Annotated in this window: 52 protein-coding genes (1 of these 52 running past the window's edge); 35 read left to right on the top strand and 17 right to left on the bottom strand. The window is 31.3% G+C overall.

Going from position 1 to position 57,671, the window contains the following annotated elements:
- Nucleotides 1-1,162, bottom strand: the 5' portion of a protein-coding gene (locus QBK95_RS20805) for an argininosuccinate synthase (RefSeq protein ID WP_280936488.1). It extends 29 nt beyond the left edge of the window; the window shows 1,162 of its 1,191 coding nt (coding positions 1-1,162); its start codon is at nt 1,160-1,162; its stop codon lies beyond the left edge, outside the window.
- Nucleotides 1,150-1,791 (bottom strand): GNAT family N-acetyltransferase, encoded by a 642-nt coding sequence (locus QBK95_RS20800; protein WP_280936487.1) that lies wholly within the window; start codon nt 1,789-1,791, stop codon nt 1,150-1,152. The genes QBK95_RS20805 and QBK95_RS20800 overlap by 13 nt, the downstream gene beginning before the upstream one ends.
- Before the next feature lie 889 nt (nt 1,792-2,680).
- Between QBK95_RS20800 and QBK95_RS20795 the strand changes: the two genes are divergently transcribed.
- The 14 genes from QBK95_RS20795 (at nt 2,681) to QBK95_RS20730 (ending at nt 22,244) form a co-directional block, all read left to right on the top strand.
- Complete coding sequence (locus tag QBK95_RS20795) at nt 2,681-3,394, top strand: FadR/GntR family transcriptional regulator (RefSeq protein WP_280936486.1); 714 nt, start codon at nt 2,681-2,683, stop codon at nt 3,392-3,394.
- Between the two features lie 328 nt (nt 3,395-3,722).
- Nucleotides 3,723-6,869, top strand: a complete 3,147-nt coding sequence (locus QBK95_RS20790; RefSeq protein ID WP_280936485.1) for a SusC/RagA family TonB-linked outer membrane protein — start codon at nt 3,723-3,725, stop codon at nt 6,867-6,869.
- Between the two features lie 84 nt (nt 6,870-6,953).
- Nucleotides 6,954-8,447: a RagB/SusD family nutrient uptake outer membrane protein gene (locus QBK95_RS20785; RefSeq protein ID WP_280936484.1), complete on the top strand. Its 1,494-nt coding sequence runs from the start codon at nt 6,954-6,956 to the stop codon at nt 8,445-8,447.
- Complete coding sequence (locus QBK95_RS20780) at nt 8,447-10,870, top strand: polysaccharide lyase 6 family protein (RefSeq protein ID WP_280936483.1); 2,424 nt, start codon at nt 8,447-8,449, stop codon at nt 10,868-10,870. Before QBK95_RS20785 ends, QBK95_RS20780 begins: the two co-directional genes overlap by 1 nt.
- A 12-nt stretch (nt 10,871-10,882) precedes the next feature.
- The gene (locus tag QBK95_RS20775) at nt 10,883-12,433 is read left to right on the top strand and encodes an IPT/TIG domain-containing protein (protein WP_280936482.1); all 1,551 of its coding nucleotides are present in this window, start codon (nt 10,883-10,885) and stop codon (nt 12,431-12,433) included.
- A gap of 34 nt (nt 12,434-12,467) precedes the next feature.
- Nucleotides 12,468-14,729 (top strand): heparinase II/III domain-containing protein, encoded by a 2,262-nt coding sequence (locus tag QBK95_RS20770; RefSeq protein ID WP_280936481.1) that lies wholly within the window; start codon nt 12,468-12,470, stop codon nt 14,727-14,729.
- Nucleotides 14,730-14,732: 3 nt separating this feature from the next.
- Nucleotides 14,733-15,101, top strand: coding sequence for a cupin domain-containing protein (locus QBK95_RS20765; RefSeq protein ID WP_280936480.1), 369 nt, complete (start codon nt 14,733-14,735; stop codon nt 15,099-15,101).
- Nucleotides 15,102-15,104: 3 nt separating this feature from the next.
- Entirely contained in the window at nt 15,105-16,415 is a 1,311-nt protein-coding gene (locus QBK95_RS20760; protein WP_280936479.1) for an MFS transporter, read from the top strand.
- A gap of 60 nt (nt 16,416-16,475) precedes the next feature.
- A complete protein-coding gene (locus tag QBK95_RS20755) occupies nt 16,476-17,237 on the top strand; it encodes an SDR family NAD(P)-dependent oxidoreductase (protein WP_280936478.1) in 762 nt (253 codons plus the stop codon).
- A gap of 20 nt (nt 17,238-17,257) precedes the next feature.
- The gene (locus QBK95_RS20750) at nt 17,258-18,262 is read left to right on the top strand and encodes a sugar kinase (protein ID WP_280936477.1); all 1,005 of its coding nucleotides are present in this window, start codon (nt 17,258-17,260) and stop codon (nt 18,260-18,262) included.
- A 1-nt stretch (nt 18,263) separates the two neighbouring features.
- Complete coding sequence (locus QBK95_RS20745) at nt 18,264-18,944, top strand: bifunctional 4-hydroxy-2-oxoglutarate aldolase/2-dehydro-3-deoxy-phosphogluconate aldolase (protein ID WP_280936476.1); 681 nt, start codon at nt 18,264-18,266, stop codon at nt 18,942-18,944.
- Nucleotides 18,945-19,126: 182 nt separating this feature from the next.
- Entirely contained in the window at nt 19,127-20,194 is a 1,068-nt protein-coding gene (locus QBK95_RS20740) for a T9SS type A sorting domain-containing protein (RefSeq protein WP_280936475.1), read from the top strand.
- 105 nt (nt 20,195-20,299) lie between these two features.
- Entirely contained in the window at nt 20,300-21,418 is a 1,119-nt protein-coding gene (locus QBK95_RS20735) for a T9SS type A sorting domain-containing protein (protein WP_280936474.1), read from the top strand.
- Between the two features lie 7 nt (nt 21,419-21,425).
- The gene (locus QBK95_RS20730; protein WP_280936473.1) at nt 21,426-22,244 is read left to right on the top strand and encodes a heparin lyase I family protein; all 819 of its coding nucleotides are present in this window, start codon (nt 21,426-21,428) and stop codon (nt 22,242-22,244) included.
- Between the two features lie 74 nt (nt 22,245-22,318).
- Here QBK95_RS20730 and QBK95_RS20725 read toward each other — a convergent pair whose 3' ends face one another.
- Both QBK95_RS20725 and QBK95_RS20720 read right to left on the bottom strand, forming a co-directional pair.
- A complete protein-coding gene (locus QBK95_RS20725; RefSeq protein ID WP_280936472.1) occupies nt 22,319-23,173 on the bottom strand; it encodes a DUF5777 family beta-barrel protein in 855 nt (284 codons plus the stop codon).
- Nucleotides 23,174-23,206: 33 nt separating this feature from the next.
- Nucleotides 23,207-23,590 (bottom strand): OB-fold protein, encoded by a 384-nt coding sequence (locus QBK95_RS20720; RefSeq protein WP_280936471.1) that lies wholly within the window; start codon nt 23,588-23,590, stop codon nt 23,207-23,209.
- A 127-nt stretch (nt 23,591-23,717) separates the two neighbouring features.
- Between QBK95_RS20720 and QBK95_RS20715 the strand changes: the two genes are divergently transcribed.
- The 10 genes from QBK95_RS20715 (at nt 23,718) to cysC (ending at nt 32,643) form a co-directional block, all read left to right on the top strand.
- Nucleotides 23,718-24,083 (top strand): hypothetical protein, encoded by a 366-nt coding sequence (locus tag QBK95_RS20715; RefSeq protein ID WP_280936470.1) that lies wholly within the window; start codon nt 23,718-23,720, stop codon nt 24,081-24,083.
- Between the two features lie 12 nt (nt 24,084-24,095).
- Nucleotides 24,096-24,632 carry a YceI family protein gene (locus QBK95_RS20710; RefSeq protein WP_280936469.1) on the top strand — a complete coding sequence of 179 codons (537 nt, stop codon included), beginning with the start codon at nt 24,096-24,098 and terminating at the stop codon, nt 24,630-24,632.
- A 125-nt stretch (nt 24,633-24,757) separates the two neighbouring features.
- Nucleotides 24,758-25,657 carry a nucleotidyltransferase domain-containing protein gene (locus QBK95_RS20705; RefSeq protein ID WP_280936468.1) on the top strand — a complete coding sequence of 300 codons (900 nt, stop codon included), beginning with the start codon at nt 24,758-24,760 and terminating at the stop codon, nt 25,655-25,657.
- A gap of 31 nt (nt 25,658-25,688) precedes the next feature.
- Nucleotides 25,689-27,113, top strand: coding sequence for a B12-binding domain-containing radical SAM protein (locus tag QBK95_RS20700; RefSeq protein ID WP_280936467.1), 1,425 nt, complete (start codon nt 25,689-25,691; stop codon nt 27,111-27,113).
- The gene (locus QBK95_RS20695; protein ID WP_280936466.1) at nt 27,106-27,897 is read left to right on the top strand and encodes a class I SAM-dependent methyltransferase; all 792 of its coding nucleotides are present in this window, start codon (nt 27,106-27,108) and stop codon (nt 27,895-27,897) included. The genes QBK95_RS20700 and QBK95_RS20695 overlap by 8 nt, the downstream gene beginning before the upstream one ends.
- Nucleotides 27,894-29,282 (top strand): B12-binding domain-containing radical SAM protein, encoded by a 1,389-nt coding sequence (locus QBK95_RS20690; protein ID WP_280936465.1) that lies wholly within the window; start codon nt 27,894-27,896, stop codon nt 29,280-29,282. The genes QBK95_RS20695 and QBK95_RS20690 overlap by 4 nt, the downstream gene beginning before the upstream one ends.
- Before the next feature lie 2 nt (nt 29,283-29,284).
- Entirely contained in the window at nt 29,285-30,055 is a 771-nt protein-coding gene (locus QBK95_RS20685; protein ID WP_280936464.1) for a methyltransferase domain-containing protein, read from the top strand.
- Between the two features lie 36 nt (nt 30,056-30,091).
- Nucleotides 30,092-31,189: an SGNH/GDSL hydrolase family protein gene (locus QBK95_RS20680; RefSeq protein WP_280936463.1), complete on the top strand. Its 1,098-nt coding sequence runs from the start codon at nt 30,092-30,094 to the stop codon at nt 31,187-31,189.
- Nucleotides 31,190-31,241: 52 nt separating this feature from the next.
- Nucleotides 31,242-32,003: a hypothetical protein gene (locus tag QBK95_RS20675; RefSeq protein WP_280936462.1), complete on the top strand. Its 762-nt coding sequence runs from the start codon at nt 31,242-31,244 to the stop codon at nt 32,001-32,003.
- A gap of 106 nt (nt 32,004-32,109) precedes the next feature.
- Nucleotides 32,110-32,643 carry an adenylyl-sulfate kinase gene (gene cysC / locus QBK95_RS20670; RefSeq protein WP_280936461.1) on the top strand — a complete coding sequence of 178 codons (534 nt, stop codon included), beginning with the start codon at nt 32,110-32,112 and terminating at the stop codon, nt 32,641-32,643.
- A gap of 2 nt (nt 32,644-32,645) precedes the next feature.
- Here the strand turns inward: cysC and QBK95_RS20665 are convergent, their stop codons facing one another.
- Nucleotides 32,646-33,701, bottom strand: coding sequence for a glycosyltransferase family 39 protein (locus QBK95_RS20665; protein ID WP_280936460.1), 1,056 nt, complete (start codon nt 33,699-33,701; stop codon nt 32,646-32,648).
- Nucleotides 33,702-33,876: 175 nt separating this feature from the next.
- Between QBK95_RS20665 and QBK95_RS20660 the strand changes: the two genes are divergently transcribed.
- The 11 genes from QBK95_RS20660 (at nt 33,877) to QBK95_RS20610 (ending at nt 45,772) form a co-directional block, all read left to right on the top strand.
- A complete protein-coding gene (locus QBK95_RS20660; RefSeq protein WP_280936459.1) occupies nt 33,877-34,824 on the top strand; it encodes a hypothetical protein in 948 nt (315 codons plus the stop codon).
- A gap of 19 nt (nt 34,825-34,843) precedes the next feature.
- Nucleotides 34,844-36,280: an ArnT family glycosyltransferase gene (locus QBK95_RS20655; protein ID WP_280936458.1), complete on the top strand. Its 1,437-nt coding sequence runs from the start codon at nt 34,844-34,846 to the stop codon at nt 36,278-36,280.
- Nucleotides 36,281-36,285: 5 nt separating this feature from the next.
- A complete protein-coding gene (locus QBK95_RS20650) occupies nt 36,286-37,272 on the top strand; it encodes a polysaccharide deacetylase family protein (protein WP_280936457.1) in 987 nt (328 codons plus the stop codon).
- A 2-nt stretch (nt 37,273-37,274) separates the two neighbouring features.
- Nucleotides 37,275-38,207, top strand: a complete 933-nt coding sequence (locus QBK95_RS20645) for a GNAT family N-acetyltransferase (RefSeq protein ID WP_280936456.1) — start codon at nt 37,275-37,277, stop codon at nt 38,205-38,207.
- 2 nt (nt 38,208-38,209) lie between these two features.
- Nucleotides 38,210-39,043 (top strand): FkbM family methyltransferase, encoded by an 834-nt coding sequence (locus QBK95_RS20640; RefSeq protein WP_280936455.1) that lies wholly within the window; start codon nt 38,210-38,212, stop codon nt 39,041-39,043.
- A gap of 9 nt (nt 39,044-39,052) precedes the next feature.
- Nucleotides 39,053-40,102, top strand: a complete 1,050-nt coding sequence (locus tag QBK95_RS20635) for a glycosyltransferase (protein ID WP_280936454.1) — start codon at nt 39,053-39,055, stop codon at nt 40,100-40,102.
- Between the two features lie 514 nt (nt 40,103-40,616).
- Nucleotides 40,617-41,252, top strand: a complete 636-nt coding sequence (locus QBK95_RS20630) for a polysaccharide biosynthesis protein (RefSeq protein WP_280936453.1) — start codon at nt 40,617-40,619, stop codon at nt 41,250-41,252.
- A 143-nt stretch (nt 41,253-41,395) separates the two neighbouring features.
- On the top strand, nt 41,396-42,463 hold the full coding sequence (locus tag QBK95_RS20625) for a radical SAM protein (RefSeq protein WP_280936452.1): 1,068 nt from the start codon (nt 41,396-41,398) through the stop codon (nt 42,461-42,463).
- 2 nt (nt 42,464-42,465) lie between these two features.
- Nucleotides 42,466-43,989, top strand: coding sequence for a B12-binding domain-containing radical SAM protein (locus QBK95_RS20620; RefSeq protein ID WP_280936451.1), 1,524 nt, complete (start codon nt 42,466-42,468; stop codon nt 43,987-43,989).
- Nucleotides 43,990-44,664: a methyltransferase gene (locus tag QBK95_RS20615; RefSeq protein ID WP_280936450.1), complete on the top strand. Its 675-nt coding sequence runs from the start codon at nt 43,990-43,992 to the stop codon at nt 44,662-44,664.
- The gene (locus QBK95_RS20610; RefSeq protein WP_280936449.1) at nt 44,648-45,772 is read left to right on the top strand and encodes an SGNH/GDSL hydrolase family protein; all 1,125 of its coding nucleotides are present in this window, start codon (nt 44,648-44,650) and stop codon (nt 45,770-45,772) included. The genes QBK95_RS20615 and QBK95_RS20610 overlap by 17 nt, the downstream gene beginning before the upstream one ends.
- A 22-nt stretch (nt 45,773-45,794) precedes the next feature.
- Here the strand turns inward: QBK95_RS20610 and QBK95_RS20605 are convergent, their stop codons facing one another.
- The 12 genes from QBK95_RS20605 to QBK95_RS20550 form a co-directional block, all read right to left on the bottom strand.
- On the bottom strand, nt 45,795-45,953 hold the full coding sequence (locus QBK95_RS20605; protein WP_255411785.1) for a DUF5989 family protein: 159 nt from the start codon (nt 45,951-45,953) through the stop codon (nt 45,795-45,797).
- Between the two features lie 2 nt (nt 45,954-45,955).
- Nucleotides 45,956-46,363 (bottom strand): hypothetical protein, encoded by a 408-nt coding sequence (locus QBK95_RS20600; protein WP_280936448.1) that lies wholly within the window; start codon nt 46,361-46,363, stop codon nt 45,956-45,958.
- Complete coding sequence (locus tag QBK95_RS20595; protein WP_280936447.1) at nt 46,350-48,101, bottom strand: carbamoyltransferase family protein; 1,752 nt, start codon at nt 48,099-48,101, stop codon at nt 46,350-46,352. The genes QBK95_RS20600 and QBK95_RS20595 overlap by 14 nt, the downstream gene beginning before the upstream one ends.
- Before the next feature lie 3 nt (nt 48,102-48,104).
- Complete coding sequence (locus QBK95_RS20590) at nt 48,105-49,091, bottom strand: hypothetical protein (protein WP_280936446.1); 987 nt, start codon at nt 49,089-49,091, stop codon at nt 48,105-48,107.
- Between the two features lie 120 nt (nt 49,092-49,211).
- Nucleotides 49,212-49,721 carry a hypothetical protein gene (locus QBK95_RS20585; protein WP_280936445.1) on the bottom strand — a complete coding sequence of 170 codons (510 nt, stop codon included), beginning with the start codon at nt 49,719-49,721 and terminating at the stop codon, nt 49,212-49,214.
- A 147-nt stretch (nt 49,722-49,868) separates the two neighbouring features.
- Nucleotides 49,869-50,351, bottom strand: coding sequence for a hypothetical protein (locus QBK95_RS20580; protein WP_280936444.1), 483 nt, complete (start codon nt 50,349-50,351; stop codon nt 49,869-49,871).
- A gap of 10 nt (nt 50,352-50,361) precedes the next feature.
- Nucleotides 50,362-51,471 carry an RHS repeat domain-containing protein gene (locus tag QBK95_RS20575; protein WP_280936443.1) on the bottom strand — a complete coding sequence of 370 codons (1,110 nt, stop codon included), beginning with the start codon at nt 51,469-51,471 and terminating at the stop codon, nt 50,362-50,364.
- Between the two features lie 3 nt (nt 51,472-51,474).
- Entirely contained in the window at nt 51,475-53,073 is a 1,599-nt protein-coding gene (locus QBK95_RS20570; RefSeq protein ID WP_280936442.1) for an Eco57I restriction-modification methylase domain-containing protein, read from the bottom strand.
- A complete protein-coding gene (locus QBK95_RS20565) occupies nt 53,063-53,671 on the bottom strand; it encodes an HNH endonuclease (protein ID WP_280936441.1) in 609 nt (202 codons plus the stop codon). Before QBK95_RS20565 ends, QBK95_RS20570 begins: the two co-directional genes overlap by 11 nt.
- Nucleotides 53,664-54,323 (bottom strand): hypothetical protein, encoded by a 660-nt coding sequence (locus QBK95_RS20560; protein WP_280936440.1) that lies wholly within the window; start codon nt 54,321-54,323, stop codon nt 53,664-53,666. The genes QBK95_RS20565 and QBK95_RS20560 overlap by 8 nt, the downstream gene beginning before the upstream one ends.
- A 3-nt stretch (nt 54,324-54,326) precedes the next feature.
- Nucleotides 54,327-56,879, bottom strand: a complete 2,553-nt coding sequence (locus QBK95_RS20555) for an ATP-binding protein (protein WP_280936439.1) — start codon at nt 56,877-56,879, stop codon at nt 54,327-54,329.
- A gap of 3 nt (nt 56,880-56,882) precedes the next feature.
- The gene (locus QBK95_RS20550; RefSeq protein WP_280936438.1) at nt 56,883-57,080 is read right to left on the bottom strand and encodes a helix-turn-helix transcriptional regulator; all 198 of its coding nucleotides are present in this window, start codon (nt 57,078-57,080) and stop codon (nt 56,883-56,885) included.
- Nucleotides 57,081-57,671 lie beyond the last annotated feature (591 nt).

Here is a 57,671-nt window from a genome sequence, read left to right as displayed (position 1 = left end):
ATATTTTATTAGCATTGCCATAGATCTTAATAAAACCTTTAGCATCTTCAGAGGTCCAAGAATTATTCATTTCGCCATATTGCCCAAAGTCAGATTTCATCATATCGAATTCAGATTCAATCCCTTCTAAGGTAAAATGATAGGGTTTCAATTTCACTATTACATTACCAGTAACAGATTGTTGAGAATCATCAAGAAAAACTTCGATATTTCTCATTACAGGATCCATATAATTTCCTTCATGTAACAGCATTCCATACCAATTTGCTAATTGTTCTTTCCAATACTGTTGCCATTTGGTCAACACATGTTTTTCTAATAAATGATGTGCCTTTATAATTACAAGAGGTGCTGCAGCTTCAAACCCTACTCTACCTTTAATACCAATAATAGTATCTCCCACATGAATATCCCTACCAATGGCATATGCACTAGCCAGCTCCTCTAGTTTCTGAATATTTCTAATGGGTGTATCTTGGACACCGTCTAAACCTACTAACTCTCCTTTTTCAAAATTCAGAATTATTGTTTCTTCTTGTTGCTTTTGTAATTGACTTGGATATGCATTCTCTGGTAAAGAACTATGTGAGGTTAAGGTTTCTTTTCCTCCTACACTTGTTCCCCAAATCCCTTTATTAATAGAATACTGAGCTTTTTCCCAACTATAATGCACTCCATGTTTTTCTAAAAATTCAACCTCTTCTTGACGTGAAAGTTTTAAATCTCTAATGGGTGTTATTATTTCTATTTCTGGTGCTAAGGTTTGAAATATAACATCAAATCTAATTTGGTCATTTCCAGCACCAGTGCTACCATGCGCAATATACTTGGCTCCTACTTTTTTAGCATAATTTATGACTTCTATTGCCTGAAATATTCTTTCTGCACTTACAGAAAGAGGATAGGTGTTATTTTTAAGAACATTTCCAAAAATCAAATACTTAATTGCTTTTTGATAAAATTCATTCAGTATAGTTTTATTTGTATGAGAGGTGCTTCCTAACTCATATGCTCTTTTTTCTGTCTGTAGGAGCTCTTCTTTAGAAAACCCTCCCGTATTTACCAATATGGTATGTACGTCTAATTTTTTTTCGTGTATAAGGTATTTTACACAGTATGAAGTATCTAAACCTCCGCTATATGCTACTACTACTTTTTCCATAGTATCAATTGTTTATTATTTTCAAGCATTGTTTGCTTTATGTTTTTTAATCTTTTTAGTACTTTCTTGTTGTACCATTTTTCCTTTTTCTTTTTTCCATTAATTGGATCATATAACATTCCTGTACATAAACACATTTTATGGTCTTTTGCAGTAAGGATGTCATAATTAGTGCAGGTTTTACAACCAGCCCAAAACTTAGGATCATCAGTGAGTTCGGAAAAAGTTACAGGCTTATATCCCAAATCAGAGTTAATTTTCATAACCGCTAATCCAGTGGTAATCCCAAAAACTTTAGAGGTTGGATATTTTTTCAAAGAATAATTAAATGTAAATTCTTTGATTTTTTTAGCCAATCCTTTATTTCTATGATTAGGATGTACTATTAATCCAGAATGAGCAACATACTTCTCGTGTCCCCAAACTTCGATATAACAAAATCCAGCAAATTGATCATTTGATAATGCGATAATTGCATTTCCGTTTCTGATTTTGGTTTTTATATACTCAGGAGTACGCTTAGCTATACCAGTTCCTCTAACTTTTGCAGAGTCTGATATAACATTACATATCTCGTAAGCATATGCAAGATGATCCTTTGTTGCTATTATAATTTCTATCTCTTTCATCTGTATATTACTATCACCATATTAAGGTCAGATGTAATTCATTATATAACTCTTCGATTTATTTAAGCATTTTTACTTAACACATTTCATCAATGAGTTATGTATATCAAAAAGCTATAATCTGTACTGATTTTTTAGTTTTAATTCCAGGTAAGAATATGAAGTATTAGCTAATAACTATAATACATTGAATCTTGATTATAATCTTAACAATACAAATATTCGGAATATGTTTCTAGGGGAAGTAGGACGCACCTACTTCATAAAATTGTTAGACCCCCAAGGGGCGACGAAAGCGACGTATCGGTATGATAGTATTACCTAATAGGTTCAAGGATTGAACTGTAACTTCTGTAAGAATATAATTTGTCGTTTTCATAATAGTAACTCTAAATCGTCGGCCGTAGCCCCTTTCGTTAACTAGATGATGCAATATTACATAAAAACCATATTCAAGCAAAAGGAAATAAACTAAAATCTTCTAAAATTATCATTTTCTTAAAACAACTTCCATAATTAAGAATAAACCGTAAAAAAAAGACTCCATAATTGCATTAAACTAATTATTAACAACTTAGACAATTACATCTATTCGCTTTTTGATTATTTTTAACTCTAGAAGTGATCTATATATACTTACTATTAGTATGACCTTACTAGTATCGCTAAGTAATAGCAAGACAGTAGTATATTAATAAAAATATTAAAAAAACACATTTCTTATAGTTTCTATACTGTTAGAAAGGGTTCAGAGCTTGTATTTGATTAAAAAAAAGGCTCTTTTTTTAAGGTTTCCTAATATTTTTAACATATAAATTTTGTGAAAATAAAAAAAAACAATACTTTTGGTTAACCAGATTGGTCAACCAGTTAAAATCAAAACCAGTATATGAGTATTAAAATCGAAAAGGAAACGGACGTTTTGTCCAGTCCCAAAAAGGGTTCCGAAGAAATAATTATTTCTAAAATTAGGGAATTAATTGTTTCTAAGCAACTTGAACCTGGAGACAAGCTTCCTGCAGAAAGAATTCTAGCAGAGAAATTAGGCGTGAGTCGTAATCAATTACGACAAGCTATTCAACGATTAGAATTTTATGGATTAGTAAAAAAATATCCTCAAAGTGGTACTCGAGTATCTAATATTGGAGTAACTGCTCTAAATGGTATGATGTCCGATATTCTACAATTACAAGAACCTGATTTTAAATCTCTGGTAGAAACAAGGTTAATTTTAGAGACAAATGCTGTTCGCTTGGCAGCTACCAGAAGAACCGATGCACACTTGGATCAAATACAAGCTGCACATGAAGCATACAGCGAGAAGGCAATAAACGGTCTTAATGCAGTAGAAGAGGATTTAATGTTTCATCTAAAATTATCTGAAGCAAGTGGTAATAGTGTAATCAACTCTTTAATGTTAGTTATTACTCCAGAAATTATTACTCGTTTTGTAGCAAATAAAGTCTGTAATAAAGATGAAAACCATTTATTAATTAAGGAACATCAAGCAATTATAGATGCAATTGTAGAGAAAGATCCAGATAAAGCCGTTCAAAAACTTGAAGAGCACTTTAAAGATTTATATAAATTTTGTTACGAATAAAATTAAGAAACAATTATAAAAAGTAAGGAAACAACTAAAAACAGTATATCATGTAACAAGGAAAACAGCAACAAAAAAAGGGACAGCTACCACACTAATCCCTTAATTTTCGAAACTTTACTTAGTTAAAAAAGTAAAATTATGACTATAATTACTTATAGATAGATTAAAACAAAGATAATAAAAATAGATAAAGATATTTCGATTTATCATTTTTTAATGATTTGTTTACTACAAGTAATTATAATATTCAGGATTTGCTTTTAAAATCGAAAATAAACCAATTAGTGATTTAAACTAAAGCATTAAAAAACAAAAATAATTACTTATGTATTTTAAAAAGATTATAACAATCGTCCTGATTGTTCTATATCATTGTACAGTGCTTGCTCAAGATAGCATTACATTAGAAGGAACGGTCACTTCTCAAGAAGATGGGATTCCGATACCTGGAGTTAATGTACTGATTTTGAAGTCAAATACTGGAACTACAACAGATTTTGATGGGTACTTTCAACTTAATGTAAAGAAAGGTGATGTTATTTCATTTTCTTTTACAGGAAAGAAAACAATAACCATAGTAGTTGATAATCAAACAAAAGTTGATGTTGCTCTTGAAGAAGAAGCCTCCGAACTGGAACAAGTTGTGGTTATTGGATATGGAGTTCAGAAAAAATCCAGTTTAACAGCTTCTGTTGCAAAATTAGAAAACAAAAACCTTGATGAATTACCCTACTCCAATGTTTCTAATAGTATTAAAGGAAAAATTGCAGGTGTTCAAATTAGAAATACCAGTGGTAATGTTGGTGATGAACCTGAAATAATTGTAAGAGGTATTGGTTCTATTAGTCTTAGTTCTGCTCCATTAGTAGTAGTAGATGGGTTTCCGTTTGATGATGGTCTTCAGTTTATCAATCCTAGTACCATAGAATCCATAGAAGTACTTAAAGATGCAAGTTCTACAGCAATATATGGATCCAGAGGTGCTAACGGTGTTATACTTATTACTACTAAACAAGGTAAAGCAGAAAAAACATCTTTTGAGTTTAAATCTTTATCTGGTTTCAAACAAGCAGCAAGAAGTATTGATCTGTTAGATGCAATTGAATTTTCTGACTTAGATAGAGATAGAGATCAGTTAGTAGAAAACTTTAATGCTCAGCAAGAAAACAGAGAACCTAACTTCGTAAATTATGATAATGTTCAAATAGGAAAAAGGACCGTTGCGCAAAACATTGGCGGCCCAACTAATTGGCAGGAAGAAGCTTTAAGGAATCCAGCTAGAATAGAAAATTATCAATTAAATATTTATGGTGGAGGAAGTAAGACTAACTATTTAGTATCTGCCAACTATATCTATAATGAAGGATTAAGAAAAGATAACGATTTAGAAAGGTTAAATCTATCGGCTAGACTTAAATCTAAATTATCTGATAACTTAAGTTTTGATTTAAAAATAAACCCTTCCTATACCTTAACCAGAAGATCTTCTATTAATTTTACCGATGTTGGTAGATATGAGACCTGGATCCCCGTTAGACATAATCAATACACTTCAGATCTAACAGGACAACCTGTAGGGAGTTATGCGCATGCTTTACATTTTAGAAATCTAAACTTCGATTATGTAGATCCTGTTACAGGTCAGGTAGAGAATACTGGAAATCTAGAAAACCTTTGGTCTTCATCAAATTTCAACCCAATCTCTAGACAAGAAGCTAGTAGAAGAAACCGTTTTGAATACAGATTGTTAGCCAACGGATCGGTAAAATGGAAAATTGCAAAAGGACTTACTTTTAAATCCTCTCTTGGTGGGTATGTAAGATATAGAACTGGTGAAGAATTCTTTGGGTCTGATGGTGATCGAGATGGAGAAACCGAAGGTATATTAGCAGATCAGCTTACTGTTAAATATATTAATGAAAATACATTAACCTATAACAGAGATTTTAATGGTCACGATCTTGGATTATTAGCAGGAATCACTTATGAGAATACCTCAGAACGTCTTAGTAATCTTAGAATAACCAATTTTGATGACGAAACAATAACCACACTTAATGGTGGAACAATTATAGATCTTAATGACACTTTTACTATAAAAGATGAAACTATATTATCTTCATATTTAGGAAGAATTAATTATGCCTATAAAGATCGTTATTTAATTTCTCTGGCAGGAAGAGTTGACGGTTTTAATAAATTTGGTAAAAACAATAAATATGGAGTTTTCCCATCTGTTTCTATCGGTTGGAACGTTGCAAATGAAAACTTCTGGAGAAACAGTATTGGTAATACCGTAAATAATCTAAAGCTAAGGTCTAGTTGGGGTATTAGTGGAGCTGCTCCTCCTCTATTTGATTTCTTATCACAAACTATCGTAGATTTCAGCAATTACAGCTTAGGAAACACAGGTGGAGTAACAACAGGACAAGGTGAAGTAGATTTTTTACAAGGAAATCCTGATATAACCTGGGAAACAAATACTGAATTTAATAATGGTATTGATCTAGGTTTTTTCAACGGTTCTGTAAACCTTACTGTAGATTATTACTATAAATTATCTGAAAAACTTTTATTAAGACAGCAAATATCCAATACTACTGGTTTTGATGAACAATGGAATAACATTGGAAAAGTTCAAAATTCTGGTTGGGAGTTTGATTTATCAACAAACCTTGGAAGCGGTAAATTGAAATGGCAAGGTAGTGCCAATATATCTTTCAATGAGAATAAACTTGTTTCTTTTGGTGGTTCTGAAAGAGCTATTAATAACGGAGAAAGAACTGATCAATATATTACACGTGTAGGAGAACCTTATATTCAGTTCTACGGATACAGAACAGATGGTATTTTTCAGGATGCAGATGATTTAGCTAATAGTCCAAGCGGTATAACAGATGCTGTAGGTGGACTTAAAAGAGTAGATGTTAATGGTGATGGAATTATTAATGAAGATGATAGAACTGTAATTGGTGATCCATTTCCAGATTTTATTTGGGGATTCACAAATACCTTTACCTATGGAAATTTAGATCTAAATTTTTCTTTTCAAGGGTCTCAAGGAGGTGAAGTTGTATGGGGTGAAGCTTTCTATAATGAAGTCGAACGTTATAGTGCTGTATATGCAGAAAATCAATGGTTTAATGAAAATGTACCAGCAAGTAGACCTGGAATTAGAATCGGTGTACCTTGGTTAGAAACAGATTATGCTGTACAAGATGCCTCTTACATATCACTAAGAGAAGTAGTATTAGGATATTCTATTCCTGCTAATTCTGCTAAGAAAATAGGTTTACAAAAAATGAGAATTTACCTATCTGGACAAAATCTATGGTATCAGGCAGCAGACGATTACTTAGGTAATAATCCTGAAGGAAATACGGATAGAGGTAATGTCCTGATTAGAGGATATCAAAGAGGAGTTACACCTGTGCAGCGACAACTAGCACTTGGATTGGATATCAATTTCTAAAAAGCAATTAATCATAGTCAATTTCAAATATAATTGGTCAAGACGAATAATATTAAATGAAACACTGACTAAAAAATATATAAAATGAAACATATTTTTAAACTTCAAAACAGATTCATAAATTTTAATATTTATGCATTGTGCTTGGCATTACTTACAATGTCTTGTGATCTTGAAGAAGATGTAATTTCTTTTAGATCTGACAACAACTTCTACAATAATCAAGAAGAATTGAATAGAGGAGTAATTGCTGCATATTCAAGTTTATATGATGTTATGGCTGTAGAATGGAATGTTACAGAACTTCGTTCTGATAACACTTTTACAAACCCTGATAGATCTCCAGAATCAGATGCTCCACGTTTTACACTGGATCGCCTTACTGTAGATACAAATAATTCTTTAAATCAACAGTATTATGCTAATTGCTATAAAACTATTGCTTTAGCTAATAGAATTATTGCCAATCTTACCGTCGTAGAAGATCAAAATTTGAGAAACCAATATGAAGGAGAAGCCAAATTTCTTAGAGCTTTAATGCATTTTAATTTGACAAGATTATATGGAAGTACCGTAATTTCTGATCGAGTGTTAATTGGGGAAGAAGGCTTTGAACTATCACGTAGACCAGCTACAGAAGTCTATAACTTTATAATTCAAGATCTAGAAGATGCTATAGCATTGCTACCAGAGCAATATGACGATTCTGAATTTGGAAGAGCAACTGGTATTGCTGCAAGAACAATATTAGGTAAAGTTCATTTATCTAGTCCTGGTAGAGATTTAGAAGCGGCTATCACTCAACTTGAATATGTTAGAGATAGAGGTATCAATGATCTTTTAGCAAACTATGATGACCTTTTTGAGCCAGGGAATGAGTTAAATAATGAAGTTATTTTTTCTGTTCGTTATGAACAGGGACTTATAGGTTTAGGTTCACCTTTTCCTAACTTCTTTGCTCCTTTGCAGAGTGATGGTAATGTTGTTTTTGGAAACGGTGATGGACTTAATGTCCCAACTGAAGATGTATCTGATACATATTTAATTGAGGATCAAAGAAAACCTACATCTATGGCAGATAGTTATATTGCCACTAACGGAACTGAGATTTTTAATAAGCATGTTACAAAATACAATTCTGATTTTAATGCATTAGATGATGGAGATGTAGATTGGCCAGTTACAAGATTTGCCGATGTGTTATTGATGCTTTCTGAAGCATATGTAGATGCCAGAAGTATCTCTGAAGCACTGATCGAACTCAACAAAGTAAGAGTGCGTGCAGGCTTAACTCCTTTAACAGAATCTGATGTGAATTCCAGCTTTGCTTTTAGACTTGCGTTAGAGAATGAACGACGTCTGGAGTTTGCTTTCGAAAATCATAGATTTTTTGATCTTTTGAGAACCAATAGAGCCTTAACCGTTATCAACGAACACTTTGTTACAGAATTTGCATACAACAATCCAGATAACCCTGATTTAGATGCAAATCCTATCTCTGAATTTCAGTTGCTCTTACCAATACCACAAAGAGAAATTGACCTAAACCCTAACCTAGCTCAAAACATTGGTTATTAATGCATTTAACTAAACAACATATCATTACTGCTACAGTATCCTTCTTACTCTTTTTTATGGGATGCGTCTGCTTTGCCAATGAGGTTAAAGTAGCTACTATTGATGAATTCAATAGTGCTATTAAATCTGCAAAAGCAGGAGATCGTATCATACTTAAAAATGGAGAATGGAAAGATGTAAAACTAATAGCAAAAGGTCAAGGAACTTCAGATCATCCAATTATAATTGAAGCAGAAGAATCTGGCAAAGTATTTATTACAGGGGATTCTAGCTTAAAGATTGCAGGAACTCATTTGATAATAAAAGGTTTGTGGTTTAAGAATGGTTTTACTTCTGATAAATCTGTAATCTCCTTTAGAGTAAACTCTAAGGAATTTGCAACACATTCTAGACTAACAGATTGTGCGATAACTTATTATAACCCAAATTCCAAAGCGATAGGTTACAAATGGATAAGTATCTGGGGAAAAAATAATAGAGTTGATCATAACTACTTTGCAGGTAAAACTAATTCAGGAACTACGCTGGTAGTTTGGTTAAAAGGCGAAGAACATATTCAAAATAATCACAGAATTGATCATAATTATTTTGGAGAGCGACCTGCTTTAGGTTTTAATGGGGGTGAAACAATTCGAATAGGAACTAGTAAAAACTCTTTGTTATCATCTAGGACTATTGTAGAAGATAATGTTTTCGAAAAATGCAACGGAGAAGTGGAAATCATTTCTAATAAATCTTGTGATAACGTATATCGCAACAATCTTTTCTTAGAAAGCCAAGGAGTTTTAACACTAAGACACGGAAACAGATGCTTAATTGAAAACAATGTATTCATTGGAAATCAAAAACCACACACAGGCGGTATCAGAATTATTAATGCAGGTCATGTGGTAAGAAATAATTTGATGATGAATCTAACTGGTGATGGTTTTAGAGGGCCAATTGTAGTTATGAATGGTGTACCTAATAGCCCTGCAAACAGATACCATCAAGTAAAAGATGTTCATATCTTAAACAACACCATAATTAATAGTTCTCCAATTCAGTTTTGTGCTGGAAAAGATGAAGAAAGATCCTTAGCTCCCGCGAATACGATCTTCGCTAATAATTTAATCTTTAATGATAAAGGTGATGATATTGCAGCTGTATACGATACATTAGATGGAATTAAGTTTTATGGAAATATTCTTGATACAGGAAAAGAATTCAATAAAGCTGGTTTTACTAAAGTTAAAGTGAACTGGGATACTTTAGAAAACATTCTTTACATACCAAATGCTATTAATGAAGAGTTAATAAAAAACTCAAAATCTGAAGGTAAATTACCTAAACTTGATATTACAGGAACAAAGAGAACAACTTTTGTTGCGGGTGCATATAATCTTGGAAATACAAAATTACCAAAAGCACTTATCCTTAAAAGTGGGACCTCTTGGGATTCTAAAGTAGTACCTCCTAAGCCAATAGTTACATCAGAAATTATTGAGGTAGAACCTGGTGTAGGAACGTTACGTAAAGCATTAAAAAAAGCTTCTAATGGCAGTATTATCCAACTAAAATCTGGAGAATACATTTTAGAAAAAGGAATAAAGATCAGAAGTAGTATTACTATTCAAGGAAATTCTAAAAGCAAAAAAGCACTGTTAAAAGTAAAAGATGGGTTAGAAAAAAATCCAACATACTTCTTTAGAGTTGAAGGAGGTAATACATTACGATTAAACAATTTAGAAATATCTGGAAACCTGAGCACTCCCATAAAATATGCGGTTGTTTCTCCCGACAAAGGCATCTCTGAACCATATTCTGTATTCATTGACAATTGTTATATACATAGTTTCAAAAACAAAAATGGAGGCAGTATTTATAAAGCATATAAAGGAACCTTCGCAGATACAGTAAGCATAGTCAATTCAAGAATTGAAAATGCGTATAGAGGAATCAATCTTTCAGAAGAAAAAGACAATTTCGGAAAATACAGTGCTCAAGTAGTAAATATAGATAACACCATTTTTAAAGACATAGAACAATGGGCAGTAAATTATTACCGCGGTGGAACCGATGAATCTACTTTAGGGGGAAAAATTATAGTAGATAATTCTGTGTTCAGTAATGTAGGTAATACAGAAAAAGGAACTGTATTAAGAACTAAAGGTATTGTATGGGTTGACATTAAAAACTCTGTGTTCGAAAAAAGTTATAGAGTAATTAACCCTGTTAATCTAAAAGGAAATAAAAATACTTTGAGCAACTGCATCATTTTTGATTGCGGTACAGTAAAAGCAACAAAAGGAGCATCTGCAAAAGATGTGTTATATAAAAACCCAAAATGGGAAGATAAAGAAAACTTCATTCCAAGTGAAAAATCACCGCTGCGTAAACAGCAACATATTGGACTGAAATGGGATACTAAAAAACAAAATTAACACCATAGAATTATGAAAAATTACGAAGCATCTTTTAAGAGAATCTTAGCAGGTCTATTGGTTTTCTGTTTAATGTTGATATTTATAATATCCTCATCTTGTGATGCGGATATAGAAGTGGATCAAACTGTTGAAGAAATTGAATCAGCAAATCCTGTAATTACCAGTTTTTCTCCGTTAAATGTTGAAATTCTAGAGGAAGTACTTGTCGAAGGTGAATTTCTTCAATTCGTCGATAGAGCGACTATTGGTGGCATACCAACAGAAATTAAAAGTAAAATTAGTGACACGCAAATTTTACTAAGAGTTGATCCAGCAGTAATCTCTGGGCCGATTGTTCTTATTAACGATTTGAGTAGACAAGGTGCAGAAAATCTTGAATTTACAGCAACATCAACAGAAAGTTTAACTGTATCGTATCCTGTACCATCAGTAACAAGTGCAATCCCTAGTGAGGCTACAGCAAATGATTTACTAATTATAGAAGGTGCTAATCTTGGAGTTGTATCAAGTGTTACTTTTGGAGGAGTTACTGGTGTAATTTCTTTTCAAGAAAATGATGTAATTGTAGTAACTGTTCCAAACCCAGGAACTCTAGATCCTGTTGCTATTAATTTAACATATAATAGTAATAGCGGAGAAATCGCACAAGAATTAAGCCCTTCGTTCTTAGTTAATATACCGACACCAGAACCAGATAATGTACCTAGGATAATGACTAGAGATAATATGGTAACAATCACAGGAGCGAATATCAATTTCACAACATCTGTTACAGTAGATGGTATCGAGGCAACAATTACTACGTCTCCAACTGATTTAACTTTTATGGTTCCATCTGGAGTAACAACAGGAATCTCAGAAGTTATCATTACAGATACAGAAATGCGTCAAACAGTGTTTAACATACCATACATCAACGGACCGTATTACGAATATTATGATTTTGATACTAAAGCTTTAGAAACTGTAAGAGATAATAAGAATGGTAACCCTAATGAAGTCGTATTGTCATTAGGAGAAGAAGAATCAGAACAACCAAGGTTTACTGGAATGACAGAACCTTTTGGAAGTAGATATTTACACTTAGATTATCCAAAAGCTACTACTAGTACTTTAGCATCCATTTATTGTTACGACTTTAGTGATGATTTCGGAACTGAAGAAATGGGAGAAGAGTCAGCTGCTTTATTAGATCCAGCTGGTAGATTTGCTGGAAATCCAGTATTACATTTCTGGATGAGAATTAATGGGGCTAACTGTAGAACAAAAATATATCTAGGAACTTCAAGTGCTCAGCGTAGAGAATCTAATGGTCCTCTTTTAGATACAGGAGGAGAATGGGTATTAGTTGCTGTAAGACTTAACGGATTTATGGATAGTGCAGCCGATTTTTCTAGATTCCATTTTCGTCTTACTGCTGGTAGTTCTTCAGATAATATACCTAGATCAGCTGATTACGATTGGATAATTGTAACCGATAGAGTATTAACAGAGTTTGGAGCTGTAGATTACTCCGCAGCTTCCATTACAGATCAAACTAACTGGAAAGATCAAGGTTAAAAAACGATAAATAACAAATTTTCATAATATTATAATGATCCAATCACCTTCACATACTAAATGGTTAAGGTTAGGCATTCTTTGCCTAACCCTAACCCTAAGTACTCTCTGTTTTAGCTGCAATCAAGAAGGTAAAACCGAAAACAAAACAGCGCCTAAAATCCAAAAACCTGTACTTTCCTTATCTACTTCTGAAGCTAATGAAATAAAAAAATTACTAAACACTAATGATGTTTTAAAAGTCTCCTTTGAACAGCATAAAGAAAAAGCAGACAAAGCAATTCAAAATGGAATTGAAGTGCCTATCCCAAAAGATCCTGGTGGTGGATATACTCATGAAAAACATAAGCGTAATTATGGAGAAATGTACTCTGCGGGAATTGCTTATATGATTACTGCAGATACTATATACTCCAAGTTTGTAACAGATATGTTATTAGAGTATGCAAAAATGTATTCTAAATTACCATTACATCCTAAAAGAAAAGAAAATCATCCAGCTGGAAAACTTTTTTGGCAAGGATTAAATGAAAGTGTTTGGTTAGTTAATTCGATACAAGCATATAATTTGGTAAGTGATGCCATTTCAATTGAAGATAAAAAAACAATAGAGGATCACGTTTTTAAGAAAGTTGCAGAATTTATTAGTGTTGATTCTAAAAAAACTTTTAACAAAATACATAATCATGGAACCTGGGCAGTAGCGGGTGTAGGTATGACAGGATATGTTCTCAAAGATCAAGATATGATCGACCGAGCTTTATACGGAAGTAATAAGGATAAAGAAACTGGTTTTCTTAAACAGATAGATATGCTTTTCTCCCCAGAAGGATACTATTCTGAAGGTCCCTATTATCAGCGATATGCTATGATGCCTTTCATGCTGTTCGCTCAAGCTATCCAGATCAATCAACCTGATCTAAAAATCTTTGAATACCGAGATCAATTATTAGGTAAAGCGGTAACCACAGTATTGCAACTAACTGATGAAAATGGTGCATTTTTTCCTTTTAATGATGCTTTAAAAGAAAAGAACTATTTAACCAGTGAATTGATATTTGCCAGCAATATTGCATATGCCTATTATGAAGATAGTTCGCTACTGCCTATTACTTTAGCTCATAATAAAGTAAGTATTTCAGGAGCAGGTCTTGAAGTAGCAAAGGCTTTAAAAAACTTTAAACCAAAAGTTTATGAAAAAAAACCTTTACTAATTACAGATGGAAAGGATGGAACAGATGGTGGATTAGCTTTATTACGTATGCCAAATGGCAAAAAAGATGAAAAACTTACGGCTGTCTTTAAATTTGCTTCTCAAGGAATGGGACATGGTCACTTTGATAGGCTTTCTATATTCTTTTACGATGGAAAACAAGAAATTCTACAAGATTATGGAGCCGCAAGATTTTTAAACGTAGAGTCTAAACAAGGAGGTAGATACTTACCAGAGAATACAACATGGGCAAAACAAACCATAGCTCATAATACCGTAACAATTGACCAAAATTCTCAATTCGATGGTAAGGTAAAAGCGGCAAGTAAAGTGAGCCCACAATTGCTTTTTTCTAACCTAAAAGATACAAAACTCCAAATTGTTAGTGCAAAAGAAGAAAATGCATATAAAGGTATTAATATGCAAAGAACATTGGCTTTGATTAAAGATTCGGCAGCAGAAAGGCCACCTTTCATCATTGATATCTATGCAATTACATCTAAAGAAAAACATCAATATGATCTAAACTTTATGTACCAAGGACAGCTAATGGATACTAATTTTGAGTATACCAAAGAAAGTACATTGTCCGAATTAGGTGCTCAAAATGGATATCAACATTTATGGAAGCTGGGAGAAGGTAAAAGTGATCAAAACTTCGCTACCTTAACTTGGTTAAATCAAAACCGCTTCTACTCTATCTCAAGTATTATAAATCCAAATAGTGCGATGGTTTTTTCGAGATTAGGAGCTAATGATCCCAATTTCAATCTTAGAAATGATGCTTCTTATATGATACGAGAAAACAACAAAGAAGATCATGTTTTTGTAAACATTATAGAGCCTCACGGAAATTTTGATCCAAAACTAGAATCCGTACAGAATCCTCATTCTGATATTAAAAACATTCAATTGATTCATTCTGATGATACATACACAATTGTAAAAGTGATATTCAAAAATGAGGAACATTATACGTTAATGATTGTAAATAAAGAACACGATCCACATAAACAACATAAAATTACTGTCGATACTATAGAATATCAATGGACAGGTAATTACAATTTAAAAACCAACTAAACAATGAGCTACTCAAAAGTAAAGAGCGATGTATTCTTTGTAACCAAAGACAAACCATGGGAAGAAGCCGCAGAAGGCATTACACGTCAAATGATAGGATATGATGTTAACATTATGATGGTAAAAGTAAACTTCGAAAAAGGAGCCATTGGATATATCCATGATCACTTTCATTCACAAACTACTTATGTAGAATCTGGTAGTTTTGAAGTTACCATCGGAGATGAAAAAAAAGTACTAAATGCTGGTGATGGATTCTTTATTCCTCCTAATGTTCCACATGGAGCAGTTTGTTTGGAAGCTGGAGTTCTAATCGATGTATTTAGTCCAATCAGAGAAGATTTTCTTGAAATTTCACATACAAAGAAATAGATAATGACAAAAATAAAAGGATTACGTTGGTGGGTTATAGGGCTAATTGCCTTAGCTACTGTAATTAATTATATAGACAGGCAATCACTTAGCGTATTATGGCCAGATATCGCTGAAGAATTATATCCAGATAAATCCACAGACGAACGAAAAGACATCTATGGTTGGATCTCATCAATTTTTCTATTTTCCTATGCTTTTGGTCAAGCTATTTTCGGGAAGATTTTTGACAAAATAGGAACACGATTAGGTTTTGCTATTTCTATAGGTTTTTGGTCTTTAGCAACCGCATTACACGCATTAGCAAAAGGTTTTCTTAGTTTTTCAATTTTCAGATCTATTTTAGGAGTTGCTGAAGCGGGAAATTGGCCAGGTGCTGCAAAAGGAAATGCAGAGTGGTTCCCAGCAAAGGAGCGTGCCTTTGCCCAAGGAATTTTCAACTCAGGCGCTGCTATTGGAGGTATCATATCAATTCCTGCAATTGCATTTATGACCATTCATTTTAGCTGGCAAATGATATTTATAATCATTGGAGCTATGGGATTACTATGGTTAATTCCATGGATGCTAATTATGAAAGCACCACCAGGAAAACACCCATGGCTTACTGAAAAAGAAAGGAATTATATTCTTGACAAATCAAAATCGGAAAATGTAGATCAAATTGACGATGAAAATCAACTTGATGAATACAATCCAGAAACGGGCAAAATGTTATCTCATAAAGAGAGTTGGGGAGTAATTCTTTCCTCAGCTGCAATCGATCCTATATGGTGGCTGTTTGTATTTTGGATTCCCATTTATCTATCAGAAGTATATGGCATGGATGTTAAAGCGGTCGGAATCTACGGTTGGGTACCTTATGTAGGAGCTATGATTGGAGCCTGGTTCGGAGGACTTCTGGCACAGAATCGTATTAAATCAGGTTGGAATATTAATAAAACTAGAAAGTTTGTTATTACGCTAGGTTGTCTGATTATGCTTCCTTGTTTCTACTTACTATCTGATCCAGGAAGCCCTGTCAATGCAGTATTAATCATGGCCGTTATTCTTTTTGGATTTCAGACAGCTATCGGTAATATACAGACATTACCCAGTGATTTATTTGGTAAAAAGACAGTAGGGACACTCTCTGGTCTGTCTGGAATGTCAGCAAAATTTGCTGGAGTAGGTTTAACTGCATTAGTATCTACTTTGACAGCTGGAGGGAATTACACTCCTGCATTTATAGTTGGAGGTGCTTTGACATTAATAGTATTGGCGAGCGTATGGATTTTATGTGGCAATATTCAGCCATTAAAGGCTAAAAAATAACCCTTAGAAAAATAACAATAAGTCAATTAAAACAATTTTAAAAATTAATATAAGAAAAAGATGAATTTAAACAAAAAAGTTGCAGTTGTAACTGGAGCAACTGGAGGTATTGGTTTCGAAGTTGCAAAAAGATTAGGCAACGATGGATATATTGTACTACTAAACGGTATAGAAGATGATAAAGGAGCTGAGAGAGTTGCAGAACTTACAGCTCAAGGAATAACTGCAGAGTATTATGGATTTGACGTTACAAGCGAAGAAGCGGTAACCTCTAACATAAACACCATCGGTGAAAAATATGGTAAAATTGATGTATTAGTAAACAATGCTGGTGGATTGGGTGGAAGATCCCGATTTGAAGGTATGACAACAGAATTTTATCGATCCGTAATGGCTTTAAATCTTGATTCTACATTTTTTGCTTCAAGAGCTGCTATTCCTTTTCTTAAAAAAGGAGAGAATGCTTCAATAATTAACTATACGTCAAATGCAGGATGGACTGCAGGAGGTCCTGGAGCAGGAATTTACGGAACATCAAAAGCTGCCGTTAATGCCATAACCAGAGCATTAGCAAAGGATTTGGCAGAGTATAACATTAGAGTAAATGCAGTATCACCTGGCACCATCGATACTCCGTTTCATGCGCAAATTAAATCAACTAAACCTGAAGTATTTGCCTCTTGGAAAAACAACATTATGTTAGGACGATTAGGTCAACCTGAAGATGTTGCTTCTGTTGTATCTTTTTTGGCAAGTAACGACGCTGCCTTTATTACTGCTGAAACTATTCAGATAGGTGGTGGACAAGCTTTAGGAATTTAAAAAATAAAGAAAAATAAAAAATGAAAAAAGTAGTAACCTTTGGAGAAGTTTTAATGCGTATAGCTCCTTTGGGAAATAAAAAATTAAAACAATCTAACCAATTAGAATACTACTTTGGTGGAACTGAAGCGAATGTAGCAATATCACTTGCTCAATTCGGTAACAAAACGCAACATATTACCGCAGTATCCAACGATTTTGTTGGTGATGCAGCAAAGAGCTACTTGCAGAAACTGGGAGTAGATACTGGTTTGATTATTGACTCGCGTCATCCTCTGGGATTATATTTCCTGGAGGTTGGTGCAGTCATGCGATCAAGTACAATCGCATATAACAGATCGAATTCAGCTTTCTGTAATATAGAACCTAACCAGATCAATTGGGATGCCGCATTAGAAGGTTGTAATTGGTTCCATTGGACAGGGATCACTCCTGCCCTATCTCAAAACGCGTATTTAACATTGAAACAAGGCATAGAAGTTGCTCATTCAAAAGGAATAACTATATCCGCAGATCCCGCATATAGAAGTGGGTTATGGAACTATGGATTAGAAGCCAAAAATGTACTTAATGAATTGATAGCATTGTCAAATATATTTATTGGCGGTCCTAATGAAATTAATGAATTGTTGGCTACGGATTTTTCATATGAGAATGATGACTTTATTGAAGCCAGTAAATGTTTAATGAATCAATATACTCACATTAAAGGGGTTTTTGACAAAACCAGAGTCTCTATCAATGCAAGTTGGCATAAAATAAGAGCCAGAATGTGGAATGGACAAGAATTTTCTGAAACCGATGAACTAGAAATTACTCACGTAATTGACAGAATTGGAACTGGAGATGCCTATGCCGCAGGATTAATTCATGGGCTCTTACATTACAATGATAGTAAAGCGATAGAATTTGCGAATGCATCCTGTGCTCTAAAACATACTATAGAGGGCGATGCCAATTTGGTAACAGAGTCCGATGTATTAAGCATTATTCAAGGTAATCTAACGGGAAGAATAAAACGATAATATGGCACAGTATACAAGAATAGAAGTTGCACAAATTATGGAACGCACAGGTATTGTTCCTTTGTTCTATCATCAAGATATTGATATTGCTAAAAAAGTAATTAAAGCTTGTTATGATGGCGGTGCCAGAGTATTTGAATTTACGAATAGAGGAGATCACGCACAGGATATTTTTACAGAAATATCAAAATGGGTTAACAACAAGCTTCCTGGTATGGTATTAGGGATTGGATCTATCGTTGATGCGAGTACGGCAGCATTATTTATACAAAAAGGAGCCAATTTTATTGTTTCCCCTATTTTAAATAAAGAAATAGCAAAAGTTTGTAATCGAAGAAAAATAGCTTGGTTACCAGGTTGTGCAACATTAACCGAAATAAATTATGCTGAAGAATTAGGTGCTGAAATTGTAAAAATTTTTCCAGCTGCCCAAATAGGAGGACCCGATTTTGTAAAAGGGATCAAAGCTCCGTGTCCTTGGACTAGTATTATGCCTAGTGGTGGAGTAACTCCTGAAAAAAAGAATCTCACAGATTGGTTTAATGCGGGCGTACACTGCGTAGGTATGGGATCTAAACTAATCATTAAAGATAAAAATGGAAACTTCGACTATAACGGTATTAAAGAATTAACCAAAAACTCCATTGAGATAGTAGATCATCTAAGAACCGATAATCTTTAAAACTTGGTTTGCTCCTATTGGAGCAAAGTACACCAACTAACATATCGGCAAACATTTAGGTCAATTACATCATTTTCAATAAAAGTTGTGTTAATAAAAATAAATTTATATATTTGGTTGACCAATTTGGTTAACCAAATATAATAAGCCAAAATTCACCCTATAATTAAATAAAAGGAATTATGAGAAAAGTAGTACTTCTAATAACTTGCGTAATTGCCTCTCAAGTTATCAATGCACAGTTTTATATAAATGAGATTATGGTTGATCCTCCTGGGACAGATAATCCAAATGAATATATTGAAATACGAGGCGCAGCCAATACACCATTAACCAATACGTATCTTTTAACAATTGAAGGTGATGGTAATGATCCAGGAGATGTAAATGAAGTTATAGATTTAACTGGTCAAACCACTGGATCAAATGGGTATTTAGTATTGCTTACCACTGGTCATCCATATTCAGTTGATTCTTCTGCCAATATAGCTTTGGATCTTACTGATGGAGAATTAGAAGGACAATCTCATACGTTTCTTTTAGTACAAGCTACCACACCTCCTACTACTGGTGATGATATAGATAGTGACAATGATGGTACTCCAGATGGAACGCCTTATACAGATTGGACAATTTTAGATAGTTTTGCTCTTTTAAGAGATAATGACTCATCGGGACAAGCATACGCATATTCTTTAGTTGGATTTCTAGAAGACGATACTGCACAAGCAGATCCGGCTGTGTTTGCTCCTGCTGGTGCGAACATAGTAGTTACCACTAGTTCACAATTTGATTATGTTGCCAGAATTGGAAACTCTACAGGTTCTGCGTTAACAAATGATGAAAACACTTCTGATTGGTATGGTGGAGATTTACCATCAGGAAATTTACCTAATTGGACAATTAGCACATCCAGTACAGGGATCAAAGCTTATCCTGGTGTTTTTGCTGGTGTAGCATTAGATCATATTGGTGCAGATAACCCAACAGCAGCACTTTTATCTATAACAGAACAAGAATTAACTTCTGATATTTCTTTTTTTCCAAATCCAACTACCAACGTAATCAATATAAGCTCTAAAAACGATATAGTTTCATCAATTGAAGTTGTTGATGTTACTGGGAAAATATTAGTACAGAAAAAAAATGATCTAGATGTTATTGATCTAACTCCTTTTTCTACAGGGTTATATTATATGAATATTTATGGAGACGGAGCAAAGATTACGAAAGCTATTGTAAAAAACTAAAAATATTTTTACCACAGTTTGATTTTAATTTGAGTTTATTAGCTGATATCCTTGTTTTTTACAAGGATATCGCTTTTAAAAACAATAACGTGTGAACAATCAACAATGAGATTTTTTAGTATCATTTTTGTATTATTAATACACCTTGTGCCTCAAGCACAGGTAACTTTAAATGCCGATGGTGCGGGCAACACTTATGAACTCATCAATAGTGTTCTTGCGCCTGGTGCTAATGTCATAGAAGCTCCAGGAGTTACTGGTAGCACTTGTGATAACCATTCTACATACGCTGGTACAGATGGAAATCGCCACATAGATGAAGTGTTTGATACAGATCTAGGTATCCAAGTTTTTAGGTTTATTATTCACGTACAAGAAGATATTGATCGAGACAAATGTACCACCACAGATCGACAACGTAACGAAATAAAAACCTATGCCCCTTCTCCTGATAATCTAAAAGGAACACTGGGAGAAACCGTGCAATACCAATGGAAATTTAAATTAGATACTAATTTTCAACCTTCTGGAAGTTTTACCCATTTACATCAACTAAAATCTGTTGGAGCTGATACTGCAGAAGAAAGTCAACCATTAATTACTTTAACGGCAAGAAAAGGAAATGAAGACCAGTTAGAATTAAGATACGCCCCAACCACCTCGCAATCTACACTTACCTCAGTAAATCTTTCTCTATTAAAAGGAAATTGGGTAGAAGTTACTGAAACAGTTACGTATGGCGAAACCAACAATGCTATTTATAATATCCTTATTACTAACGTAAATACTGGAGCAGAAATATTGAATTATTCTTCTTCTGAATTAAGAATGTGGAAAACTAATGCCGATTTTATTAGACCTAAATGGGGAATCTATAGAAGCTTAAACTCTCCATCGGACTTAAGAGATGAAGAGGTATTATATGCCAATTTTTCTATAATTGAAAACCCTCAATTATCCATACCATCAATTTCTGATAGCGATTTATTTGATATATTTCCTAATCCTACAACAGGAATAATAAATTTTAATTTTTCAGAAATTGCAAATAATTATAATATTTTGATCATAAACGGATCAGGAAAGATTATTAAAAACCTAGATCAAACAAACAGCAATAAGAAAATAGATCTCACTTATCTTTCTAATGGGTTATATTTTGTTAAATGCATTGATAAAATGAAGAATACATTCACCATAAAGAAGATTGTAAAAGCAAATTAAACGAATTATGAAACCCTATATTACATTCGTCATTTTACTAGTAAATTATACTTTTTATGCACAGGTAACTTTAAATGCTGATGGCCCTGGTGATACTTATGAGCTTATAACTTCGGTATTAGCTCCTGGAAATAAACCTATAGAAGCTCCTGGTTTTAGCATTAATGATTGCGACAATCATTCTAGCTTCGACGGTACCCATATCACTGAAGCATTTGACAAAGAATTAAATGATCATGTCTTTAAGTTTTTTATTCATCTAAAAGAAGATAATGATCGTTGTAAAAAATTTGATAGACAACGGAATGAAATAAAATCATATGACAAATCACCCGATAATCTAAAGGGAGTTAAAGGAGAAACTGTAATATATCAATGGAAATTTAAAATAGATAAAAAATTTCAAGTTTCTAAAAAGTTTACCCATTTGCACCAATTAAAAGCTGTTGGTGGTTCTGAAAAAAACATGCCGCTCATAACGCTAACTGCTAGAAAAGGAAATCCCGATAAACTGGAATTAAGATATGCTTCTAATTTAGATCAAACCACCTTAGCAACAGTAAACCTGAATGCCTTAAGAGGAAATTGGATAGAGGCAATAGAAACTGTTAAATATGGCGAAAACGGAGTGTATAAAATCATCCTAACAAACCTACAGACAGGAGATGAATTACTTAATTACAGCGATAATACTATAAGAATGTGGAAAACCGATGCAGATTTTGTAAGACCCAAATGGGGCATCTACCGCAGTCTAAAACACCCATTGGACTTAAGAGATGAAGAAGTACTTTTTGCTAATTTTAAGGTTACCGAAATTCAATAGTATCTTTAAATATAGTCTACACTATATTGTAAAAAAACCATTTACCTTAACAATACTATGTTATTTGAATATTTTTAAAGATCAAAAACTCTGCTTAAATTAAATCCAAAGAAAAAATCACCATCTCCCCAATCACCAGATGCCTGACCTAAGAAACCGTTCTCAAACATCGGTTGAGCATTTGTAAAATGTACTTGAAATACATGTCCTCCTGTTTCAATATCAAAACCAATTGACAATGGGTTTTTAAATGTAGATCCACTACTTCTGTTTAAATGAACTCCATAATCTAAGTTGAGACTAAACCGTTTTGTTAATTTATATCTTCCTCCCATTCCTACAATAAACTGAGAATTATCCTGGTCATCGAATCTTACAAAATTCTCATGAAGATAAGAAGGAGCTAATTCTAAAGATAATTTTTTACCAAACTTTCTTGCAATCAAAACCTGAGAGACATAAGATAATCTATTACTAAATTCTAATTTAGGTAATTGATCTTTTTCTAAACCTGTATTAATAGTCAATAAATTATAACCTACAATCGTAAAAGGAAATCCATTCTTTTTTTGTCTAAAAAGCCTATACTTAACATGTCCTCCATACGTTTTCTGAAAAGAACTACGTGCTATCCCAACATTAAGTCCATCACTAATACCGTAAATAAACTTAAGTTGAGTTACAGCTTGATCCAAACCAAAAAAATCATCAATACCATTCTTTACACTACCAAAACGGTGAGCTACCACAAAGAAAAGATTTCCTTTATTGACAAGTTTTGTGGATTCAAAATTCACAATTTTTAATCCTTTAAAGGTAGCAGTTACAGTTTCGTCTTGCTCTACACCAGATTCTAATTCATCCAATAAATCATCTTGAGCTAATACAAAAAATGGGAAAACAAAAAGGAATAATAAGATTTTTTTCATGAAGTGATATTTATAAATATAAAAAGAGAATAATTATTTTATTACAGAGGCTTGATCTAATTTTATGACTTCCAAAAGCTCATCGTATCCTATGCACCTAGCCTTAATTGTATATGATGAATTAAGGGTTGTATCAGAAATACTATGATTGGTATCAAAAGAACAATATGCCGCCTCGCTAAGCATTACAGCATTAGGTTCAATTTCTGTAAGCTGTCCTGTTACAATAATTGTTTTATTTAGATATTTTTTTGACGATTCATCAGGACTATCGGCAAACTCTTTTGCCAATTCTATAGCATTCACTGTAAATGCAGCTTCTTCACCTTGTATATCTCTATGAGATTGATACACATATTTGTACCCAATAAATCCAGCAATAAGCAAAATTATAATTCCTATTAACAGCTTTTTCATAATACTATCTTACAGTTAAACTTGTTTTAAAAGTATGAAAATTATCTTCCTAATGAAATTTATTTTTGCATATCAATGAAATTTGGCATAATTTTTACCATTTAAATAATATCCTTAAATACAATTTATGAGAATACATCTTTTTAAAATTCTGGTTATTTGTTTAGTATTAACCAACATAAGTTGTGAAAATGACAGTGAAAGCGATCTTGTGGATGTAACCATCGTACCATTGGTTACTTACGAAAATAGCGTAAAAACTATTATAGATGACAATTGTACTACTTGTCATAATGATCCTCTAGTTAATTTTGCTCCTATGCCTTTATTGACTTTTGATCAAGTTAAGGAAGCTGTAGATAACAGAGGATTAATTAATAGAGTGTCCTCTGAAGATATTAGTTTTTTAATGCCTTTTGGAGGTCCTAGACTTCCTCAATCAACAATCGATGTTATCATCCAATGGAACACGGATGGATTACTTGAACAATAAACCTTTATACTCATGAAAAATATCATATTTTTATTATTCCTATATATTTCTGTAGGTGTTTTTGCACAAGAAAAGTACTTAACTAAGAAAGGAACCATCAATTTTGAAGCATCTGTACCTTCTTTTGAAGAAGTAAAGGCAAAGAACTCAACAGTAACAGCTATTCTAAATGCCGATAATGGCGAGTTTGCTGCATTAGCATTAATGAAAGGGTTCAGATTCAAAAATGCACTTATGGAGGAACATTTTAATGAGAATTATATTGAATCTGACGAATATCCAAAAGCAGTTTTTAAAGGAAAGTTTATTGATTTTGATAAAAGTAATATCAAAAATGAATACCTTATTAAAGGTACATTAACCCTACACGGTAAATCCAAAGATATAGAAGTAAAAGGCACCGTAAGTAAAGATGATGACACTATCTCTGTTTCTTCTTCTTTTATAACTAAACCCGAAGAGTTTGATATTAAAATCCCAAGTATAGTGAGCAAAAAGATTGCAGATGATATTTCAGTTTCTTTAAATTTTAGTTTAAAAAAGAAGTAAACTTCATTCGTTTTATCTTTTGTATCAGAAAACATTTTTTTAGTTATAAATACTAAAATCTTGTTATCTTTTCATTCTATTCTTAAAAAACCGCTACATTTAAAAGAAAAAATTCAAAGAAATCAATGAATTCCCTTAAAGCATTGTTATACTTTTCTATTTTTAAATACCCACTTTCTGCAAAGGAAATATATCAATTTTCTAATGCAACTAATGAAACGGAAATTGACAATGAACTTGAATATCTTAAAAAAAAGGGTGTCGTTTCTTATAACAATGATTACTATTTTATTGATAATAATGTTCATAACGTTTCTAGACGTATTGAAGGTAATAAGATGGCAAAAGCTGTTATGAACAAAGCAATAAAAAAAGGAGTTTTTATTTCTAAATTTCCTTATATTGAAGCTGTTGGAATCTCTGGTGCTTTGTCCAAAAACTATCACGACCAACATAGTGATGTTGATTTTTTTGTTATTACAAAGTCAGGGCGTTTGTGGATTGCCAGAACATTTTTAATGTTATATAAAAAAGTGTTCCTGTTTAATTCAAGGAAATTCTTTTGTGTTAATTATTTTGTTTCAGAAGATACCTTAGAAATATCAGAAAAAAACATATTTACAGCTACCGAATTATTGACTTTAATACCTGTTTCTGGAAATTTCACAAACTTTTATAATGCAAATCAATGGGTTTCTGAATTTTTACCGAATTTAGTATTAGGTAAATCTTCTATTCATGAAAGAAATAAGAAAAACTTGCTAAGTCGAACTATCCAAGTAATACTAAATTCTAAAATCGGTAACGTTTTAGATCGCGTTTTTCTGAAAATAACTTTAAAAAAATGGAATACAAAATTCAATACTTTAAGTAAAGATGACTTTGGAGTTGCTATGAAATCTACGAATGGTGTCTCGAAGCACCATCCTCAAAATTTTCAGAAAAAAGTTATCAATACGCTTAATCAAAAATATAATGAATTTCAATCCAAGTACGATATAGAACTAGAACAAGAACATGCTTGATATTTTGTTTTCACATTCATACTACTATCCTTTGGATACTAAACAATGGAAGAATAAAACTCCTTACCCTCCATTAGGCACTATCTATGCCGCATCTTTAATGAGAAAGCATGGCTATTCGGTAGATTTATTTGACACCAACTTAAGAGATACTCCATATGATATAGAAAAAGAAATTTCTGAAAGAAAGCCAAAGTTTCTTGTTTTATATGATGATGGCTTTAACTATTTGACCAAGATGTGTCTGACCACAATGAGGGAAGCCGCTTTCGAAATGATACGAATCGGAAAAAGCTATGATTGTACCGTTATCATAAACGGTTCTGATGCTACAGATCACTATCCTAAGTATTTGTTCAATGGAGCAGATTATATTATTCAGGGAGAAGGAGAAACAACACTTGCAGAGCTAATTACTGCTCTTAAAAATAACCAATCTCCTGAAAAAATTAAAGGGATTGTATATGCAACAGAAGAGGAAACCATTGCAAATCCTAAACGACCCGTTCTAAAAAATTTAGATGAATTACCACTTCCTGCTTGGGATTTGGTAGATATCGATGCCTATAAAAATATTTGGGCTTCTGGAGGTAACGATTTCACTTTAAACATTGCTACTACAAGAGGTTGTCCATTTAAATGTAATTGGTGCGCTAAACCAATTTATGGGAATCGTTATAATACACACTCACCTGAATATATTGTAAAACATATACAATATTTACAAGAAAATTATAACGTTAAACGTTTTTGGATGTGTGATGATATATTTGGTCTCACTCCTGGATGGGTACAGAACTTTAATCTAGAACTTAAAAAAACAAATACCTCACTAAAATATTATATACAAAGTAGAGTAGATTTATTATTAAAAGAAGATACTATTGATGCGCTAGCAGAATCTGGTTTACAAGAAGTATGGGTTGGTGCAGAAAGTGGATCTCAATCTATTTTGGATGCAATGGATAAAGGAACCAAGGTTGAAGAAATCTATACCGCAACCAAATTATTAAAAGCTAAGAATATACGAGTAGCTTTCTTTATTCAGTTTGGATATCTTGGAGAAACCAAAAGTGATATTTCAAAAACTATTAAAATGATTAAAGAATTAGTCCCAGATGATCTAGGTGTATCGGTATCCTATCCTCTTCCTGGCACTAAGTTCTATGAAAAAGTAAAAGATGACCTTAGGTTTAAAACTAATTGGACCGATTCTGATGACTTGGCTATGATGTTTAAAAGCACCTACAATACTAAATATTATAAAAAGCTACATAGATATGTGCATAAAGAATATAGAAAAAGTCAGGGATTACGATTTTTAAAGAACGTGATAAAAAGTCCTTCAAAACTTTCTGCAATTTCTTTTAAAAGAATAACATATCTGATGTATTATTTTCCAAGTGCGTTTATGGATGCGCAAATTTTAAAAAGAATGGAACATCTAAATGAGTGAAAGTTTTGACATAGCAGCAATAGCCTATGATACTACTTTTACTAGTAGCCACATAGGGAAACTCCAAAGGGATTTGGTGCATCAATATGTAAAAAAAGTACTTCCAGTAGATCAGAAACTTCATATTCTCGAAATTAATTGCGGTACAGGACATGATGCTATTTGGCTTGCTTCTCAAGGACATCGGGTTATTGCTACGGATATTTCTTCAGAAATGATTTCTGTTGCTAAAACCAAACAACGAAGTGATCATAAAGATCTTGAATTTAGACAACTAGACATCAATAAGCTAGAGACATTTGATACTGAACATTCTTTTGATTTAATATTTTCGGATTTTGGCGGGTTAAATTGTCTTTCTAATTCACAACTACAAACATTCTTTACATCAGCAGAAAAAAAACTAAAACCTAATGGTAAAGTAGTCGCTGTAATTATGCCAAAACATTGTGTTATAGAAACCTTTTATTTTATATTAAAAGGAAAAATTAAAAAAGCTTTTAGACGTAACACTAACCACGCAGTTGTAGCAAATGTAGACGGAACCCCAGTAAACACTTGGTATTACAACCCTAAAAATATTTTAAAAGTATCGGCTAAACTCTATAAAGTAATGAATATTAAACCCATTGGGTTTTGTATTCCTCCTTCTTACTTGGAACCATTTCTCAAAAATAATATTGGTTTTTTGAAAGTATTATCTAATCTAGATGCCTTTTTCAGGCGTTTCTCATTCTTATCAAAATATAGTGATCATTATGTAATCTCGTTATCAAAAAGATGAGCATTGTTCTTACGCACGCATATTATCTAAGTACGGATCCGAAAGAACAAAGGATTATGAAACCATACCCACCTTTGGGTCAACTTTATATTGCAGGGTATTTGCAAGAGCGAATCGTAGAAAACTATGTTTTTGACACAACCTTTAGCTCTAAAAAAGAACAATTAAGTTTCATAGCTTCAAAAAAACCAGATGTTGTCGCTATTTATGCAAATCTAATGACGAAGGTAGAGGTTATCAAACTCATCAAAATACTTATTACCGAAGCCTCTTATGGCTTCCCTAAAATAGTTTTAGGTGGTCCTGATGTAACATATAACACTGAAAACTATCTAAGATCAGGAGCTCAGTATATTGTGATAGGTGAAGGAGAAGAAACCCTATATGAATTATACCAAGCTATAATCAACAAAACAGATATACATGATGTTCCTGGTATTGCCTATTTAGATCAGAATAAAGTTGTAAAGACAACTGCAAGAATAAAAATGAAAGATTTATCGTTGCTTCCTTTACCCAATAGAAAGGCGATCGATATGCAAAAATATCTAGATACCTGGAAAAATAATCACGGACAAAGTTCGATGACCGTAAGTACTCAGCGTGGTTGCCCTTACACTTGTAAATGGTGTAGTACAGCTGTATATGGACAGAGCTATCGCAGAAGACCAGCTAGTCTTGTTGCGAAAGAATTAGTAATGCTTAAAAAGGAATACAATCCCGATACCGTTTGGTTTGTAGATGATGTTTTTACAGTGAGTCATAAATGGCTGGCAGAATTTCATAAAGAAGTGATACAACAAGATGCTATCATACCTTTTGAGTGTATTACTAGAGCAGAACGGCTTAACGATGAAGTATTGCAGCAACTTAAAGAAGCTGGTTGTTATCGCATTTGGATTGGTGCAGAAAGTGGTTCGCAAAAAATAGTGGATGCTATGGATAGACGTGTCAAAGTAGAAACAGTTAGAGATGCTATTCAAAAAACAAATGAACTAGGTATGGAAACTGGTACATTTATTATGGTAGGATATCCTGGCGAAGATGAACAAGACATTCAACAAACTATAACCTACCTAAAAGCTGCTAATCCTACTCATTTTACAATCACAGTCGCATACCCTATTAAAGGAACTTCTTTATACAATGAGATAGAAAATGATATTACCATACAACCCGATTGGAATACCTCAACCGATAGAGATATTGATTTTAAACGAACCTATCATCGTAAGTACTATGATTTTGCTGTGCGAAGAATTGTGAATGAGGTAAATTATTTTAAAAAGAAAACTTCTGCTAACGCATATAGTATATCCACTCTAAAGCTAAAATTGAAATCAATATTGGCTTTTTTCGCTATGAAATATTACAAATTGCAGTAATTATGTTACTTAATAGTACTAAACAAAATGGCATCTATTATGTTACAGAAAAAAAAGATATATTTTCCTCTGTTTATATAACAGTACGAGATAAAGAACAAAGAATTTATGATGATCATATTGTAGCTCGACTTCCTAAAGTTTTAAGTAATCATAAATACTATAACGAGTGGAAATTAAGACAAAAATCTACCAAAAGAATCGTTGATTATTTAACCGAGAAAAATACATCATTAAAAATCTTAGATCTAGGATGTGGCAATGGTTGGTTTAGCAATCAATTATCTAAGACACCTAATTCTGACATCTACGCTATAGATATTAACCATACAGAATTAGAACAAGCTGCGAGGGTTTTTCAGAGTTCAAATTTAAAATTTATCTATGCCGATATTTTTTCTTCTGAAACTGACAATCTACAAGATTTTGATATAATCACAGTAAATAGCTGTATTCAATATTTCGAGGATTTAGAGAAGATTCTAAGTAGATTAAAAAGTAAATTAAATTCAACTGGAGAACTCCATATAATAGATAGTCCTTTTTACAAAAAGTCTGAAATTACATTAGCAAGAAATAGAACTACCACATATTACAAAAACTTAGGTGTCCCAAAAATGATTCATCACTATTTTCATCATGAAATTGAAGGCTTACAAGGCTTTGAAATATTATATAATCCAAGAAAAAAAATTATGGATAAATTATTAAGACGAGAAGATTCTCCATTTATGTGGTTAATGTTTTCTAACACTATACATAATAGCAACTAGATTAGTCTATAAATTACTAATAAATCCAAGAGATATATGAAGAAGCTGTTTTTAAGAATTGGAATTCAATTAATAATATTTTTCGTGTTATTAGAATTAGGTCTTATGGGAACAACTTCTTTAGGCTTAATACAAATAGGAAAGCCACAATATAACTTTCAAATTATTGAGCATTTTTGGAATGATTCGGATTCTACATTTGGGGTTTGGAGAAAACCTTATCATGAATATATGCATATAACTAGTTGTTTCAACATTAATTACAAAGCCAATTCTATTGGGGCTAGGGATATTGAAAGAGAGTTAAACTCTTCTCGAAAAAGAGTAATAGTTATTGGAGACTCCTTTACAGAAGGATGGGGAGTAGAAATCAAAGATCGTTTTTCAAACCAATTAGAAAATATATCTCAACTTGAATTCATAAATATGGGTGTGAGTAGGTTTGGACTTACTCAAGAATATCTTTTATATAAAAACAAGGCCAAAAAATATGATCACGATGCTATTTTATGGGCTCTTTTTCCAGAGAATGATGTGATAGATGATGATTTATCCTATATGACTTCAATTCATAAAAATCAATATAAGCCCTTTTGGAAGGGTGAATACCCAAATTATAAATTGGTATATGGACCTGATGCCTACAAAGAAGGAATGCAAAGTATGGGGTCGCTTGGAGGTTGGAAAGGAATATTAAAGAATTTTACGTATACATACCATTTTTATAGATATATAAAATTAAGATACATTGGATATACCGTTTTTCAAAGAGAATCTCATTTAGGAAAAAGTGGTCATTTTAGGTTAAGTAATGAGCAATGGAATAGAATAAAATATAATATAGAGAAACTACTAATAGAATCTAAAGGAAAACAGGTTAATATTATAACGATTCCTAGTAAATACGATATTGTCAAGTATAAAAAAGAACAGTTAGATGTTCCACTAAGAGATAGTTTAGATGTTTTAAGTGCTCAATTGGGGTTTTCATACTATGATCTATTAAAAGAATTTAAAAAAGATGACTTATTGAATCAACAAGAATTATATTTTGATTGTGATGATCATTGGAATGTTGAAGGGCATAAATGGGCAGCAAAAGTAATAGACTCTGTATTTTCTTTTAAAAAATAACACATTATTGATTTAGGAATAGTTAAATAGGTAATTACAATAAAATAGATTAATGATTAAGGCCATTAAAATATATGGAGAACGAAATAGTGGGACCAATTATTTGGAACAATTAATTGATCAAAACCTACAAGTTAAAATTCTTAAATATAGACCTAATAAACTATCAACATCATTATTAAGAACCATAAAATATGATTTCGTTATAGATATTCTATCAACTATGGACAAGAAAAATTCCTTAGGATGGAAACATGGATGCCCTAGAGTTAAAGAAATTAATGAATTCAAAAAGCATCCTCTAGTGATTGTAACAATTACTAAAAATCCATATTCTTTTTTATTATCTCTTCATAAAAAACCATATCATTTTAGAGGAAAAAAAGATCCAGTTTTTCACAATTTTATTGAACAAGATTGGTTCCTAAGAAATAGAGATTTCTGTAAAGGAAGATATTTAGAATCACCCATTGAACTATGGAATGTAAAAAACAAATCTTACATTCATTTATCTGAAAAAACATTTCAAATTGTAATTAACATCACTTATGAACAACTCATTAAAAACCCTGAAGCTATTATTGATTTAATTGCAAAAAAAGGAGGTATACAGGTAAAAAAAGAAGAGGGATTTCAGAATATTGTAGACTCTACAAAAAAATCATCTCTAACCTTTGATGATTACAAAAACTATTACTTAAAAAAAGAATGGAGGAAAAATCTAAATAATCAAGCTATTGGTACAATTAACGAAAAAATAGACAGATCTATAATTGAATATTTTAAGTACCAAATCATCCAACTTGAAATGTGATTTAGTAAGACATAAACTACTCTAATATCTCAAACTTGATATTTAAAATAATATATTATCTTTATTTAAAACACTCTAATAAATCGAAACTTAAGTTATCAATTATATGGATTTAAAACCAGTATTCATATTGTTTACCGGTTTTTCTGGTAGTGGAAAAACAACATTGAGCAATACTCTAACTTCTCATTATAAAAACAGGAGAAAAAAGGTGGTTCATTTGGATGGTGATTACCTGCGTAAAACTTCTCATAACCAACTAGGGTTTAGTAGAGAAGATCGACGTAAGCAATTATTGCAAACTGGAGAGTTAGCCCTACAACACTTAAACCAAGGAAGTCATGTAATTGCTTCTCTCATTGCTCCATATGATCTGGATCGCTCTGATTTAAAGACCTATATCAACACCAAAGGTTTCAAGTTTATACTTATTTATATAGATTGCCCGATTCATATATGTATACAAAGAGATCCTAAAGGGTTATATAAAAAAGTCAGTGCAGGAGAGATTAAAAATTTTACAGGAATTGATGCTCCCTATGATATTCCTAAAGAACCTGATCTGTTAGTTTCTACTCATATTCTTGACCAAACGGAATGTATATCTAAGATTATTAACGCCAATTTCATTTCCTTTTAAACCTATTTTTCTTTGTAATATTTTGCAGAAAAATTGTTCTTTATTTTTTCTATAAAAAAGGATATTGGAACCGCCATTAAAGCAATACTCAACAATAAAAAACGATTTCCCAATCTACTTGCCAATTGATGATCATATAAAGAATAAAATATAACCTGAATACAAATTAGTATAAAGATTAAGAATAACTCCTTTCTATTGTTTTTAGGAATAAAAAACAAACCAATTACAGCTAAAAAAACAACAAAAACATTATCTATAACTAATCCATTTCGGGTATTAAAAAGTAACGAAATTAACCCCTTCATAAAAGGCAAATTAAAATCATTCGTATGTGATAATACCATTCTTGTCCCTTGATTATTTACTGTTAAAATTGAATGATAACCAGTATTAAAAGGAGATCCAAACATATAGTTGTTGTATATCATGAATGGTAAAACTGCAAAAACAAAGCTAACCCCTATTAGTAAATAAGTTTTGATATTCTTTAATGGAAGTCGAAATAAAACAAAACTCAGAATTGGGACAACAACAATAACATTACCTATTTTAGCACTAATAGCCAAACCAGCAAGAAGCCCAACCAGAATCCACCTTTCTTTAAGTAGGCTGATCAACAAGGCTAAAACTAAAAAACAACTAAATACATCAGGAGAAAAATTAAAAGCATATCTAAATAAAACTGACCCTAAACCAATTAATAATGATGCTATTAGAGCTGATATATCGGATACCCACAAGAGTAACAATTCATACAAAATAAGAACAATTCCTAGAGAACATAAAATATTAAACCACAAAGAACCAACGGGTCCAAAAACAAATCGAAAAGGAAGAGAAACGATTGTCATTAATGGTGATTGTTTAGCAGTTGGATATCCAAATTTTGATAATGCAAAATGACCATCATTCAAAGATACTATTTCATTATTATTACTAAGATCAAGATCCCCATCTTCCAGCAGGGAGGTCGCCATAAAATGATAAAATATAGCATCTCCTTTATTCCAGAGCCGATTAGAGTTCATTTCGCCAAAAGCAATTATTTTCGCCAAATACAAAAGAAATAGAGTAAGAAAAATGCTGATTTTAGGGTAGGTAATTATTTTTCTTAAAAGAGTATTCACTTTATTCATAAAATTAAAGGTACTAAATATTGAACGAACACTTGAATAGCCAGAAAGTAAAAAATCGTTGAAATTAATTATTATATTGTCATAAATAATTAAAATGAGCATCAAAGAAGTAATCAGAAAAAAAATTCTAGGAAAACACCCTTTATCTGATTATATCGCTATTGGATCTCCTACTCTTTCTGAAACTAAAGAAGATACTTATTGGGTATTCAAAAAAAATAAAATTAAGGTTACAGCTCGTTGTGTGCTTTATGACCCTACGATAATTGGCATTTTTTTCTCTGATGAAAAACCCAAAGATCAGATGAATACTGAAGATGTTTGTTTTCTAGAATATTACAACAATCAGAATGATAATTGTATAGGAAGCATTACGTTACAATTTGAAAATATTATTTCTGTTGATGAAACAAACAAAATATATCTATTCCTTGCTAAGGACGCAGATCTTAAATTGACCACATATCGATTAAAAATAATAAGTCAGCTTATTTACTTTAAATTAAGACACAAGCATAAAAGTTTTTTATCTAGTTTTAATTCGAAGCATTACAGAACCTTATCAGCGTTATTTACGCATCCTAGGCTGGTTCGACTACTGACGATACCTATAGATGAAAATAATAGAAGATATTTTCCAATTGATTTGTATTTACAAGTAAAAAACAGCATTGTTTTTGGGCTTCGCAATTCTAACAATTCCAATATATACTTAAAAAAAGGAGCAGTTCTATGTTTATCAGATGTTTTAATGCAACATAAATCAAAAGTATACAGCTTAGGAAAGTTTGGTGCAAAGACCAATGATCAAATAAATTTCGTGCCCACAGAATATTTAAAAATACGGATCCCTGATTTGTTTTTTTCATATGTAGAAATTAAAATAGAAAAAGTATTCACATACGAAAATCAAACAATATATCAAGCAGAGGTATTAAATCAATTCTATAATCAAAAGAACAAAGAAGAACTCTTACTATCTCATATACAATTATTAAGATACTTAAAACAACCTTTAAATTATACACATAAGGTAATATAATATACGCATGATCTTTTACATGAAATTAAAAAGAATAATTCACTCAAATAAAGAATTTCTTTATTTTTTTGGAACACCTTTGTTATTTATTTTAGTTTTAAGAATTTTAGGATTTGATGGACTTTATGGTCAAGATTCTTATGAATATCTAAGATATACGGAATCTATTAGAGGTTATTTCATAAACGGAACACTACCTGGAACTTTTTATTGGCCAGTTTTATATCCATTTCTTGCAAGTTTATTATCATTCGTTTTTGGAGATACAATTTTTGCTTTACAATTTATTAGTTCTATTAGTCTCTCAATCTCTGCTATATATCTTACTAAAACAATTCAATTACTCTATCCTAATCATCGATTTAGTTTTTACTATATCATGATTCTGGGTGTGTTTTCTCCTTTTTTATTTAAAATGAGTTTAGTGGTTATGTCTGATGTGATGGCCGCTATGTTTATCGTTCTTAGTTTCTATTGTTTCTTTAAGGCATATATTAATGGCACAAATCTAGCTTTATTTTTTTTGTTTGCCACTTGCGCATTCATGACTAGGTATGCCTCTTTATTTATTACGTTACCTATTATATTATATTCTATATATCTTACCTTTAAAAGAAAAACATTCAAAGATTTATTAATTGCTTCTATACTTAGTTTTATAGTTTGTATTCCTTTTATAACATTTCAACGTGATAACTTATTAGGAGCTTCGTCTAACTATTTTTTAAATTCCTGGTCTTTCCTGAATTATTTTAGTGCTAATCATACTACTTCAGACGGATTAAGGTCATATAATTTCCCAAATCTAATACACTCTTTTTATATATTCGTGCATCCAGGATTCGTTTTCATAGGCTTATTACTTGGCCTTATATCTATCAAAAAACGCAAATTGTTTTTTTCTTTTCCTCAAAAAATCATCTTCATCTCCATCGCTTTATATTTACTATTTCTATCTGGGATTCCCTTTCAAAATATTAGAGTATTAGGATTACTATTCCCAATTGTTTTATTATTATTCTACCCTTCTTTTTTAGAATTAATGAATTTTAAAATTTTAAAAAACAATGCTATAATTCTAGGAGTATTTAGTGTACTTATCCAACTCTCCTTATGGGGTATTACATTTAAACATACTTATAACAGAACTCTTTTTGAGAAAAAGGTAACAACAGCTTTAATACCATATCAAGGTAAAAACTTATATAGTTTTGATGTAGATAGTGCAATACAAGGAAGAGGATTAAACTTTGAATATAAAAACCTAATTAAAAAAATATATAATGATTTTCGCCAAAATGATTTAGTACTTTTTCATCCGACAAAATTCTCTAAACAATGGACTGGTAAAAAACCAATTATAAACTGGGATTATTTAAAAACAAATTACCATTTAGAAATTCTAGAAGAACTTCCTAATGGTTGGAAGCTCTATCAAATTCAATTAAAACAATAATTCAAATGATTTGGATTAAAATAAAATATCGATTTGCCTTACTTTATAGAACTTTCCTCTTAAAGTTTGGGTTTCAGAAACTATTACTTCGTAATAGATATGGTGAACGTATTTTAGTATTTCACGGTATCGACACTATAGGCAAAACTGATTATAATAGTAGGTTTGTTTCCGTAGATTACTTTGGAGCATTTATTAAATATATTACAACACATTTTAATGTTATCTCTTTGGATGATTATTATCAGAAAAACTTTAAACCAAATACTCTAAACATAGCATTAACTTTTGATGATGGCTATTTAAACAATTACGAACATGCAGTTCCAATACTGAAAAAACATAACATTCCAGCTTCTTTTTATATTACCTCTATTCATAGTAAAAATAAGTTTTTATGGCCTGATTTTATTGATTTAACATCGTATTACTCCAATAAAAAAGAAATTAATTTCGAAGGGAATCGTTATGTAAAAAATAGTAACAATGAATTTGTGTTTAATGGAGTTTCTCTAAAAAATAAATGCAAAACCATATCCTATGATAGGATTACACCTCTCTTCAATATTTTTAAGGATGAATGGGATATTATTAAAACAAAACCTTTAGAAGAGTATTGGAAATTAATGACTAATGATCAAATTAAAGAAATTGCAAACGACCCTTTATTTACAATAGGATCTCATGGTTTTACCCATGCTAATTTAATAGAAATCCCAAATCACGAAGCTGAAACAGAAAATTTAGCCAGTAAAACAATACTGGAAGAGATCTGCACTAAATCAGTAGATGAATTTGCTTTTCCTTTTGGAACATATAATGAACAACTGGTAGCGCATTGTAAATCTTTAGGTTTTAAAAAGGTTTTATTGGTTGATTATAATAATGACGTTGACAAAAAAGATACTACCTTAAGAAATCGTTTTGTTATCAACCCATACATTTCTATGAAGCATCAGCTTGTTTGTTTGTTAAAAGACTCCTATTTTTGATTATGGAGTATTCAATAGTTCCACTTTCTCAAGAGAACATTAAAGATCTTACTTATTTATATAAAAAAGTTTTCGGAAATTCAGTGACATTAAATTCTGTAAACAGGAAATTTGACACATCCTACCTAGGAAAAAGTCTTTTTGGCCACCTTGCTTATGATAAAGATCAACCCATCGCTTTTCATGGGGCTATTCCTGTATTAATGGAATATGAGAATACTTATGAAATTGCAGCTCAATATGGAGATGCTATGACATTACCTAATTATACTGGAAAAGGGTTATTTACTACTCTAGGCAATCACACCGATGAACAACTAAAAAGCGCAGGAATTAGGTTTGTCTGGGGTTTTCCTAATCAAAACTCTGAATATGGATATCTAAACAAGTTAAATTGGATATATAAAGAGCGTATGCAAGGGTTTAAAGTTAAAGCTGCCAATATTCCATTAGAAAAATTAGTTAAAAAAAATAATACTACAAACAGTCTTTACAACAAACGTATTGAACGCGTTTTTGAGAAATATAAAATAGATGTTTCTGTTAAAGGAAGTGTATTCAACAACACCCATATTGTTTCAACAGCAAGAAATTCAGCATATTATCAATACAAATCATTTACAAATAATTTCACCATAGAATTAAACAATGTTATTTTTTGGATAAAAATAAAAAATGGCCTCTTAATCGGTGATGTAGAAGCTTCTAATGAAATAGATTTTGATAAAGCATTATATCAATTAAAATCTATAGCTGCTAAAAACGGAATTAGTGAGCTCATATTTCAAGCATCTCCTGACACCCAAATCTCATCATTAATGGCTAATAGAGCCGATGAGCAGTTTGAATCTTGGGTTGTGGGATTTAAGAATTTTTCTTCTGATTTTCCTTTAGAAAAATTGAAATTTACCTTTGGAGATTTAGATACTTTTTAATCGTGAATATCGTCATAAGAAAACATCATTTTAAAGTTAATCCTGGGCAAAACAAAGAAGCTTGGGATTATATTAATACAGGGCTTTGGGAACCATATACGTTTGATATTTTGGATTACTTCGTAAAACCAAACACTACCATTATGGATATAGGCGCATGGAGTGGTGTTTTAAGTTTATACATTGCTCATAAAGCCCAAAAAGTATTCTCATTAGACCCTGATCCTGTATGTTTCCAAGAATTACAAACAAACATAAAACTAAATCCTATTCTAGCAGAAAAAATATTTCCTTATCAAACTGCTATTTCTGGAAAAAAAGAAACAATTCAATTATCTGCTAGGAAAACATATGGCGCATCATCAAGCAGTATTTTAAGTCGAAAAAAAGATACTGAGAATTCTTTAAAAATTACAGCAATATCTTTATTCGATTTCATAATACAAGAAAAAATTAAACAAGTAGATTTTATAAAAATGGATGTAGAAGGTGCTGAATTTAAAATTCTGCCCCATATCGGATTGACAATAAAAGAATTAAAGTATCCCACTTTATACATTTCTTTTCACTATAATTTTTTAAATGAACATATATATAATAAATCTATACACTCAAAATTTCTAAATAAAGTTTTATTAAAGCTGGAAAAAGTGATTGGGTTTTCATTTTTTAAAAAGAAAATCAAGGCCGCCATTCAACATTTACATGATGATCTTATGATTTACGAATATATTTATACAGCTAAAGGAGATTTAGTCGATAAAAAAATTTTAATTGAAAATCCTGAATTTATTAAAAATCACGATTTAGTTTTCACCAATATTAAATGGAAGTAACAATAATTTTTGAATAAAAACATATCACATATAGTTTTCTTAACACCTGGATTTCCTGGATCCGACAAGGATTCTACAACAATTCCAGCATTACAATCTTATTTAAAGTCATTAAGAAAAGTAGTTCCCAATACCAAAATTACATTACTTACTTTTCAGTTTCCTTTTTCAAATAAAACCTACAATTGGAATGGAATTCAAGTTATCTCATTAAACGGAAAAAATCAGAGATACAGAAAACTTTGGGTCTGGAACAAAGCTTTAAAAAAACTCAAGAAACTGCATCAAGAATCACCGATAACAACGCTGCATAGTTTTTGGATAGGAGAATGCTCCTTTATAGGACAAAAGTTTTCTGCTAAAAGAAATATCCCACACATTATAACCGCTATGGGGCAAGATATTTATAAAAACAATCGATATGTAATCAGTCTAATTGGATCCAATGCTAAAATTATTACGCTTTCTAAAAATCACTCGAATGCTCTTTTAAAAAATCATCAGCTTCAATCCACTATTATTCCTTGGGGATTGAATACGTCTGTCTTCCCTGAATTAAGACAAAACAAAATTGATATTCTAGGTGTAGGATCTCTAAACATTATTAAAAACTATACCGTCTTTATAACCGTAATAGCCAAATTGATAAAAAAACACCCCAAACTTAAGGTAGAAATAATTGGCCCTGGTAAAAAACCAGAACAAGTCTTAAAGATGATATCCAAATTTCAACTAGAAAACACAATCTCTTTTACTGGAATATTAAAAAGAGACCTGGTACTTGAAAAAATGTCACAGTCTAAAATTTTACTACATACCAGTACATATGAATCGTATGGGTATGTATTTGCTGAAGCTTTATATTCTGGAATGAGTATTGTTTCTAATAATGTTGGAATCGCACAAGAAAAGAAAGAATGGAATATTTGTCAATCAGAAGAAGAAATGGTAACCGCCTGCGATATTATTCTCTCTAGTTTGGATACCGAAAAAAAACGCATTTTGCTACACTCTGAAAAAGAAACCTTAAATTCCTATTTAAAATTATATAATGCGTAAACTCATAACTATAGGATTAAATACAGCGCGCGGTTTTGCAAGCCCTGTGTTCAATTTTTTGATAGTAATTTTTGGGATTACAAGTTTTGGTAAAGAAAATTGGGGAACATTAATTAATGTTCAACTATGGGTTTTCTTAACAGTCTTTATTTTAAACTGGGGACACAAAGAACATTTACTCCGAAAATATAGTGAAACGCCTTCCAGAATGTATCACTCTTTTTTTTCAAATTTTTTAAGTAGAAGTATTTTACTTCCTCTATCCTTTATATTCTTTTTCTTTTTCCCTTTTAATATTGCTCTATATAGTGTTATTCTAATTACATTAATGTATTGTTATCAATCTTCTTATACCTTACTTGTATTCCATTTAAAATTCGGCAGTCTTTTAATTGCCGAAATCATAAGTTTTACTATCATAATAAGTAGTATAGCTTATCTAGAATCATTTAATCTAGGTACATTTCTACAAATATATTGTATCGCTATTATTTGTAAGTTGATAATAATCTCAATGGCACTTAAACTTTGGAAAGAAAAAATTTCTTTTACAATTTCAATGAAAGAATTTCACCATGCTTTCCCTTTTTTTTTACTTGGGTTTAGTGGATGGATTGCATCTAAAATCGATATTTATATTGTGGACTTCTACCTACCTAAAGCAAGACTATCTGAATATCAATTATTAATTACTGCCTTTTTAATGCTTCAAGCACTATCCGCTTACATAACTTTACCATTTACAAAACATATTTATAGGCTTGCAGATTCGATCGTTAAAAAAATACAAAAAAAACTATACTGGATTGCGATTCCTTTAGTTTCTGTAGGTTCTCTTATTATTTGGATTGTAATGGAGCAATTTGTTCAATTAAATCTTAACTACAACTATTATATTGTAGGAGGATTGATAGCCTTACCTTCTTTTTTTTATGAACTAAATGTTATGCAATTACTTAAAAATCATAAAGAGAAAAAAGTAATTCTAATTAACTGTATTGGATTCATAATCAACTTCATATTCATTTTAACGCTGATTAAAGAATATCAGATTTTCGGAGTCCTTTTAAGTGTTTGTATAACAAAATGGTTGGTTTTAATTATATACAAACTAGAAAGTAAAAAAATAAAAAGTATTAGGTTGTTTTAAATTAATCTTGCTTGTACTATCATAAAACTGATACTTATATTATCTTTAATACCTATATGCACTTGACTACTCGTTAAGTTATTACGATAAGTAAGTAATATTATTAATATATCTTAGACATTTAATTTCAGGAAATATATTCCATGTTAAAAAAAATAAATAAACATTATTTTCCTAAAAATTATCTATTTGCTCCAGAATGGATTGTTCTAGGTGTAAATAACGTATGTAATTTACATTGCAAGATGTGTGATGTTGGAACTAAAACTATAGAAACCAATTTTGCTCAAAACTTAATAGGGACTCACCCTATCAACATGCCATTAGCATTGATTCAAAAAACAATAGACCAGATGGCAATTTTCTATCCAAAAGCAAAATTAGGGTATGCATTTACTGAACCTCTGGTTTATCCTCATCTTGAGGAATCTTTGATCTATGCAAAAAGTAAACAGGTAGAAACCTCGATTACCACAAATGCTCTAACATTAAAACAAAAAGCAGAAAAACTAATTGATGGAGCTTTAGGAAATTTGTTCATATCCTTAGATGGTCCACAAGACATTCATAATGAGATTAGGGGCCACAAAAAATCATTTCAGAAAGCTGTTGAAGGTATTGAAACAATACTAAATTTAAATCCAGAATTACCTATTTCTATATTTTGTGTAATTACAGAATGGAATATAGGTCATTTAAAAGCTTTAGTTGATTTTTTTAAGGATTACCCAATACAAAGAATAGGGTTTATGCATACTAATTACACACCTCAACATATTGCAGATCAACACAATGACATTTGGTTGAATACATATACTGCTACAGCTTCTAATGTAGAGGAAGTAAATGTTGATAATTTTGACCTTCAACTTCTATTAGAAGAAATTACAGCTATCAAAAATGAGAATTATAAATTTCCAATAAGTTTTTCTCCAGAAATCACTTCAAAAGAAAAACTCCACGAATTCTATCATCAACCTGAGAAAATTATTGGACGAGTATGCAATGACGTATTCTCCAACATTATGATAAAATCAGATGGAAGCGTAATTCCTGCTCATGGAAGATGTTATAATTTAACCTTAGGTAACTTATACGAAGATTCTCTAAAAGAAATATGGAATTCTAAAATTTTAAAAAAGTTTAGATCAGATTTAATTAATAATGGAGGATTATTGCCAGCATGTAGTAGATGCTGTAGTGCTTTTTAATTATGAAAAAAAATAAAGTCGTCATATTCAACCCTAGAAGTGCAGATGCTAAACATCGTATTCCTAATACCATTTTACAGGTTGGAGCTGCAATACACGATACATATGAATATGTTTTTGTAGATGGTAATTTAGAGAATAACCCTTGGGATACTATTAATAAATATTTTGAAACAGGAGATTTTACATATTTCTGTTCTACAGTAATGCCTGGTCCGCAGTTAAAACAAGCTATTCCTTTTTCAAAAAAAGTCAAAGAGTCTTACCCTAATAGTATTGTGATTTGGGGAGGTTATTTTGCTTCTAATCAATATAAAGTATCGATAACTTCTGGATATGTAGATTATATTGTCAATGGTCCTGGAGATAATACTTTCCCAAAACTTTTGGAGGTTCTCGAAAGTAAGAATTATAATGAATTAAGCCTCATTAAAAACCTTATTTATAAAGATAAAAACAAAAAAATTATACAAACTGCTAAGGAAGCATTATTAGATCAAGATAGTTTACCACCGCTTCCTTATAAATACTTAAATTCTTTTTATCCCTTAGAAAATTACCTCGCTAAAACCTTTCTGGGTAATAAAACGCTGGCATATCATTCCAGTATGGGATGTCCGTTTACCTGTTCATTTTGCGCGGTAGTTCCTATATATAATGCCAGATGGAAAGCTAAATCTGCTCTAACCGTATATAAGGATATTAAATATTTTAAAGATCATTATAATATTGATGCTATTGAGTTTCACGATAACAATTTTTTCACTTCTAAAAAACGAGTTTTAGAGTTTGCTGAATTAGTAAAAGATGATAACATTCAATGGTGGGGAGAAGGAAGAATTGACACCATCAATCAGTATAATGACGATGAGCTTCGTTTAATGAGAAAAGCGGGGTGCAAGATGTTTTTTCTTGGCGCAGAAACAGGAAATGATGAAGTCTTAAAACAAATGAATAAAGGAGGAACACAATCAGGACAAATGATTAAAGATTTTGTACTACGCATGAAAAATGTAGATATTATTCCTGAACTTTCTTTTGTACTAGGTCTTCCAGGAGCCAATGAAAAAAAAGTATATGATCAAATTCTTTGGGATATTAACTTTATTCGTGAAATAAAAGAAATCAACCCTAATGCAGAGATTATCATTTACTTATATAGTCCTGTACCTACAGAAGGGTCTGAATTGTATCAACAAATCATAGATGCTGGGTTCTCGTTTCCTAAAACATTAGAAGAATGGATCGATCCAAGTTGGGAAAAATTTGATTTACGTAAAAATCCTTTAACTCCCTGGCTAAAACCTTACATGATTGATAAAATCAAAAATTTTGAAACTGTTTTAAACGGCTACTATCCAACTGTTTCTGATTTTAGAATAAAAGGATATAAAAAACAACTTTTAAAACTAGTTTCAGGATATCGATTTAAATATGGTTGGTATCAATTTCCTTATGAAATTAAAGTCCTTCATAAAATATGGAAATATAGGCAACCTGAAATACAAGGGTTTTACTCAGAATAAATGAGAAATTTAATAAAAAAAATAATTCATCCTTTTTTCAAAACAGGAATGAACATCTATTTCTCCAAGCCTAGGAACTATTCTTATGGAGATATTAGTGTAACGGTCCAACCTGGAGTATTCCCTCCGCATCTAACAATTAGCACTAAAATTCTTTTAGATTATCTTGATACTGAAGATTTAGAAAACAAAAAAATTCTAGAATTAGGATGTGGCTCTGGAATTATTTCTTTATTTGCTGCTAGCAATGGAGCTATTGTAACTGCTTCTGACATCAATAAAGTCGCTATTGAAGCTATTGAAATGGCTTCTGAAAAAAACAACTTGAAGATCAAAGCCATATACTCGGACTTATTTGATCAATTAAATAACTTATCTTTTGATTATATTATTATTAATCCTCCTTATTATCCAAAAGAACCTAAAAATATAAAAGAAAAAGCTTGGTACTGTGGTGAAAATTTTGAGTATTTTGAAAAATTATTTTATCAGTTACCTCAATACATACAACAAAACAACTACATACTAATGATTTTATCCGAAGATTGTGATATCGATTATATTCAATCAATTGCGCTAAAAAATCATATTCTTTTTCAGCTTATAAAAGAGCAGAAAGTAGTCAATGAGCAAAATTTTATTTTTAAAATTGTTTTAGATGAAAAAGTGGTTTAGGTTAATCTCAGTAAATATTCGTAATACAATTATTGTCATTATCGTACTTGAATTTTTTCTAAGTCTTTTATTTCAGCATCGCGATGAAAAACGGCAGCAAGAAAATGTTGATTTTAAACTGGCCTCTGGAGTATATCAAAATGTTGATGATGAAATAGTAAGAGATTTATTTACCGAACAATATCGTGTTGATAGTGAATGGGCTCCTTATGTACACTATCGTCTAAAAGAATTCAATGGAACCTATCAAAATGTTAACTCTAATGGGTCAAGAAAAACAATAAATTTGAATCTCAAAAACACAGAAAATGCTTTAAAAATATTTTGTTTTGGAGGTTCTACGATATTTGGAACAGGAGCAAGAGATGAATTTTCTATTCCTTCTTTACTATCTAAGTACATATATAAAAACTATCCAAATAGAAATATTGAAATTACAAATTTTGGATGTCACGGTTATATTAGAAATATCGAAAACATACAACTTCAACTTGAAATTCTAAATAACAACATACCAGATATCGTCATATTTTATGATGGCGTGAATGAGATCATATCTGCACAAGAAAATAATAAAGCTGGTTATCCTACTAATGCTTCTTATCGAAAAAACGAATTCAAAACAGGTACTAGTTATGCGAAAAAAATAAGTTTTTTATATGCATCCAGCAACATTAAGAGGTTCATCACTTATTTGCAGCGAAAGGTCTTTAAAAAGAAAACCACAGAAGTTACTACGCTTGGAAATCTACCTCAAGAAATTGCTACTCAATATACTCGATCTATAAAAATCACTAAAGCATTAAGCGCAGAATATGACTTTGAGGTATATAATTTCTTACAACCCGTAATTTTTTTAGATAAACCACTATCTGAGTATGAAAAATTAATGGCCAAAAAAAGCACTTATTTAAAGGAATTATACCTTGATTCATACAAATACATTCTCCAAAACAATGAATTGAAGAAAGATTCAACATTCATAAATATTAGTGCAATTTTTGAGCAAAACAGCACACAAATTTATACAGATTTTTGTCATATTGCTGAACGAGGAAACGATAGTATTGCTAAAAGAATATTTAATACCATACGACCTTCTTTTTGAAATTAATTAAAAAGAAGAAAAGTTAGAATAAAGAATAAACAAAAGGTGATACAACAGAATTCTCTGTAAAAACCAATAAGGCTCCTAATAACACCAAAACTATAATAATAGGAATTAACCAATATTTTTTTTGACGCATTAAAAACTTCAAAAACTCTAAAAATATACCTGACTTATTCATTATTAATATAGTTTTTCATAATCAATACTTTCTTCTTTATCTATCCATCCCGTTGTATTATGTTTCTTATTCGTTATTTTTAGAATAAAAGTAATTGGAAAAAAAAGTAGATAATAGACTATCCCTAAAATAACAAAAGAACTGATCTCTCCCAAAATATTGCCCACAAATAGCCAAATAAATAGAAAAGGATAAAATAGTATTGGTAACAAAAGAGTAATCATCAATATCAAAACAACACCGATTCCTGTATACATCTGTTTTGGAATAAACAATAACCCTTCTTTATAAACTGATACACAAAAAAGCAATAACAAAAAAGCAATTATCAAACCTCCGAACTGCCTTTGTTTTCTTTTGTCAATAGAATTTCTCTTAGTGACATCTATGATACCTTTAATCCAATTCATAATATGTTTGTTTAGAGAGTATCTCATTTACATTGTTATTAGTTTCTTTCTCTATTACGTAATTCCCTAATACCAATATGTCCATTTCCGTTTGAAAGAAACATTTCAACGCATCTAATGGCGAAGCAACTATTGGTTCTCCTCGTACATTAAATGATGTATTAATCAATACTGGGCAAGAAGTTTTCTCTTCAAACGATGAAATCAATTGATGTAATAACGGGTTTTCATCTTTATGCAATGTCTGCACTCTAGCAGAGTTATCTTCATGTATGCAAGATGGTATTTTTTCTTTCTTATCACTCTGAAAAGTAAATAGCATATATTTAGAAGGAGTGATATCTGAAAACCAATCCTTTGCTTTTTCTTCCAATACAATAGGGGCAAATGGTCTAAACCCTTCTCTTTTTTTGATACGCATATTTACATGTTTCTTCATATCCTCAAAAAGCGGACTGGCTAATATACTTCTATTACCTAATGCCCTTGGTCCAAACTCCATTTTACCTTGAAACCAACCTACTATTTTTTTATCCATCAATTTAGCAGAAACTTCTTCGCAAAGCCTGTTATCTTCAAGTAAAGTATATTGAATATTATATTCTTGTAATGTAGATTTTATCTCATCACTATCATAACCGATTCCCAAATACGCTTGAGTCTCTAAATTATTATCTAAATATTTCCTTTTATTTTTCAGATAATGGTAATACCCAACAAAAGCAGCTCCTAATGCGCCACCACTATCCCCAGATGCAGGTTGCACCCATATATTTTTATAAATGCTATTCTTGATTAATTCACCATTCGCTTTACAATTTAAGGCAACACCTCCAGAAAGGCATATATTTTCCATTCCTGTTATTTTTTGGGCATATGTAGTTATAGTTCGCAAAAAGTCTTCTGTAATAGCTTGTATGGAACTTGCAACATCACAATAAAAAGAGGTCATCTCTCCATCAGGTTTTCTAGCACTTTGTCCTAAAACATTACAAAAATTCTTATTTATAGTAGATTCTCCCTTGTCAAAAGAAAAATACTTTAAATTCAACATAACCTCTCCTTTATCAGAAATAGTCACTAAATGTTCTAAAATCAAATTCTTATATATCGGCTTACCATAAGGAGCTAATCCCATTAATTTATATTCTCCAGAATTTACCTTAAAACCACAATATTGGGTAAATGCACTATAAAGCAACCCAAAAGAATGTGGATAATGTTGTTCTTTTATAATTTTTACTTCATTATTTTTCCCAACTCCTATAGTAGTACAGGCTTTCTCTCCTACTCCATCAATGGTCACAATCACACTTTCTGAAAAAAGAGAAGAAAAGAAAGTCCCTGCAGCATGCGCTTCATGATGTTCTGAAAACAACATTTTGCCTGAATATTTCAATTCTTTTTTAATGATTGCTGGTATCCATAGTTTAGTTTTAGTCCAGGATTTAATAGATTTTTTAAAAAAAGAAAAACCAAAAGGAGCCTGCTCCTGAATTGAATTTATAATTCTATCGAACTTTAAAAATGGTTTTTCATAAAACACCACTAATGATAAGTCTTCAACTTCTATTCGCGCTTCTTTTAAACAAAACTCAATTGCATTTTTTGGAAAAGCGGCGTCATGTTTTTTTCTAGTAAAACGTTCCTCTTGGGCAGCAGCGATTATTTTTCCATCTTTAAGTAAACATGCAGCTGCATCATGATAAAACGCTGAAATTCCTAATACAAAACTCACAAACTATTTATTTAATGATAATTGTTCTTTCAAATAATCTCCTAAAACTTTCTGTCCCATATCATTTAGATGAGGATCATTCATATAATACAATCTATGATCTAACGAGTCAGATTTATTGAATATTTCTAATGGATTAATCAAAGAAACATTTTTATATGCCTTTAAATCTAGGGAAGCTTTTTCAAAAAAACCATATTCTATTTTATTAAATTCATCTTCATTTAAAAAAGTGGCTCCCATCTTCTTAAAATTATTAAAGTAAAATGAATTAACCTGTGTACAATGAGGTATAAAAACAATATAAACTCTAGACTCTTTTGATAATTCTTCAATAAATTCTCTGACTTCTTTAATCCAGATAGAATATCTTTTTTCAAAACCCTCTGTAATAGTTATTGATTTATACAAATAACTACTATCCGACATAAGATATAGTTTACTTCTTGTATTGTAACTATCCGTGGCAAAAGATTCTTTTATACTATTAGAATCAGTCTCCATTTTCCTTTGTTTAAACTGTCCTAATTTAGCATTAATGTATAAACTGCTTATAAACACATCGGATATATCCCAATATAAATTTCTTATTAAGGGTAGTTTATTATAGTTTGTAAGGTGATCAACATCGGCAAGGTCATTTCCAACATATACTTGGTAAATAATGTTTTTTGGAGTGTACTTTTCTAATCTACGATTTAAAAAAGTATTTACTTGCTTGATTCCTGTACCCGACACACCAGAATTAATAAAACTTTTATTACTGGATTTTCGTAAAACATTTATGTAATTATTTTCAGCTACTGAAAAAGAATCTCCAAACACCAAATAATCCACATGCTTCGATTTAATACTATCAGTATCGTTTAAGTAAGTAAATTCAGCTTTATAAAAATCTATAATAGAAAATCTATAGGATAGTTCAAAAAGTAACATAACAATCAAAAACACTATAATTGTCTGAAATAAGAATCGAAATAATTTCTTCACGTATAGAAATATTTGTTGTTTCACTAATAGTAAACTTAATACTTATAAATAATAAATCAAGCTACTAACAGAAGATAAATCTTAGGTTTTTATATTATTAACGAATCTTAATGCTGTTAATCAAAACTTCAACGGTTTCTTCTTATTAAAATCTTCTTCAATTATGGGTTTGTCATTGATTGTGGTCGTATCCCAATCTTGGGTAATCTTCCATATACCTTTGATTTTTTTTAATACAATATGAAACTGTCCGTAAATATATTGAGTTTCACTATTAGCAGTAATACCAATTTTATAAAAACCGACTTCATAAGAGGTATCTTCATTGGTACGCCTACTATCAAACCAAAAATCCAGTTTAATCTGAGTTTTGTTTTCTTTTGAAGCTTTGAGACTTTCCTGATTTCTACGCTTAAACTCATTCTGCGCATCAATTCCTTCTGGTGTAACACGTAATACCTCATCCGCATATATTGCATTTAAAGATTCAGCATTTAATGCTTCATAAGCTTTCTGAAAAGGTTTCCACACCGTTTGATCAATGTTTTTTTGAATTTCTGTTACATTGATCTGCCCTATTATATTGGTGCTTAAGGATAATAATAATAAAAGAAAAAAGAATAGACGCATGGTATAAGTTTTATCCAAAATACAAAAAACCAGCTACAAATCAATGTAACTGGTCATTATCATTTATTTCTTATTAGTACCGCTTACTCATACACCTCACAGATTGTAAATCTACATTATCATATCCGAGCCATCGGGTTTATCCCGCTAAGTCAGGAGACTTTGTGGAGCTGGTAGAGCAGTGGATGAATCTAAAGTATCATTAAAATATTCATTTAATTCATCAGGCATAAGCATACAACCTTCTTTGACTCCTTCTTTCCTTAGATGAAAGTCATCTACAAGTTTAATCCAAAACTCATATTCTTTTTCAAATAAATGGATTTGTTCTCCATAAAAAAAATCATAGTACTCAACTAATCTTTTTTGCGTTGTTTTCCAGTCATTTATATCTTTAACAATAATTGATAAGAATTTCTTATGATACAATTCAAAATTATCATAGTCATTTAAGTATGAATATTTATTAAAGATTTCTATAATTTCTCTATCTAAATCGGATTTAGTTATTGAACTAATATCAATAAACAAACCTGAATTATTATTTGCAATTAAATTACCATCAGACCATTTTAACAGCTCTTCTCTTGAAAAATATTTATGAAGAAAACCAAATTTTAAAAAATTCACATGCATAATTCTATTTTATTTTGATATGATTAGGTGCTTGATGAAATATTCTTCTCGTAAATGGATTAATTATTTCTGAAAATTTTTGTCCTTGTCTTGTTGTATAATTAAAAATAAAGGCTTTATCAGATTTTCTAAGTGAGAATTTTCCTTTCATAATAATTTCCTTATGAAGAAAAGCAGCGGCTCTATGTCCTGCATCAAGTTGACCTTGCCCTGGTCTTAAAGTTTTTTTTGAAAAAGAATATAAGAAAGGATGCGGCTTAGCAAATTTTAAAACAGCTCTTCTTCCTGCTGTATTCAAAAGTTTACCAATTCTACCTAATGTCATAGCTCCTTTAACAGCTCCTCCCATAGGCAAAATCAATCCTACATATTCAGCAGCTTCTGCTTGTGCAGCTTGCATACTACCTCGTAAAGCACTTAACTCTGGTTCATAAAAATAATGATAATAATATTGCTCATAAAGGTGATCATTGGTAAAACTTACTCCATTCTTAGCATTGTATTCACTTAAAGAACCTTCAAATTGAGTTTCCCAATGACTCAAAGCTTTTCCGTTTTGTAACCAATCAGGGGTGTCCGCATCAAACCCTCCTTGACCACCTCCTGTTGATCCATTTATGACTACTTCTTCTAATTGAAAAGGATCCGACTCTGTTCCAGAACCGCCACAACAATCATTACTGTTTCCTCCAGAGGCAAAAACAGGAGCTAACCCATTCATTTCTCTAAAATAAGTATCTTTAGACTTAGCATCCATTCTATCTTTTTCAGAATTCGCCCCACTAGGATCAGCCCAGAATATAGGATTATTATCAAAAGAGTTGTATGGTGACAATGAATGATGAGTAACAGGATCAATCGCTGTCCAACGAGCAATAGTAGGATCATATTTTCTAAAATCCATACTAAACATATTTAGACCTAGTTCATTTTCTTCTTCAACACCATTATAGCCATAGTTATGTTTCCTACCCGTAATGGTTTGATTGTATCCTTTATGTTCGAGCCCGAATGGATAGTAACTACCCCTGTTTTTTGAGACCTTTTGTCCTTTTTTTCGATATGCCACACTTAATATTGGCTCTGTGTCGATATGTAATTTTAAACAACCCAAGTATTATTTACGTTGACGTCTATTAACTAGTTTCTTTCTTATTGTTTCTATTTTATCGATTTCTTGAATACTCAAATTAAGAGTCGTATTCAATATTTTTTGGTTGTGCTTTTTAAGAACCTCATCAATGTTACTTTTATTCTTGAAAGCATTAGTGTAGTCATTAAAGTTATCCGCTGATGCCATCGGTATCGGCAATGTTCTAAACTCATTTGGAGTTAATTCAAGAACACCACCACCATAATAACGCCCTTCTAATTCAGAAAAAGTCAACGTTAAAGAATTATAAAACGAGTAAACAAAATCATTTATATCAATACCTTCTTTTGTCTTTACAACGTAAGCGCTATCCGTTACATGAACAGATGCTTCGTTTTTAAGTAATTTAGGGTACTCATGCGCTCTTTTAAAAAAGAATGCTTCTCCATGTTCTACTATGTTAGGTACTTGATACCAGTGTTTTCTTTTTTTACATTTATACCTTAAATGTAATTCTTGAATTTCTCCTTCATCGATATATTTCTGAACTCCCTTATTTAATCTTTTAGGATTAGCTAAATTAAAATCTAATAAATATGATGGTTTATTTTGAACTACTAAATCTTCAAAATCACTATCATTAAAAGTAACCGAACCGTTTACAAAAAAACCTTTTCTAATAATTGGTCTGCTATATCTTCTTAATCTATACCTTCTTAATGTTTCATCATTAACAATAAAAAAATCATTAGCTGCTGTTACAATACCTGCTTTATTATCAACTAATTCAGTAACACTTTTTAATTCACTTTTTATGTTTTCAAGAAATGAGTACTCGTCAGGAGTAATAAAATGGTGTGTCCATTTTTTATCTGATTCAGAAACCGCAATATTTTGCTGTAATACAAACCTATTATTCTCTAAATCATCCATAGTCTGAATAGTAGAATAGTAAGTTCCATGATTATTATGTTCTTTATACCCAATTAATAATACTGTGTCTTGCCCTTTACATTCCAAAAATTGAAGTTCGTCAAACATAAATATTTCAAGCCTCACAAAAGATTGTTTAAGAAGCTCTCTAATTTCAGCAGTAAACTTTACTTGTAAAAGTTCAAGTGGTAATACAAAAGCTACGATTCCGTCGTCTTCAATTTTAGAAATTGCACTGACTAAAAAAGCTGTCCAAATATTATTTATTCTTTTGTTACTTAAATTTTGGTCGACATGAATCTTGTTTGAAATTATCTTTTGTTCTTCTGACAAGAAGTTACTTTTTACATAAGGAGGGTTCCCAATTATCAGAGAAAATTCATTTTGATTTTCAGAGTGAAAATTTAAATAATCTTGATTATGATGAGTTAAATTTATTTGATTAATTACATTCTTATCAATTGCCTTTTGCAACTCATCGGCTTCTCTTTCGACAATATCAAAAGTGATTTCATTAAAATTATTTAAATGATAACTTTGATTAATAGCTTCAACAAAAACACCATCTCCAACACTCGGTTCTAAAATAGATATAGAATCGGAATTAAGCTGAGCCAAGCAATAGTTCGCAATAAAGTTGGCTAACCTTTGCGGAGTGTAATATGACCCAATTTGTTTTTTATCTTGCATTTATAATTTCTCTAAATTGAACTTCTAAAGCAAATTTTTTATTTAAAAGTTTATCTCGGTTTTCTTTTAATAAATTAGATATTTCTACACTAATGTTATTTTCATCCAGAGCCTTGTTAATTTTTTTTACTACTTCAAATATCTTTTCCATAGTATGTATAATTTCATGTCTTAATAAACCTAAGTTTAGATTAGTATATATGTAGAAACCCAATTCATTTTTTGGAATGATACTACCTTTAGTACTCCTTTCAAATAACTCCGCATATTCTTTTTCTCTTGGATGTATATATCCACTATTTCCATCATCACTTATCGAGTTTTCAGCCACCGCTGTAACCCAATCATTACTTTTTGCGTTGTTACAATAGAAACAACTATATACCAAATTATCATAATCATGCTCTAACTCATCAAATGGAGTTCTAGGTGCAAAATGGTCAATTTGCATTCCTCTCCAACCTCCAGTATATCCATGGTTGTCGTTACAATACCCACAATTACCATTAAAATCTTTCATTAAAACACCTTTGTAGTCAGAGTATTTTGCATACTGACCGGCAGTTCCAGTCTTAGTTGGTTCTATTTTTCTAAACATCACCTTCTTTACTTAATTTTTGAATTAATTCTTCAGTCTTATCAACTAGTGCATTTATTTCAGTTAATTCTTGGTCTTGATTTTCAATTGGAGTAACCAATCTTTGCCTGTCTGACATTTCTTCTAAAATATGGTTTAACTCTATAACCCTCTTTTTTTCTTTACCAGTTAATTTCTCTCCACTATCTTGCTTGAGCCTTAATTTACTATACTCTTCTTGATATCTCTTTTTTAATTTTTTATAAAATTCAATATGACTTACAACCTTGTCTTTAAAGGATGAGTTTTCAGGGTCATTAATTTCTTTTTTACTACAAATAAGTGTTTCAGGAGAAACAAAACTATCTTGAGCCTCTTCTACACGGCTGGTAAATATCAACAGAGGTAGATTTAACTGCCTATCTTTTACTCTCAAGAGTAATTCATCTCCATTAACTTCAACATTACTTTCCGCATATTTCAAGTAAAAATCAATTATTACCAAATCACATTTTTGTTCGATAATTTCATCTACAATTTCATCAGTTGCTTTATTATTTGGATGGATTGGAATAATGTCAATCTCATCTGCATACTCATCAAAATAAGAAAGAAAATCATCAATCTCTTTTTGCTCTTCATCTATGTAAGCAATTCTATATTTTTTACTCATAATTTACACTTTGTATGGTAATTTAATATTTACAGCAAAACCTTTCTCAGGGTTTTCAATTTCCATGACTCCATTGTAATACTCTACAACTGAATCAATAATATACATTCCTAACCCTGTTCCATTTGGTTCATTATTTTTGTCTAGCTTGGTAGTAAAACCAGGACGTAAAATTGCATAAGGGTTTTTAACATTTTTAGATAGACCAGGTCCATTGTCAGAGAAGTTTATTACTAAATAATCTAACCCATCTTCAAAATCAGATATTAGGTCTACATTGATATTTACAATTCTTTTTCCAACAAAACCTTTTCTGTCAAAAGCATCAAAAGAATTTATCAATAAATTATTAAAAACGCTTTCTATGTCTATAACAAATACTGTTAATTGAAGTAATTTTTCATTTGTTGTAGTAACATTTAATGTAACTTTTCTTGTATTTAAAACCTCCTCCCAGTCATTCTTAAAGTCTTCTAAAAACTCACTTATGTTTATAGTTTTTGTATTTCTTTTATCCTTTCTGATTGCAGCCAATGAGAAGTCTAACCAGTGTTTTAATTTACTATCGTACTTCTTAAAGTTTTCTAATTTTTTGAAAGGATTATTTCTGTTTTCTAATTCCTTATTTAGCTTTTCTTCATCTAATAGTTTTTTTAGAGAAGATTTTAAATAATTAGTTCTACGTTCCATTTGATTTTTGATAGTCTCAAATTCATGAGCAAAACTTGTAACTAATAACCCTGTTGTAGCTAAAGCTCTTAGTAATTTAACTTCTTCTTGAATATCTTCGTAGTCAAGTTTTATGGAATCGTAAGCTCTTTTAAATGTACTTCGTTCTTCTTTATATTCTTCTTTTGTTTTTGAATCGTTATCATTTGAATTTTCATCTTCTTCGGACATTGAATCTGCATCAGCTTTTGCAGCTTCATTTTCATTCTTCTCTCTAAAGAACAAATCCATCTGACGCATTACAGTATGTCTATCCCACTCAAATTCTTTAATTATCGATAATAAAAGTTCTTTTAGTACCTCAAAGGTTTCATTTTCTTGGAAACCTTCTCGACTAGATTTATCTTCAAATTCTAAGTTAGCGACCCTAGAAATATTAACAACACCAGCCACTTGATTTGGACTAACCCTGTATCCGCCACCTTTTTTAGTAACACCAGCTGGACTTTGAGCTTTACGCTCTCCTAAAAGTAACCAGTCAAATGAAGAATTATTTACTTCTCCATAAGGTCTAACTCTGAAGTTATCGCGAAAAACCTTTATTCCTCCAAATTTCTTATACCATTCATCTCTATGCTTAGGGGAAAAACTTTTATAGCTAAATTTCTCTTTTAAAATTCTTGACGATCTCATTTTCATAAAATAAAATGAAAAATCAATTGGTCCAATTTTGTTCGCTTCCTTCTCTCTTGGACTCCCTTCTAGTTGCGGTAATAATTCAAAAATAGTTGTGTTTATAGTAAAACTACCTTGTCTAAAAGTTGTTTTATCATAAGGAGCAACTTTCATCTGATTTCGCTTGAATAAATCTTGGTCTATCTGATTTAATTGGAATTCATTTCTATGCACAGTAATTTCTACTGTCTTATCTTCTTTTACATTAGCATCTAAACGATAATCATAATCTTTAAAATCATCGTTTTTAATCTTTCCATAATCATTTTTATGCCCTCTACTAAATAGGTAGATGTCAAACTTTTGTGTACTACCCGGTGGAGTTAAAACTTCTAGATTTCTAAACAGCTTGTCTATTTGTGATTTAGTCCACCAATCTCTTAACTCTGATATTTCGAGAAGCGTACCAGTCTGAAAAAAATCGTTATTTTGTTTAACCACAGATGAAACCTTTATGTCCGGGATAAGGCTAACTAACTTAATATCATATTTTAAGTTTTCAATTTTTTGAAAGTCAGCTTCTACTTGGTTAATGTTTTTCCCTTCTCCTTCAAAATCTTCCCAATCAACTTTCCAATCAAAACCAGTAAAACTTGGTTTTTCATCAACTTCAGGAAGTGTGACCATGTGACAAAGGCTACCAAGTCTATCCAAAGCAAAACGACCAATACCTTTAGCTCCTGCCTTTATTCTTCCTGATGGAGTAACAAAATCTTCAAGTTTATTGTTTGTACCGATGGTCATCCAATGGTCATCAATGACTTGTTCGGTCATTCCTTCACCGCCATCTACTATGTAGAGTTTATTTTTACTCTTATAAAAAAACTCTAATTCGGTATTGATATCTTCATCTAAATTCTTTCTGAGAATATATGTAGTATTGCTCTTTTTTGTATTTTTTTCATAAGCAAGTTCAAAAAGAGACGATTTTTCTTCATCTAATGTTTCCTTATAAAATTTCCTATATAGAGTGGGTGAAATTTCCTTTGGGACTGAATTATATTTAATATCAAAATATACTATACAAACCTTAGAATCGGCGTCATAGCAATTCTTAACTAATTCAATGATAGCGCCATCTGCGTTAGCCACATTTTCTCTACCTATTAGTCTAGCAGTTCTAGCTGATACTTTAAAAGGTTTTTTAATCATTGCCTATTTGGTTGAAATTAAAAGTTCTCTAATATCTACTTCTAAAGTCCTCGCTATATGCGACAATGTTTCTAAAGAAGGTTGACTGTCATTGGTACACCAATTAGAAATGGTAGATTCACTTTTACCAAGCTCTTTTGCTAACCATTTATTCTTCCTTCCCTTCTCAACTAGGACAACTTTAATTCTATTGATAGTCATAAACTAATAAATTAGTGAATTACACAAATATATTAGGTTAAAACATAAAGACAATGTTCTAATTCAATTATTTTTTTAGTGAAAATGCTTTTTAGTGTATGGGATGCAAATTCTCAATAACCTCCTGTAGGCTTTCAAGGTCATCCTGAACATAACGTTCTGTAGAAGAAATATAACGATGTCCAGCCATATACTGCACTTCTCGTATGTTGTGGTGCTGTAACCAGTACGTAATTACTGAAGCGCGAATTTGCTTTGTGTCTTTTACATTATGGTTAATTCTGCGTAGTTTTTTGAAAAGCCAGTAAGTAACAGCAAACCTATCGCTGTTTTGCGGAATAAAAGCCTCGCTGTGGCATCCAATTGAATTTTGTATAGCTTCCCTGCTAACATTTATATATTCCGCCAAAGAAAGGATTTGTGGCGATTTTATTTCTAGTTCACGGGAATTGGTTTTTCGAGTAGATGGTGGAAATTCTTGCCAAACTGACCCACTTAATCCTGCGAAAGTGACCCATTGAATCCTATTTAAAGTGACCTGGGTATTCCTGTTTAAATTGACCCACCCCTAAAAAGAGCGTGTATTAAATA

This window comes from Aquimarina mycalae (assembly GCF_029906345.1).
Lineage (GTDB): Bacteria > Bacteroidota > Bacteroidia > Flavobacteriales > Flavobacteriaceae > Aquimarina.
The sequence above is the reverse complement of the archived record's forward strand: the minus strand, read 5'-3'. Positions and strand labels throughout refer to the sequence as shown.

What these genes read in the sequence shown, in the direction of transcription:
- QBK95_RS20800 (WP_280936487.1), bottom strand. Translation starts at nt 1,791, where the DNA reads ATGAAAGAGATAGAAATTATAATAGCAACAAAGGATCATCTTGCATAT.
- QBK95_RS20795 (WP_280936486.1), top strand. Translation starts at nt 2,681, where the DNA reads ATGAGTATTAAAATCGAAAAGGAAACGGACGTTTTGTCCAGTCCCAAA.
- QBK95_RS20790 (WP_280936485.1), top strand. Translation starts at nt 3,723, where the DNA reads ATGTATTTTAAAAAGATTATAACAATCGTCCTGATTGTTCTATATCAT.
- QBK95_RS20785 (WP_280936484.1), top strand. Translation starts at nt 6,954, where the DNA reads ATGAAACATATTTTTAAACTTCAAAACAGATTCATAAATTTTAATATT.
- QBK95_RS20780 (WP_280936483.1), top strand. Translation starts at nt 8,447, where the DNA reads ATGCATTTAACTAAACAACATATCATTACTGCTACAGTATCCTTCTTA.
- QBK95_RS20775 (WP_280936482.1), top strand. Translation starts at nt 10,883, where the DNA reads ATGAAAAATTACGAAGCATCTTTTAAGAGAATCTTAGCAGGTCTATTG.
- QBK95_RS20770 (WP_280936481.1), top strand. Translation starts at nt 12,468, where the DNA reads ATGATCCAATCACCTTCACATACTAAATGGTTAAGGTTAGGCATTCTT.
- QBK95_RS20765 (WP_280936480.1), top strand. Translation starts at nt 14,733, where the DNA reads ATGAGCTACTCAAAAGTAAAGAGCGATGTATTCTTTGTAACCAAAGAC.
- QBK95_RS20760 (WP_280936479.1), top strand. Translation starts at nt 15,105, where the DNA reads ATGACAAAAATAAAAGGATTACGTTGGTGGGTTATAGGGCTAATTGCC.
- QBK95_RS20755 (WP_280936478.1), top strand. Translation starts at nt 16,476, where the DNA reads ATGAATTTAAACAAAAAAGTTGCAGTTGTAACTGGAGCAACTGGAGGT.
- QBK95_RS20750 (WP_280936477.1), top strand. Translation starts at nt 17,258, where the DNA reads ATGAAAAAAGTAGTAACCTTTGGAGAAGTTTTAATGCGTATAGCTCCT.
- QBK95_RS20745 (WP_280936476.1), top strand. Translation starts at nt 18,264, where the DNA reads ATGGCACAGTATACAAGAATAGAAGTTGCACAAATTATGGAACGCACA.
- QBK95_RS20740 (WP_280936475.1), top strand. Translation starts at nt 19,127, where the DNA reads ATGAGAAAAGTAGTACTTCTAATAACTTGCGTAATTGCCTCTCAAGTT.
- QBK95_RS20735 (WP_280936474.1), top strand. Translation starts at nt 20,300, where the DNA reads ATGAGATTTTTTAGTATCATTTTTGTATTATTAATACACCTTGTGCCT.
- QBK95_RS20730 (WP_280936473.1), top strand. Translation starts at nt 21,426, where the DNA reads ATGAAACCCTATATTACATTCGTCATTTTACTAGTAAATTATACTTTT.
- QBK95_RS20725 (WP_280936472.1), bottom strand. Translation starts at nt 23,173, where the DNA reads ATGAAAAAAATCTTATTATTCCTTTTTGTTTTCCCATTTTTTGTATTA.
- QBK95_RS20720 (WP_280936471.1), bottom strand. Translation starts at nt 23,590, where the DNA reads ATGAAAAAGCTGTTAATAGGAATTATAATTTTGCTTATTGCTGGATTT.
- QBK95_RS20715 (WP_280936470.1), top strand. Translation starts at nt 23,718, where the DNA reads ATGAGAATACATCTTTTTAAAATTCTGGTTATTTGTTTAGTATTAACC.
- QBK95_RS20710 (WP_280936469.1), top strand. Translation starts at nt 24,096, where the DNA reads ATGAAAAATATCATATTTTTATTATTCCTATATATTTCTGTAGGTGTT.
- QBK95_RS20705 (WP_280936468.1), top strand. Translation starts at nt 24,758, where the DNA reads ATGAATTCCCTTAAAGCATTGTTATACTTTTCTATTTTTAAATACCCA.
- QBK95_RS20695 (WP_280936466.1), top strand. Translation starts at nt 27,106, where the DNA reads ATGAGTGAAAGTTTTGACATAGCAGCAATAGCCTATGATACTACTTTT.
- QBK95_RS20690 (WP_280936465.1), top strand. Translation starts at nt 27,894, where the DNA reads ATGAGCATTGTTCTTACGCACGCATATTATCTAAGTACGGATCCGAAA.
- QBK95_RS20685 (WP_280936464.1), top strand. Translation starts at nt 29,285, where the DNA reads ATGTTACTTAATAGTACTAAACAAAATGGCATCTATTATGTTACAGAA.
- QBK95_RS20680 (WP_280936463.1), top strand. Translation starts at nt 30,092, where the DNA reads ATGAAGAAGCTGTTTTTAAGAATTGGAATTCAATTAATAATATTTTTC.
- QBK95_RS20675 (WP_280936462.1), top strand. Translation starts at nt 31,242, where the DNA reads ATGATTAAGGCCATTAAAATATATGGAGAACGAAATAGTGGGACCAAT.
- cysC (WP_280936461.1), top strand. Translation starts at nt 32,110, where the DNA reads ATGGATTTAAAACCAGTATTCATATTGTTTACCGGTTTTTCTGGTAGT.
- QBK95_RS20660 (WP_280936459.1), top strand. Translation starts at nt 33,877, where the DNA reads ATGAGCATCAAAGAAGTAATCAGAAAAAAAATTCTAGGAAAACACCCT.
- QBK95_RS20655 (WP_280936458.1), top strand. Translation starts at nt 34,844, where the DNA reads ATGAAATTAAAAAGAATAATTCACTCAAATAAAGAATTTCTTTATTTT.
- QBK95_RS20650 (WP_280936457.1), top strand. Translation starts at nt 36,286, where the DNA reads ATGATTTGGATTAAAATAAAATATCGATTTGCCTTACTTTATAGAACT.
- QBK95_RS20645 (WP_280936456.1), top strand. Translation starts at nt 37,275, where the DNA reads ATGGAGTATTCAATAGTTCCACTTTCTCAAGAGAACATTAAAGATCTT.
- QBK95_RS20630 (WP_280936453.1), top strand. Translation starts at nt 40,617, where the DNA reads ATGGCACTTAAACTTTGGAAAGAAAAAATTTCTTTTACAATTTCAATG.
- QBK95_RS20625 (WP_280936452.1), top strand. Translation starts at nt 41,396, where the DNA reads ATGTTAAAAAAAATAAATAAACATTATTTTCCTAAAAATTATCTATTT.
- QBK95_RS20620 (WP_280936451.1), top strand. Translation starts at nt 42,466, where the DNA reads ATGAAAAAAAATAAAGTCGTCATATTCAACCCTAGAAGTGCAGATGCT.
- QBK95_RS20615 (WP_280936450.1), top strand. Translation starts at nt 43,990, where the DNA reads ATGAGAAATTTAATAAAAAAAATAATTCATCCTTTTTTCAAAACAGGA.
- QBK95_RS20610 (WP_280936449.1), top strand. Translation starts at nt 44,648, where the DNA reads ATGAAAAAGTGGTTTAGGTTAATCTCAGTAAATATTCGTAATACAATT.
- QBK95_RS20605 (WP_255411785.1), bottom strand. Translation starts at nt 45,953, where the DNA reads ATGAATAAGTCAGGTATATTTTTAGAGTTTTTGAAGTTTTTAATGCGT.
- QBK95_RS20600 (WP_280936448.1), bottom strand. Translation starts at nt 46,363, where the DNA reads ATGAATTGGATTAAAGGTATCATAGATGTCACTAAGAGAAATTCTATT.
- QBK95_RS20585 (WP_280936445.1), bottom strand. Translation starts at nt 49,721, where the DNA reads ATGCGTCTATTCTTTTTTCTTTTATTATTATTATCCTTAAGCACCAAT.
- QBK95_RS20570 (WP_280936442.1), bottom strand. Translation starts at nt 53,073, where the DNA reads ATGCAAGATAAAAAACAAATTGGGTCATATTACACTCCGCAAAGGTTA.
- QBK95_RS20565 (WP_280936441.1), bottom strand. Translation starts at nt 53,671, where the DNA reads ATGTTTAGAAAAATAGAACCAACTAAGACTGGAACTGCCGGTCAGTAT.
- QBK95_RS20560 (WP_280936440.1), bottom strand. Translation starts at nt 54,323, where the DNA reads ATGAGTAAAAAATATAGAATTGCTTACATAGATGAAGAGCAAAAAGAG.
- QBK95_RS20555 (WP_280936439.1), bottom strand. Translation starts at nt 56,879, where the DNA reads ATGATTAAAAAACCTTTTAAAGTATCAGCTAGAACTGCTAGACTAATA.
- QBK95_RS20550 (WP_280936438.1), bottom strand. Translation starts at nt 57,080, where the DNA reads ATGACTATCAATAGAATTAAAGTTGTCCTAGTTGAGAAGGGAAGGAAG.